The organism is Paracoccus sp. S4493 (genome assembly GCF_000967735.1).
GTDB classification, from domain to species: Bacteria; Pseudomonadota; Alphaproteobacteria; order Rhodobacterales; family Rhodobacteraceae; genus Paracoccus; species Paracoccus marcusii.
The window spans coordinates 1-55,074 of the sequence record NZ_JXYF01000001.1 but is presented as its reverse complement, the minus strand read 5'-3'; the positions used below and the strand labels follow the sequence as shown (position 1 = coordinate 55,074).

59 protein-coding genes and 2 tRNA genes (1 of these 61 only partly in view) are annotated in these 55,074 nt (G+C 65.9%); 21 read left to right on the top strand and 40 right to left on the bottom strand.

From position 1 onward, the window contains the following. The 19 genes from TW83_RS00305 to TW83_RS00215 form a co-directional block, all read right to left on the bottom strand. Positions 1-101, bottom strand: partial view of a hypothetical protein gene (locus tag TW83_RS00305; RefSeq protein WP_045980766.1) — the start only. The gene continues 640 nt to the left of window position 1, outside the view; only the first 101 of its 741 coding nucleotides appear in the window; it begins with the start codon at positions 99-101; its stop codon lies off the left edge, out of view. An 11-nt stretch (positions 102-112) separates the two neighbouring features. Further along, the gene (locus tag TW83_RS00300) at positions 113-2,416 is read right to left on the bottom strand and encodes a hypothetical protein (protein ID WP_045980765.1); all 2,304 of its coding nucleotides are present in this window, start codon (positions 2,414-2,416) and stop codon (positions 113-115) included. A gap of 11 nt (positions 2,417-2,427) precedes the next feature. Then, the gene (locus TW83_RS00295) at positions 2,428-4,512 is read right to left on the bottom strand and encodes a hypothetical protein (RefSeq protein WP_045980764.1); all 2,085 of its coding nucleotides are present in this window, start codon (positions 4,510-4,512) and stop codon (positions 2,428-2,430) included. After that, positions 4,512-4,862 carry a hypothetical protein gene (locus TW83_RS19190; RefSeq protein ID WP_157001269.1) on the bottom strand — a complete coding sequence of 117 codons (351 nt, stop codon included), beginning with the start codon at positions 4,860-4,862 and terminating at the stop codon, positions 4,512-4,514. Before TW83_RS19190 ends, TW83_RS00295 begins: the two co-directional genes overlap by 1 nt. Positions 4,863-4,870: 8 nt before the next feature. Continuing rightward, on the bottom strand, positions 4,871-5,443 hold the full coding sequence (locus TW83_RS00285; RefSeq protein WP_045980763.1) for a hypothetical protein: 573 nt from the start codon (positions 5,441-5,443) through the stop codon (positions 4,871-4,873). Further along, the gene (locus TW83_RS00280) at positions 5,440-6,114 is read right to left on the bottom strand and encodes a hypothetical protein (protein ID WP_045980762.1); all 675 of its coding nucleotides are present in this window, start codon (positions 6,112-6,114) and stop codon (positions 5,440-5,442) included. Before TW83_RS00280 ends, TW83_RS00285 begins: the two co-directional genes overlap by 4 nt. After that, positions 6,114-8,567, bottom strand: coding sequence for a phage tail tape measure protein (locus TW83_RS19185; protein WP_052714507.1), 2,454 nt, complete (start codon positions 8,565-8,567; stop codon positions 6,114-6,116). Before TW83_RS19185 ends, TW83_RS00280 begins: the two co-directional genes overlap by 1 nt. A gap of 297 nt (positions 8,568-8,864) precedes the next feature. After that, a complete protein-coding gene (locus TW83_RS00270; protein ID WP_045980761.1) occupies positions 8,865-9,200 on the bottom strand; it encodes a GTA-gp10 family protein in 336 nt (111 codons plus the stop codon). After that, complete coding sequence (locus TW83_RS00265; RefSeq protein ID WP_045980760.1) at positions 9,197-9,673, bottom strand: phage tail tube protein; 477 nt, start codon at positions 9,671-9,673, stop codon at positions 9,197-9,199. The genes TW83_RS00270 and TW83_RS00265 overlap by 4 nt, the downstream gene beginning before the upstream one ends. A 10-nt stretch (positions 9,674-9,683) precedes the next feature. Continuing rightward, entirely contained in the window at positions 9,684-10,061 is a 378-nt protein-coding gene (locus tag TW83_RS19180) for a DUF3168 domain-containing protein (RefSeq protein ID WP_052714505.1), read from the bottom strand. Then, entirely contained in the window at positions 10,058-10,519 is a 462-nt protein-coding gene (locus tag TW83_RS00255; RefSeq protein WP_045980759.1) for an HK97-gp10 family putative phage morphogenesis protein, read from the bottom strand. Before TW83_RS00255 ends, TW83_RS19180 begins: the two co-directional genes overlap by 4 nt. Positions 10,520-10,528: 9 nt before the next feature. Next, positions 10,529-10,876 (bottom strand): head-tail adaptor protein, encoded by a 348-nt coding sequence (locus TW83_RS00250; RefSeq protein ID WP_052714503.1) that lies wholly within the window; start codon positions 10,874-10,876, stop codon positions 10,529-10,531. Further along, positions 10,867-11,283 (bottom strand): head-tail connector protein, encoded by a 417-nt coding sequence (locus TW83_RS19175; RefSeq protein ID WP_052714501.1) that lies wholly within the window; start codon positions 11,281-11,283, stop codon positions 10,867-10,869. Before TW83_RS19175 ends, TW83_RS00250 begins: the two co-directional genes overlap by 10 nt. Then, positions 11,280-11,924 (bottom strand): hypothetical protein, encoded by a 645-nt coding sequence (locus TW83_RS00240; protein ID WP_045980757.1) that lies wholly within the window; start codon positions 11,922-11,924, stop codon positions 11,280-11,282. The genes TW83_RS19175 and TW83_RS00240 overlap by 4 nt, the downstream gene beginning before the upstream one ends. A 71-nt stretch (positions 11,925-11,995) precedes the next feature. Then, a complete protein-coding gene (locus tag TW83_RS00235) occupies positions 11,996-13,219 on the bottom strand; it encodes a phage major capsid protein (protein ID WP_162198016.1) in 1,224 nt (407 codons plus the stop codon). Beyond that, the gene (locus TW83_RS00230; RefSeq protein WP_045980756.1) at positions 13,209-14,096 is read right to left on the bottom strand and encodes a head maturation protease, ClpP-related; all 888 of its coding nucleotides are present in this window, start codon (positions 14,094-14,096) and stop codon (positions 13,209-13,211) included. Before TW83_RS00230 ends, TW83_RS00235 begins: the two co-directional genes overlap by 11 nt. Position 14,097: 1 nt before the next feature. Next, positions 14,098-15,333 carry a phage portal protein gene (locus TW83_RS00225; protein ID WP_052714496.1) on the bottom strand — a complete coding sequence of 412 codons (1,236 nt, stop codon included), beginning with the start codon at positions 15,331-15,333 and terminating at the stop codon, positions 14,098-14,100. Continuing rightward, positions 15,333-17,066, bottom strand: a complete 1,734-nt coding sequence (locus TW83_RS00220; RefSeq protein WP_045980755.1) for a terminase large subunit — start codon at positions 17,064-17,066, stop codon at positions 15,333-15,335. The genes TW83_RS00225 and TW83_RS00220 overlap by 1 nt, the downstream gene beginning before the upstream one ends. After that, positions 17,066-17,569, bottom strand: a complete 504-nt coding sequence (locus tag TW83_RS00215; RefSeq protein WP_045980754.1) for a hypothetical protein — start codon at positions 17,567-17,569, stop codon at positions 17,066-17,068. The genes TW83_RS00220 and TW83_RS00215 overlap by 1 nt, the downstream gene beginning before the upstream one ends. A 212-nt stretch (positions 17,570-17,781) precedes the next feature. Here TW83_RS00215 and TW83_RS00210 point away from each other — a divergent pair, with 212 nt between their 5' ends. Continuing rightward, positions 17,782-18,042 carry a hypothetical protein gene (locus tag TW83_RS00210; RefSeq protein WP_045980753.1) on the top strand — a complete coding sequence of 87 codons (261 nt, stop codon included), beginning with the start codon at positions 17,782-17,784 and terminating at the stop codon, positions 18,040-18,042. A 2-nt stretch (positions 18,043-18,044) separates the two neighbouring features. Here the strand turns inward: TW83_RS00210 and TW83_RS00205 are convergent, their stop codons facing one another. The 8 genes from TW83_RS00205 to TW83_RS20345 all read right to left on the bottom strand — a co-directional run bounded on the left by TW83_RS00205 (position 18,045) and on the right by TW83_RS20345 (position 25,216). Continuing rightward, on the bottom strand, positions 18,045-18,386 hold the full coding sequence (locus TW83_RS00205; RefSeq protein ID WP_045980752.1) for an HNH endonuclease: 342 nt from the start codon (positions 18,384-18,386) through the stop codon (positions 18,045-18,047). 448 nt (positions 18,387-18,834) lie between these two features. Then, positions 18,835-19,602 carry a hypothetical protein gene (locus TW83_RS00195; RefSeq protein ID WP_052714493.1) on the bottom strand — a complete coding sequence of 256 codons (768 nt, stop codon included), beginning with the start codon at positions 19,600-19,602 and terminating at the stop codon, positions 18,835-18,837. 434 nt (positions 19,603-20,036) lie between these two features. Continuing rightward, on the bottom strand, positions 20,037-21,896 hold the full coding sequence (locus TW83_RS00190; protein WP_045980750.1) for a DNA primase family protein: 1,860 nt from the start codon (positions 21,894-21,896) through the stop codon (positions 20,037-20,039). After that, on the bottom strand, positions 21,893-23,044 hold the full coding sequence (locus TW83_RS00185) for a primase-helicase zinc-binding domain-containing protein (protein WP_239441251.1): 1,152 nt from the start codon (positions 23,042-23,044) through the stop codon (positions 21,893-21,895). Before TW83_RS00185 ends, TW83_RS00190 begins: the two co-directional genes overlap by 4 nt. Beyond that, positions 23,037-24,011, bottom strand: coding sequence for a hypothetical protein (locus TW83_RS00180; protein WP_045980748.1), 975 nt, complete (start codon positions 24,009-24,011; stop codon positions 23,037-23,039). The genes TW83_RS00185 and TW83_RS00180 overlap by 8 nt, the downstream gene beginning before the upstream one ends. Further along, on the bottom strand, positions 24,008-24,298 hold the full coding sequence (locus TW83_RS00175) for a hypothetical protein (protein ID WP_045980747.1): 291 nt from the start codon (positions 24,296-24,298) through the stop codon (positions 24,008-24,010). Before TW83_RS00175 ends, TW83_RS00180 begins: the two co-directional genes overlap by 4 nt. Positions 24,299-24,301: 3 nt before the next feature. Then, positions 24,302-24,562, bottom strand: a complete 261-nt coding sequence (locus TW83_RS00170; protein WP_045980746.1) for a hypothetical protein — start codon at positions 24,560-24,562, stop codon at positions 24,302-24,304. Between the two features lie 378 nt (positions 24,563-24,940). Next, complete coding sequence (locus tag TW83_RS20345; RefSeq protein WP_157001267.1) at positions 24,941-25,216, bottom strand: hypothetical protein; 276 nt, start codon at positions 25,214-25,216, stop codon at positions 24,941-24,943. A 397-nt stretch (positions 25,217-25,613) separates the two neighbouring features. On the opposite strand from TW83_RS20345, the gene TW83_RS19550 reads away from it, so the two are divergent. The 11 genes from TW83_RS19550 to TW83_RS00115 all read left to right on the top strand — a co-directional run bounded on the left by TW83_RS19550 (position 25,614) and on the right by TW83_RS00115 (position 30,495). Continuing rightward, positions 25,614-25,910: a helix-turn-helix transcriptional regulator gene (locus TW83_RS19550; protein ID WP_084697136.1), complete on the top strand. Its 297-nt coding sequence runs from the start codon at positions 25,614-25,616 to the stop codon at positions 25,908-25,910. A gap of 261 nt (positions 25,911-26,171) precedes the next feature. Next, positions 26,172-26,378, top strand: coding sequence for a hypothetical protein (locus TW83_RS00155; RefSeq protein ID WP_157001265.1), 207 nt, complete (start codon positions 26,172-26,174; stop codon positions 26,376-26,378). After that, positions 26,375-26,722 carry a hypothetical protein gene (locus tag TW83_RS00150; RefSeq protein ID WP_045980743.1) on the top strand — a complete coding sequence of 116 codons (348 nt, stop codon included), beginning with the start codon at positions 26,375-26,377 and terminating at the stop codon, positions 26,720-26,722. Before TW83_RS00155 ends, TW83_RS00150 begins: the two co-directional genes overlap by 4 nt. Continuing rightward, positions 26,719-26,907, top strand: a complete 189-nt coding sequence (locus TW83_RS00145; protein ID WP_045980742.1) for a hypothetical protein — start codon at positions 26,719-26,721, stop codon at positions 26,905-26,907. The genes TW83_RS00150 and TW83_RS00145 overlap by 4 nt, the downstream gene beginning before the upstream one ends. A gap of 208 nt (positions 26,908-27,115) precedes the next feature. Beyond that, positions 27,116-27,283 carry a hypothetical protein gene (locus TW83_RS20340; protein WP_157001263.1) on the top strand — a complete coding sequence of 56 codons (168 nt, stop codon included), beginning with the start codon at positions 27,116-27,118 and terminating at the stop codon, positions 27,281-27,283. Next, a complete protein-coding gene (locus tag TW83_RS00140) occupies positions 27,280-27,582 on the top strand; it encodes a hypothetical protein (RefSeq protein WP_045980741.1) in 303 nt (100 codons plus the stop codon). Before TW83_RS20340 ends, TW83_RS00140 begins: the two co-directional genes overlap by 4 nt. Further along, positions 27,579-27,923 carry a hypothetical protein gene (locus TW83_RS00135; protein ID WP_045980740.1) on the top strand — a complete coding sequence of 115 codons (345 nt, stop codon included), beginning with the start codon at positions 27,579-27,581 and terminating at the stop codon, positions 27,921-27,923. Before TW83_RS00140 ends, TW83_RS00135 begins: the two co-directional genes overlap by 4 nt. Continuing rightward, complete coding sequence (locus tag TW83_RS00130) at positions 27,920-28,495, top strand: MT-A70 family methyltransferase (RefSeq protein ID WP_045980739.1); 576 nt, start codon at positions 27,920-27,922, stop codon at positions 28,493-28,495. Before TW83_RS00135 ends, TW83_RS00130 begins: the two co-directional genes overlap by 4 nt. 169 nt (positions 28,496-28,664) lie before the next feature. Beyond that, complete coding sequence (locus TW83_RS00125; protein WP_045980738.1) at positions 28,665-29,732, top strand: site-specific integrase; 1,068 nt, start codon at positions 28,665-28,667, stop codon at positions 29,730-29,732. 96 nt (positions 29,733-29,828) lie between these two features. Further along, positions 29,829-30,371, top strand: coding sequence for a histidine phosphatase family protein (locus TW83_RS00120; RefSeq protein WP_045980737.1), 543 nt, complete (start codon positions 29,829-29,831; stop codon positions 30,369-30,371). A gap of 49 nt (positions 30,372-30,420) precedes the next feature. Next, positions 30,421-30,495, top strand: a tRNA-Val gene (locus TW83_RS00115). A 103-nt stretch (positions 30,496-30,598) separates the two neighbouring features. Here the strand turns inward: TW83_RS00115 and TW83_RS00110 are convergent. Beyond that, positions 30,599-30,688, bottom strand: a tRNA-Ser gene (locus tag TW83_RS00110). A gap of 108 nt (positions 30,689-30,796) precedes the next feature. On the opposite strand from TW83_RS00110, the gene TW83_RS00105 reads away from it, so the two are divergent. The 4 genes from TW83_RS00105 (at position 30,797) to TW83_RS00090 (ending at position 36,299) form a co-directional block, all read left to right on the top strand. Beyond that, positions 30,797-31,654, top strand: a complete 858-nt coding sequence (locus tag TW83_RS00105) for a hypothetical protein (protein ID WP_052714491.1) — start codon at positions 30,797-30,799, stop codon at positions 31,652-31,654. Continuing rightward, positions 31,651-32,712, top strand: a complete 1,062-nt coding sequence (locus TW83_RS00100; protein WP_045980736.1) for an NUDIX domain-containing protein — start codon at positions 31,651-31,653, stop codon at positions 32,710-32,712. The genes TW83_RS00105 and TW83_RS00100 overlap by 4 nt, the downstream gene beginning before the upstream one ends. A gap of 84 nt (positions 32,713-32,796) precedes the next feature. Beyond that, positions 32,797-33,828: a cysteine synthase A gene (locus TW83_RS00095; RefSeq protein ID WP_045980735.1), complete on the top strand. Its 1,032-nt coding sequence runs from the start codon at positions 32,797-32,799 to the stop codon at positions 33,826-33,828. A gap of 8 nt (positions 33,829-33,836) precedes the next feature. Further along, a complete protein-coding gene (locus TW83_RS00090; RefSeq protein ID WP_071209454.1) occupies positions 33,837-36,299 on the top strand; it encodes a DUF3772 domain-containing protein in 2,463 nt (820 codons plus the stop codon). A gap of 42 nt (positions 36,300-36,341) precedes the next feature. Here the strand turns inward: TW83_RS00090 and TW83_RS00085 are convergent, their stop codons facing one another. The 4 genes from TW83_RS00085 to TW83_RS00070 all read right to left on the bottom strand — a co-directional run bounded on the left by TW83_RS00085 (position 36,342) and on the right by TW83_RS00070 (position 41,413). Beyond that, entirely contained in the window at positions 36,342-37,430 is a 1,089-nt protein-coding gene (locus TW83_RS00085) for an AI-2E family transporter (protein WP_084697130.1), read from the bottom strand. A gap of 59 nt (positions 37,431-37,489) precedes the next feature. Next, the gene (gyrA, locus tag TW83_RS00080; RefSeq protein WP_045980783.1) at positions 37,490-40,201 is read right to left on the bottom strand and encodes a DNA gyrase subunit A; all 2,712 of its coding nucleotides are present in this window, start codon (positions 40,199-40,201) and stop codon (positions 37,490-37,492) included. A 169-nt stretch (positions 40,202-40,370) separates the two neighbouring features. Then, positions 40,371-40,838 (bottom strand): disulfide bond formation protein B, encoded by a 468-nt coding sequence (locus TW83_RS00075; RefSeq protein ID WP_045980734.1) that lies wholly within the window; start codon positions 40,836-40,838, stop codon positions 40,371-40,373. Continuing rightward, on the bottom strand, positions 40,835-41,413 hold the full coding sequence (locus TW83_RS00070) for a YqaA family protein (protein WP_045980733.1): 579 nt from the start codon (positions 41,411-41,413) through the stop codon (positions 40,835-40,837). The genes TW83_RS00075 and TW83_RS00070 overlap by 4 nt, the downstream gene beginning before the upstream one ends. 147 nt (positions 41,414-41,560) lie before the next feature. On the opposite strand from TW83_RS00070, the gene TW83_RS00065 reads away from it, so the two are divergent. Then, positions 41,561-42,397, top strand: a complete 837-nt coding sequence (locus TW83_RS00065) for a neutral zinc metallopeptidase (protein ID WP_045980732.1) — start codon at positions 41,561-41,563, stop codon at positions 42,395-42,397. A 137-nt stretch (positions 42,398-42,534) separates the two neighbouring features. On the opposite strand, the gene TW83_RS00060 is transcribed toward TW83_RS00065, so the two are convergent. After that, entirely contained in the window at positions 42,535-42,714 is a 180-nt protein-coding gene (locus tag TW83_RS00060) for a hypothetical protein (RefSeq protein WP_045980731.1), read from the bottom strand. Positions 42,715-42,785: 71 nt separating this feature from the next. Between TW83_RS00060 and TW83_RS00055 the strand changes: the two genes are divergently transcribed. After that, positions 42,786-43,244: a type II toxin-antitoxin system RatA family toxin gene (locus tag TW83_RS00055; RefSeq protein WP_045980730.1), complete on the top strand. Its 459-nt coding sequence runs from the start codon at positions 42,786-42,788 to the stop codon at positions 43,242-43,244. 38 nt (positions 43,245-43,282) lie between these two features. Here the strand turns inward: TW83_RS00055 and metK are convergent, their stop codons facing one another. The 7 genes from metK to TW83_RS00020 form a co-directional block, all read right to left on the bottom strand. Next, the gene (metK, locus tag TW83_RS00050; RefSeq protein WP_045980729.1) at positions 43,283-44,461 is read right to left on the bottom strand and encodes a methionine adenosyltransferase; all 1,179 of its coding nucleotides are present in this window, start codon (positions 44,459-44,461) and stop codon (positions 43,283-43,285) included. Positions 44,462-44,465: 4 nt separating this feature from the next. Beyond that, complete coding sequence (gene ahcY, locus TW83_RS00045; protein ID WP_045980728.1) at positions 44,466-45,851, bottom strand: adenosylhomocysteinase; 1,386 nt, start codon at positions 45,849-45,851, stop codon at positions 44,466-44,468. A 75-nt stretch (positions 45,852-45,926) separates the two neighbouring features. Continuing rightward, positions 45,927-46,571 carry a TetR-like C-terminal domain-containing protein gene (locus tag TW83_RS00040; protein WP_045980727.1) on the bottom strand — a complete coding sequence of 215 codons (645 nt, stop codon included), beginning with the start codon at positions 46,569-46,571 and terminating at the stop codon, positions 45,927-45,929. A gap of 258 nt (positions 46,572-46,829) precedes the next feature. Then, a complete protein-coding gene (typA, locus tag TW83_RS00035) occupies positions 46,830-48,650 on the bottom strand; it encodes a translational GTPase TypA (RefSeq protein WP_045980726.1) in 1,821 nt (606 codons plus the stop codon). A gap of 143 nt (positions 48,651-48,793) precedes the next feature. Beyond that, the gene (locus tag TW83_RS00030; protein WP_045980725.1) at positions 48,794-49,918 is read right to left on the bottom strand and encodes a hypothetical protein; all 1,125 of its coding nucleotides are present in this window, start codon (positions 49,916-49,918) and stop codon (positions 48,794-48,796) included. A gap of 218 nt (positions 49,919-50,136) precedes the next feature. Next, complete coding sequence (locus TW83_RS00025; protein WP_045980724.1) at positions 50,137-50,895, bottom strand: TIM barrel protein; 759 nt, start codon at positions 50,893-50,895, stop codon at positions 50,137-50,139. After that, positions 50,896-51,441, bottom strand: coding sequence for a DUF1285 domain-containing protein (locus TW83_RS00020; protein ID WP_045980723.1), 546 nt, complete (start codon positions 51,439-51,441; stop codon positions 50,896-50,898). A 63-nt stretch (positions 51,442-51,504) separates the two neighbouring features. Between TW83_RS00020 and TW83_RS00015 the strand changes: the two genes are divergently transcribed. From TW83_RS00015 to TW83_RS00005, 3 genes are read left to right on the top strand one after another with little or no spacing between them, the layout of a single operon-like run. Continuing rightward, positions 51,505-52,512, top strand: coding sequence for a MoxR family ATPase (locus TW83_RS00015; protein ID WP_045980722.1), 1,008 nt, complete (start codon positions 51,505-51,507; stop codon positions 52,510-52,512). Next, positions 52,509-53,372, top strand: coding sequence for a DUF58 domain-containing protein (locus TW83_RS00010; RefSeq protein ID WP_045980721.1), 864 nt, complete (start codon positions 52,509-52,511; stop codon positions 53,370-53,372). Before TW83_RS00015 ends, TW83_RS00010 begins: the two co-directional genes overlap by 4 nt. Continuing rightward, positions 53,372-55,042, top strand: coding sequence for a BatA domain-containing protein (locus TW83_RS00005; RefSeq protein ID WP_052714489.1), 1,671 nt, complete (start codon positions 53,372-53,374; stop codon positions 55,040-55,042). The genes TW83_RS00010 and TW83_RS00005 overlap by 1 nt, the downstream gene beginning before the upstream one ends. Positions 55,043-55,074 lie beyond the last annotated feature (32 nt).

Genomic DNA, 55,074 nt, shown 5'->3' with positions numbered 1-55,074 from the left:
ACATCGATCGGATCGGTCATTGCCACAACCTGATCATCCAGCGACAGGATGCGCCCGAAATGCTTGCCGGCCTGCGCCGCGAAATCGAATTGCAGTTTCATGGTCAACCCTTTCAGAACATCATCTTGAAGCTTGGGGTCCAGCGATAGAGCTGCTGGCCTGGCAGCAGCTTTGACGGCCAGACATCAGACGTGCGCAGCAGCCCCCGAAATGCCGACCAGCGGTTGTTCGCAAAGATCGATGCGTCTTGGGCCTGCATGGCATAGCGGACGCCCGTGGGGGGCGCACTGCAGGTCAGCGCAACCTGCCTGCCTCTCACCTGGATCTCGGTGATCGTGGCGCCCTCGACCTGGAACCCCAGGTAATCATCGATCCCCTGCCCGCCATACCGGGACGGATCGTGCCGATCGAGATATTCGCCTGGCCGTAGGGTTTCGTATTCGAGGATAAGGGTTGATCCCATCAGCCTTGGACGGGGGCGATTGATCGTCCAGCGTTTCCCGGCTTCCGTTTCAACCGCGGCGCGGGCCGTGACCTCGCCCGCCTGAACCGTTCCGAACGCATCCTGATGCACGTTGTTATCAAAGATCGGATATGCGTAATCCGGTGTGGTCAGGACGCCGCCGCCCGCCTCGCAGAACTGCAGCTGTTCATCTGTGACATGCCAGGGATCGCCAGCCACGTTGGACGTGTTCGCATTGCCGCCGGTTTGCTGGATCAGCAAGGTGCCGGGACCGCGCGCACCGACAGCTTTCAGCAGGTTGTGGAAATCGTCGTTATACTGCCAAAGCAGATTGAGATACCGGTTCGGCGCATATGATTTAGCCGATGGCCCATGCACCCACTGGTGCCACGGGACAAACAGCGACTTAGTTTCCGCTGCAGCTCGCGCCACCATGCTCTCATACCAGAACCGCATGTTGTTCCAGGCAACGCCGGCCTTATCCAGAATTGCCTCGATCATAATGCCGCTGATGCCGTGGCATTGGGTGACGACAGGAACCATCCGCAAATCGTGGTCATGGCGATATTCATTCATGGCCACAGCCATGGGCCAAACCGCCGTCGATGTCGTTGCACCAGGCACGGCCGCCCCGATCCCCGTAGGCGGAACCGCCTCGTTGTAACCTTGGGATCTAGGCATATCGACTGTCGTGATGGGCACGACTCTATCCGTATCCCCGCGCTGCATCCCTTCCAGCATCAGCGCCGCACCTTGCCGGGCGCGTGAAATCAGATCTGCGCGCGATACGCCGGAATTCTCATACTCACCGCCCACAAGCAGCGACTGCCCGTGGCCACTCACAGCGTGCAGTGCGGTTGTTGACAACAGACCACCCGTGCCGCCGCCGCCGATGTAGGGCGCGCCGCGCTCCCAGAACGTGCGCGCCATATGAGCATCGATGCCGCCATCCTCGCCCGGCCGCCAGACCATGATCGCATTGCCGGCGGCATCGGTTGCCAGGGCGCGTTCGGTTTCTCCGGTGACGGTTTCGATCGCCCCGGTGGCGGCGGTTTCAACAGCCTGCAGGCGCGCCAGGATGGGGGCCAGGGTGGTGGCCAGCGTGGCCGCGACATCGGCCTGCGTGATCCCGCCGGCCATCATCCGCCACACGTTCACCGCAGGATCGCGTTCCAGGAACACGCGGCGGCCCGCGACGATCGCACCGGCCGTGATCTGCTGATCATTTTCGGTTCGGATCTGAATCGCATTGAAGGTTGCGGCGCCGGTATTGGCGGCCAGCGGAATGAATGAAATCCGCTGGCCGGCCAGTGCGGCCGTGCCGTTCCCGTAGGGCAGCAGGCCGGTGATCGCGTTCGCGGTGCCGGCGATGTTGGACGCCTGCGGAAAGGCGGCCGTGGCGATCGATCCCGCAACATTGGCGATCAGTGTTCGGATCGCGCTGGTGTTTTCCGCCAGCATCCACCAGGTGCCGTTCGCATCGCGCTGGTGGATGGCGGGATCCACCGTCGCCGGCGCATTGATGCGGCGCCAGGTCTGCACCCCGCTGTTCGTTCCCACGCTGATCTGGTCGGTCCCGGCCGGCGGCCGCAGCGGCGCGAAATCGGTTGTGGTGGTGGGCCAGATCCGCGCCGATGTATCGATGCGCAGAACAGCCCCCCACCGATCGCCGGCCGCCTCGGGGAACAGCGGATCATCGGCGAACACGGTGCGGGCGCGGATAACCAGCACGGCGCCCTCGATCGTGACCACCGCCGAAACAAGCGGATCCAGCCGGCCGGCGCCGATCTGCGTCACCGCATCGGCGCGGCTGGTATAGACGCGCGCGCTACGGGTGTTGTTTCCGTCGATCGCCCTGATCAGGTCATTGATCAGATCCCGCATGGGCCCTTTGTCCACGCGGGTGTTGTCCGAAATCACCGCGTTGACGGCTCGGGTCAGGGTCAAGGCCATGGGGAATTCCTCTAGTATGTGCCGATATTCACCGGGGTGGAATGAACCCCGGATCCGTTGCTGGATCGCAGGAAATAGGTCTGCGGGCTGGCCGTCAGCATAACCGAACCTTGCACGGTTGATGCCTGGTCATACAACCACCGGACGAAGGTGGCATTTGCAAAATTATTGTTGGGCCCGCGCCAAATTCCGGTTTGCCGATAGTTGGCCCCCAGATCGGGCGCGAAACTGAACACAAGCCGGTTGCCCTCGATCCCGGCCTGGATCAGCTCGGGCGGGGCCGGGGGCGTCTGATCGGCGATCACCTGGATCCCCGTGATCTGCGTCCAAGGGCTTGCCCTGGTGATGTCGGCCTGCCTTTCCCACAGCAGCGATGTCAGGCCGGGAAAGAACCGGCGGGCCCGCACATCATACAGCCGGCCATCGGCCAGATCGGGGGTGCGCCAATAGCCTGTTTCCTGATTGAACTCGGCCCGCGACCAGGGGCCGTTCGGGGATCTGCGGAACTGCACCCCGAACGCATAGCCGGCGATGGGTTCGACCACCCCCGACAGGAACAGCGTGTTGCCGTCAGAATTCACCGTCACCTGCTCGATGACGGGCGCCGGGATCGGTTGGCGGCCGTTTGCGGATCGGGCCGGCGCGGACGGCTTCACCCCTTCCTCGGGCCGGGTGAAGGGGAACGCGGCGGGATCTTCGCTTTCCAGCTCGACCTTGATCACCCCATCGGACGCGGACAGATCCAGCGACAGGCCGGTGATGCGCATCGGGACCATGTTCAGGCCGCGATCGGGGCGGTGCAGGAAAACCCGTTCCTCGCCGATCAGGCGCAGCCCCCAGAACCGCAGGGACAGCGATGCGGTGATCATCGGGTTTTCGCGGGCGGCCGCGATCTTCGCCAGGTGGCGGGCCTGCCCGTGGTGCTGCACCCAGGGCATCGGCAGCTCTTGCGGCTTGGGTTCACCAAACCGGGCGATCGCGCGGGCGTTCTGCCAGGGATCGGCCGTGGTTTCGGTATAGTCCAGCGACGGCTCGACATACTCGGGCACCAGCGTGGTGACGCGATCGAGGCGCGACTTGCCCGGCCCGTAATCCATACTGACGATCTTGGCCTTGTCGATCACCAGCGTGGGCGCCTCATAGACCCCCATGCGGATGCCGATCTTGCCTTCCTGTGTCAGATACAGGGATGCGGCACCGGCCTGCAGGATCCGATCGGCCACGTCCTTGGCGGGCTCATTCAAGGCATAGCTGCCCCCACCGGCAAAGCGCATCCGCGTGCCGCCGGCCGTGGGCAGATCGAACCGGCTTGCCTCGATCCCCGCAAACCAGCTCGGCAGATCGAATTCCTCAAGAGGGATCAGGCCCGCGCCGGCATCGGACAGATAGTGCAGCGCATGGCGCGCCACGTTGTCGGTGAAGCTCGCATTTCCAGTGGCGGGCTCATAGCAGGGGGCGCCGCGCAGGGTCATGGTGATCTCGGGCGGCCGGGCGCCGGGATAAACGTCGCTGACTTCCTCCGGCGCCACTGAATCGAATTCAGCCAGGACGGTGGCAACCCCGTCCAGGCGGTGCTGGCCGGCGATCCAGCGGGTCGGGAAAGCATCATGCAGATCCGGCCAATGCCCGCCGGCGAACTCGGACCCCATGCCCGTGCGCACGCGCAGCCGCACCTTGTTCCCGTTCCAGGGCGCCGTGGTCACATAGCCCTCGGCGTTCACGTTCACCTTCTTGCCGTCCAGATACCACTGATCGATGCCGGAAATGCCGCCGGTGGATACGGCCAGCAGGACATACGCGCGGCGGGTGCCGGGGATGGAAACGCCGATAACCTCTTGCGTGAAAACCTTGTAATCCGAGAACATCAGCGTTCCGCCCACGCGCACCCGACCGAAATGCTGAACGCGATCGGACGTGCCCGATCGGATGTTGCTCTGCAGATCTCGCGGCCGGGGCCCCTGCTGCTTGGGCCCGAACTTCTTCACAACCGCGCTCACGGCCAGGTTCACGCCAAGGCTGATCACGCTGGTGACGATAGCCGCGCCAACGCCGCCGGCGGCAATGATGCCGCCGACCCATACAAATGCAGCCGGCATTACTTACTCCATGCGATGATCGGGCGCGCCGGGGCTTCCCCCAATCCGCGCAGGGTTCTGAAGGCCCAGGCTTTCCCGGTGCAGATGGCGGCCGTTTCCCGGCCGAGAATTCGGATCACCCCGACATCGCCGGCGATCGGGGCGGGGGTGATCCGCAGGGGCGCCATGCGGGGGCGCAGCAGCTCGGCCAGGCCGCCGGCAATCAGGGCATCCGCGCCGGCCTCCGTGTCATAGGTGCCGCGCAGATCTGCGATCGGATCGTGGCCCCAATGCAGCCGGCACCAGTCAGACATCCAGGCGGTGCAATCGGTGCGGCCCCAGATCCATGGCAGGGCCGCGCCGGCGGTCACGAACGGGTTCAGCCCTGCAGCCATCCGACGAACTCCGCACCGCTGCTTTCGTAAAGGGCGACATACTCGCAGCCGCGATCGCCGGGCGATCGCATCTGCTGATCCCGGTCGGTGTATTTCCCCAACAGGGCCGCATTGCGATCCTTGAAAGGCCCTTCCACGCGGACCTCAAGATAATCCGATGACACGCTGTCACGCCGGCGGATGTCGGCGATCAGGCCGCTATGGATATGCACGGCCGGCCCCACGGCCTCGCCGTCCAGAAAAAGAACCAGGCGCTGCGTCAGGCGGCGATCGCGCCATTCGCTTTCATCCGACAGGATGGCCAGGCCCAGATCCGGCGTCACGCGGCCGAGGCGGTAGCGGGCCGGGTGCGCGTCCATCACGCCCGACGCCTTGATCCCCTCGGCCTGGATCACGTTAAGCGCGGGGATCCACACATGGGTGCCATCAGGCCAGGGCGTTGATCCCTCGATCGCGCGCACCGTCACCGATCGGAAATCGAACTGGAACGTGCGCCGCGCCTCGATCCTGTCGCGGTTCGCTTCCAGGAAAGCGATCTGCTGCGGGGTCCAGCTCATCGATCGAAATCCTCCACAAAGGTGATCGTCACAGGTTCGCCCCAGGACAGCAGATCGCGCGCCCGTTCCCCCTCCCCATCGGTGGCGAACTTGGCATAGACCAGCGGCGGCGTGGTCTGCAGCACGGTCCCCGCCGGGATCGCCTGGCGCAAGGGCGGCTCGATCTTCACCCACCCCCCGGCATTGCGGCGCACGACGCTGTAAAGGAACCCGTTCACGGTAAACAGGTCGCCGACATCGAAGGACGGCCGGCGGGGGTTCACTAGATCCACCGTGATCTGGTTTGCGCCGGCGGCCGCCACGCCGGTGGTGATCATCGGCTGCACCGCGGTGCCGGCCGACCATCCGGTGTCATCCGAAAAGAACGTGTCATCCTGCCAGCGTTCTTGCAGGGGGCTCACGCCCTGGTCGTAGGCATAGGCATCATAAAGCGGGATCACGGCCGTGTTCAGCCGGCCGCGCATTTCCCTAACAAGGGCCTCGAACCGGCGCAGGCGGGCGCGATCGTGATCAAACTGGAATTCTATCTTGAATCGCCAGATCCCGGTGCCGGTGTCGATGATCTGTTCCGAACCGGACAAGCCGACGCCTGCGCCCCGGCTTGTCCAATCGACGTGATAGGTTGTCTTGGTCGTGCGGAATTGCTCGGCCGGCCATTCGATCAGCGCCATTACATGCGATCCCGTTCATACTGATTTAGGTTTGCGACCTCGCCCGGCAGCTCGGCCTGGCTGAACCGGGCCACGCGGGTGTCGGCCGCCATGGTCGCGCGCCGATCGACGAACGCCTGCAGCTGGCCGTCATTGTCCACGCGCACCCGCACATCGACGCCGGCCGGCTTGCTTTCCATCACCTGCCTGGACAGATCGTGCGGGATCACCGTCGCGCCGGTGGGCAGCGTGATCAGCTCGCCCCCCTTTTCGTTGATCTGCACAAGGCCGGGCTGCAGGATCTGGCCGCCGGCCGACAGCGCCGGGATCGCGTTCAAGCCCGCGCCCCGCATGGCACCCGTCAGGGCATCGCCACCGCCCATCAGCTGCAGGCCCACCGTGCCCAGGAACGGTGCGGCCAGGCCGGTCAGGATGCTGGTCAGCTTGCTGCGCGCCAGGTTGGCGGCCATGTCCAGCAGCATCTTTTTGAAATCGTCGCCGGTGCGGATCGTGCCGGCGCTGATCGCATCCAAATAGGGCAGGATGCCGGCCGCAAAGGATTGGCCCACGCGATCGCTGGCCGCCGTCACATAAGGCTGTCCATTGCCAAGGCCGACGCCCAGGCCCTCGGACATATATTCGCCGTATTCGATCATCCTGCGCGATGGGGATTGGATGCCCATCCCGCTGCGGAACCCCTCGCCATAGGCATCCGCATCGGTGACGCCCTGGACGCGGATCCCGGCCGTGCCGCCGGCCAGGCCGGTCTGCATGTCAGCTGTCGGGGGCACGATCACATCTGCACCGGCCGGGGCGGTGGTGCCGCCGCTTGGCGCACCCGCGCCGGTCACGCGGTTCAATCCGCTTTCAACCCACCGGCCGGCGCGATCGGCCAGATCCAGCGCCGCCTTGATCTTCTCGATCGGTGCCCTGATCCGTTCATCTAGCCGCTCAAACGCTGCACCGACGCCATCGAACAGGGTTGTGAAAAACCCATCCAGCCCGTTCCATGCCGTCTTGATCCCATCGGCCGCCTGCGACAGATCCCCGGTCACGATGCCCAGGATGACATCGGCCAGCCCCCGGAACACATCGCCCAGGGAATTGGCCATATCTGTGAACCATGGGCCCACGGTGTCCCAATTCATCACGATGGCCGTGGCTGCCCCCGCGATCGCCAGCGCCGCCAGCGTGAAGGGCGCGCCCAGGGCACCAGCGGCCAGCGCCACAGACTTGACGATCGCCACGAACGGGCCGAGGCCCTGCAGCAGCAGCCCGAACCCGACCAGCAGCGGGCCAAGCGCGGCGGCCACGCCGCCGGCGATGATGCCGATTTTCAGCAGCTCGGGGTTGGTTTCCTTCAAGCGGATGACCAGCGCCGTCGCCTGCTGCGCAAACTGCGTCGCCCATTCCAACAGGCCGCTGTTTCCGATCGCGATCATCAGCGCCTCGATCCCCGATTTGAGTTTCAGCATTTCCCCGTTGAAACCCTTTAACCGGGCGGCCGCCTGTTCCTCGGCCGAGGCTTCCCCGATCGAGGCTTTCAGGCGATCGATCCCGTCCGCGCCCTGTTCCGCCAGGCCGATGGCCGTGCGCAGCGCGTCGGTGCCAAAGATCGTACTAAGGGCATCGTTGCGCGCTTCATCCGAAAGCCCGGCCAGACCGTCCTGCAGCTCTTGCGCGATCTCGGCCATGGACTTCATCGATCCGTCAGCGGTAAAGAATTCCAGGTTAAGATCCGCCATCGCCTTGGCGGCCGGCGCCGATGCCGGGACCAGGCGCTGCAGGAACGTCTTGAAGCTCGTGCCGGCATCCGATCCGCTGGCGAACAGCGATGACGTGCCGGCAATGGCCGCGTTGAAATCCTCGAAGGAAAGGCCCAGGCCGCCGGCCACGCCGCCGGCCTGCGCGATCGCCAGGCGGTAATCGTCAAAGCTGAACTTGGATGCCAAAATCACGCCGGTCATCCCATCGACCAGGCCCGTCAATTCCCCGGCCTGCTTTCCGAACTGCAGCATGACATCGGTGGCCAGATCGCCCGATGACGCCAGATCGGACCCCGACGATGCCGCCAGCAGCATGGACGCCTCCAACGCGCCGCCCAGGATCTGCGATGCGTTCAAGCCGTTCTTGGCCAGGATCTCGATCGCGTCGGCCGCCTGCGATGCCTTGAACTGCGTGGTCTCGCCCATTTTCAGGGCCATGGCTTCCAGCTGCTGCAGCTCTTGCGCCGATGCCCCGCTGGCGGCGCCGACGCGGTTCATGGCCGCCTCGAAATCCCCGGCCGCGCGCAGGGACAGGCCCCCGAACGCCACGACAGGCGCGGTGATGGCAAGCGAAAACCGCTTGCCAACCCGGTCCATGCTGCGCCCGAAATCCTGCGCCATGTTCTGCGATTGGCGCAGGCCATTGGCGAACATGGCGCTGTCCAGGCCCAGGTTGACGCGCAGCGCCCCGATCACCGCATTGACCATTTTACTGCACCTCTGCTTTTGACATGAACCAGGCCCGCACGATCTCTGTCTGGATCTCGGGCGGGATCGGCTTGGATTTGGCCGGCTTCATCGGCTTGAACTTCGGGAATTGCTTGGGCGCGCAAACCGCGAAATGGATCCATGTCGCCTGTTCATAGGCGACCGATCGGCGCGCCTCGATCTCGGCATGGATCCTTGCATCGTGCCCCGTGACGATCAGCCGGATCTCATGGGGCGTCAGGCGCCAGAACTGGTCATAGTCCAGCCCCCGCGCCAGCCAGCCGGTCAGCAGCGCCCCTAGCGGGTCCGCTTCCGGCCTTTTCCGTTTCCCGCCGGCGCGCCCGGTTCCGGTTGCCCGAACGCGGCGCGGATGGCGCGGCCCAACAGATCGCCCGACGTTTTGGTGCCCAGGTCATCCACGATGTCGCAGGCTTCATCGCGCGACACGCCGGTGCCGATCGCCAGCATCTGCGCCACGTCGCCGATCCGCTGTTCCGTTTCCAGCCGCTTCACGATGGCATTGATGCCCATGTCAAAGTGATCTTCGGCCTCGGCCAGCTGCGCGGTGCCGAGGCGCAGGGCATAGCTCTTGCCCTGCGCCTCGAAAGGGATCGTTCCGCGACGTTCGGTCATGCGCCGGTCCCCGCGCTAACGGGCGCGTTCACCGGCGTGCTCTGGATGAATTCGACCGGCCCGGTCACGCGCAGGTTCACGCTCATGGCGATGGCGGCGCCGGGATCCTCGCTTTCCTCGATCGAGGGATTGGGCCAGGCGCGGAACGCGAAACGATCTGGTTCCGTCTGGCCCGGTGCCAGCGGGAACGTGACGCGGTAGAAGGTCGGCTCGTTGTGGTTGCGGTCCAGGATCTGCGCCGCGTATCCCGCGCTGGTGTAGTTGCAGGGAATTGCGATCTCGCCACCATCTTTCAGGCCCTTGATCCATTCGCGGAACCCGCCGGGGCTTTGGTTGTGGGTGGCCTCGACGTAATCCTGGGTGATCCCCGGAATTGCCACGCCCTTGGCCTCGGGGATGGCGGTGAAGCTATCGGTCGCGCCCGTGCGCGACCGTTCGGTGATCATTCCGTGGGCGATGATTGCTTGCGTCATGGGGGCCTCCTTAGCCTCGATAAACGACAGTGAAATCCAGCGATGCGCGGTGGATGGGTTGGTTTTCGTCGCCGTCCGTCAGGTCTTGGCCGGTGACGAACAGAATCCCCTGGAACGGTTCGGATTTGTAACCATCCAGGATCCGTTCGACCGACTGCGCCATGGCCTCGGCGTCCAGGTCGGTCTGTGCGTAGCAGTCAATTTGCACGCGATAGGTGGTCAGGGATCCCCGACCGGCCATCAGCCGATCGGGCACCCGGCTGATCACCTGCAACACGATGTAGTCGCCGGCGATGCCCTGCCCGTGGATGCCCCAGGACACGCCGCCGGGGGTCAGGCTTGCCAGCAGCGGATCGCCGATCAGCAGATTGCGCAGGGCGGTTTTCATTTGATCAGCGTCCCGCGTTTGGTGGCGCGCTTGATCGACTTTTCCACCGCTGTCCAAAGGCTGCTGGACACGTTGGCAAGTATCGATCCCTTGGCCTTGTCCCAGGCCGGCCGCGCAAAAGGCTGCGCGCCGTGCCGACTGTTCCCGAATTCCTGCTGATGCGCAGATGGCACCGCGCCGGCGCCCACGAACATCTCCACCGATGCCCGATCGCTCTTGAACATCTTGCGGTGCAGGCGCGCTTGCCGCTTGGACAGGCGACTGCCAACGCCGATGCTGTTTTTCAGGGTGCGCTGGCCATCGGGATCCTCGGGGGCATTGGCTTCCATATCGGCCGCCATCGGCTCGGCTTCCTTGCGCAGCACCCGGCGCAGGATCCCTTTGCCGGTGGATCGGTTCAGCCGTTCCAGCTGCTTTTCCAGATCGCGCAGCCCCGCTACATGAAACGGCTTGGCCATTGCGGTCTCCTATCTTTGGGCAGGGTTGGGCAGGAACCGCGCGGTGATCTCGTAACCCTCGCGGCAGCCGATCTCCTTGATGCCGGCGATGCCGTATGTGACGCCCTCGCAGGTCAGCCGATCGGTGGCCGTTATGCCGGCGGTGAAGGGCGATGCCGGGATCTCGAAACGATCGGTCATGTCGCGCATCGTGGTGTCGGCGCGGAACTTTTCGCCATCGCTGATCGGCTTCTTGGATGCCGGCACCGGCAGACCGATCGGCTCGAAATCCCCCCGGCGCTGGCCTCGGCCGTCATCGATCAGGGGCGCGCGCAGGAACTGCACCAGACGATCGCGCTTGCCGCTGTTCATAGCCATGTCAGCGGATCCCCGGTGCGCAGATCTCCGGCGGGCACCGGCGGGCGGGAATAGACGCGCAGGCCGGCCAGCAGGGCGCGCACCCCCGGCGGCGGCACCGCGTCATCGCTGGACACACCGTCGCCGCCATGGGTCACTGACGTGGCGGCGCCCCGGTTGGTGTAAAACCGATCGGTCATCATCAGCACCGCCACGCGCACGGCGGCGGGGGCCACGATCTGTTCGGGGTCATAGCCGGGCGCCCCGATCGCGGGCAGCTCGGCCTCTGTCGCGTAAACGGGCCGCCCGATCCAGTTGATGATCTGCTGTTCCGCCGCCTCGGCATAAGCCGCGATCAGCGCATCCTCATGCGTGCTGTTCGGATCGGTGCGCAGATGACCTTTCAGCTCGGGCAGCCCGACGATCATTTGCCGCCCTTCCTCTTGGCGGCGCCGGTGTCGCCGGCGGGGGCGGCTTCTTCGGCCTGGTCGGCCGCGTCGGTGTCGGTGGCGTCGCCATCCTCGGCCGCCGGCGGCACCGCGTGCAGCGCCGCCTCGCGGGCATCCAGATCCTTGGCGGCATCCGCCATCGACTGTTCGCGATCGGCCAGCTCGGCCGCGTGGCCGTCCAGCTCGGCCTGGCGCGCGTCCAGCTCTGCCTGGCGCGCATCCATGGCGGTGCGCTGCGTCTCGATCTCGGCGGTCGCACGTTCGGCATCCTCCCTGATCAGCGTCTGGATCTCGGCCGGCGACAGCTCGATCTGATAGGCCGCCAGGCGGCGGGCATCCTCGGGGGTGATCGCCCCGCGCGCGATCATATCCTGCACGCGATCGAGGCCGGCCGGGGGCTCGGCGATCGCGGCAAAGCCGGGGGCGGCACCCTTCACCTGTTTGGCCAGTGCGTCGGCCTGGCGCTTCTGCGCGGCCTCGATGTCGGCCGGGGTGGCGTCCACGAACCGCTTGGTGGCTTTCAGCTGCTTGGCCTGCGCATCGTCCACGTCGATGATCCCATTGGCCGCCACGCGACCATAGGATCCCGATGCAGCGCGCAGCGATTTGAGCTTGGGCATCTGCTTGTCCTTCATGTTTCGGGGATTGGCGGGGCGGCAGGGGCGGCCGAGGCCGCGCCTGCCTCTCGCGATCAGCCGGCGGCGGCGCCGGTGTAGTAGGTCAGCGCCAGGGGGCGCTTGACGGCCAGGGCCGCCCGCTTTTCGCCGCGAACCGTCAGCATGTTCTTATCGAAATTGTCGCGGTTCTCCGACGACAGCAGGATCTCGATGTCCTGGCGCTGGTAGTAGGTCGCGGCCAGCTTGAACGCGCCCGTCAGGAAATCACCCTCGGGCATGTTCTCGGTATCGACCACCTTGCGGCCCCACAGGCGGGGGGTCGCGGTTTCGGCGAACGGGTTGCCGAAGATGTAACGGCCGGTGCTGTCCTTCAGCATTTCAGCCGCCGCCCAATCCCAGATGTTCAGGACATGGGCATCCACGACATAGCCGGCCGCCTGGACCTGCAGCATGGCAAGGCGCAGGCGATCCAGGATCGTTGCGCCGGCGATCTCGCGGGCCTGCTGCGCGTAGGGGGTCGCGTTGGCGATCAGGCCCAGGGGGTTTTCGCCCACGCCGTCACCGGCCAGGATCCCGGCATCCTCGGCTTTGTCCACCTCGTAACGCAGGGTGGTGTCGATGTCCGTCCGCAGCGCCGGCACATCGTCCAGCATGTGCTTGTGGATCTCCATCCGCCCGGCGATCGTCCCGACCTCGGCCGTCGCGGCTTCCCACGCCTTGTCGATCAGGGGTTTCACCGTCACGCCGTCATCGGGGACATAGCCGGCCGCACCCGTCCGCGAAATCTCGCGGAAATACTTGATCAGCGCGGCATCGGTTTCGCCGACCGTGATCAGATCTTTCACCATCAGCTTGCGGTCGGGCTCGGATACGATCTCCCCATCCCGGCGCTCGGGGCGCAGCGCACCGCCGGATCCCGGCAGCGACGTGATCGCGTTGAAGAACCCCAGGGACAGATTGCCATGGACGCCCGACTTGTGGGCGGCGGCGATCGTCTCGCCGGCCATTTCCTCGACCAGCTGGCCCAGGGATTTGGCGCCACCGGCACCACCACGCCGGCCGCTGCTGGCGAACTGCTGTTCCAGATCACGCGCGCCGGCGCGGATCTCCTCGATCGCGGTCTGCAGCTCACCTTGTTGGGCCAGTGCCTGATCGACCGCGGCCTTGGTTTCGTCGGTCAGGCCGCCAAGGCGCCTGTTCTCGGCCAGGACGTTCTGCACGCTCTTGTTCAGCGATGCGGTGGTTTTCTCGAAAGTCTCCTGCAGCTCGCCGATCGACTTTTCCATATCAAAGGCCATGTTCATTCTCCATTTGGGCCAAAGTTTTCTTGGCCGACCCCATCAGGGCGGCCATCGCATCGACAGCGCGCGGCATGTCGTCATCAGCAGCGCCCGGCGTGCTGGTCATCCCCTTGATCATCTGGCGGCGTTCCGACCGGGGCATCCCGCCCCGCGCCATCGCCGCATCGATCTTGGCAATGTTCTTGACGCGCGGCGCTTCGGCCCGCGCGGTTTCGTTGATCTCGATCGCGTCGGCCGCCAGCAGATCGTCGGCAAAGCCCTGATCGATCGCGGCCCGCCCGGAAATCCAGGTTTCGCGGTCCATCATCTTGCCAATCTCGGCCGCGTCGATCCCGCTGCGCACCGCGTAAAGATCCGCCATCACTTCATCGAAGGCGGCCAGCTGGCCGGCCACGCTGGTCAGATCGTTCCGATCGCCCACCGCAAACACCCAGGTGTTGTGGATCATCAGGAAGCCGGCGCGGGCGATCTCCACCCGATCGCCGGCCATGGCGATGATCGAGGCGGCCGAGGCGGCCAGGCCGACAACCCGCACCGTCACGTCGCCCTTGTGGCCGCGCAACAGGTTGTAGATGGCCAGCCCCTCGAACACGTCGCCGCCGGGGCTGTTGATGTTGACCACCACCGCCCGATCGGGCGCCTGGCGCAGCAGCGCGCCCACGCGGCGCGCCGTCACGCCGTAGCCGTCCCAGCTCTCGCCGATCACGTCCATGACATCGACCACCAGGGGCAGATCGTCGGCGCCGGCATCGGCCAGGGCGCGGGCGTGCAGCTCGGGCTGCCACTTGTCCAGCGCCTTGGGCGGGGCGCAATCCGCGCGCACCTGGTCGGGCCGCACACCGAAATGCGCGACAGGCATATGGTTCTTGGCCATGTCAGATCCTTTCGTTCAGGCTGTCGATCGGCGCCATGGCGGTCTGGATCATCAGATCGTCAGCACCCCCGCCCCGGCGTTCCATGTTCAGTTTGTCGCGGGCCTCGTCGCGCGACATGATGCCGTTGGCGGTCATCTGGCGCAGGAAATCGGCCTTGGCCTTGCTGTCCATCTGCAGCATCGCCTCGCGGTTGAACTCGGCATAGATCGTGCGCTGGTCGCGCCGGCGGATCAGGGATTTGCGGATCCGCTGTTCCAGCTTTTTCAGGACCGGATTGATCCCCAGCTGCATCCAGGACAGGAAAATCTGTTCCACGCCGGTGCCCCACATCGTCTGGCCCTCGGCCGAGTGCCCGATGACGATCGGTGGCACCCCGAACCACCGGCACACTTCCTCGATCGAGAACCGGCGCGTTTCCAGCATCTGCGCATCGTCGGGGTTCAGCGACAGCTGCGAAAACTCCATCCCGGCCTCAAGGACCATGATCTTGCCGGCCCGGCTCGATCCCGAATAATCCGCGACCAGCTGCTGCAGCTGCGGGCGCTGCTTTTCGCTGATTGAGCTGTTGGTTTTCAGGACGCCGGATGCCTGCATACCCGATCCGAACATCCCGCTGCTGGCCTCGTCGGCCGCCATCGCGGCGCCCAAGGATTGCGTGCCCCACCGGATCGGCGACATGCCCTCGTCGCCGCCGAAACCCCACCCCCGCAAGTGCAGCATGTCGGTCTGTTTCACCGGGCGCGGCCGGCGTGCCCCCGGATCCGTGACCAGATAGATCAGCTCGTTTGTGTTGACCTGGCGCACCGGCCGGCAATGCGTCGATGGGATCGGTAGCAAGGCGGCCGGGCGATCGCCGATCCAGGCAATTTCCGCGTATCCATTCCCGGTGGCCAGCATCCAGGAAAACATGCCTTCCCAGAACTCCACCGGCGTCTGATCCGCGTTGGGCGACAGGCTGATCAGATCATCCAGATCCCCGCCGATCTTCTGGCGGCCGGCCGGGGTCTTTTGGAAAACATCGATCGGCAGCGATGCCATCGCCTGCGCGGCCCGCGCGATGCACGCCCAGACTGCGGAAATGGTCAGGGCGCTGGAAAGGTTCACCGCCTTCCCACTTGCGTTGGCAGCGACGTGATAGCCCAGATCGCCGCCCTGCATGGTCAGGCGATCGGCTTTCGTCAGCGCGGCCGCCATGGGGCGGCCGAACTGATCAATGATGGCCGTTGGCTTTTGCATCAGATCACCATGATGGGATCGGCCAGGAACTCATCGATCGAGGCCGGGGGTTCAGGATTGCCAAACATCAGCATGGCGGCGTTAAAGGTGGCCATCAGGGTGTCGATCTTTGCGGATCCGGCGGTTTGCTTCGTCACGATCCAGTTGCTCCCTTTCAATTCGGCCTTTGCGTTGCCCACGTTCCAAGCCATCAGCTCGGTCCCGCCATGGGTCATGCGGGCCTGTTTCAGCCGGCGCGGCAGCGATTGAACGGCGGCCTGCAGCTTCCAGCCCTGGCCGATGCTGATCCATCGATCGTCGCCGAATCCCTCGGCCTCCAATTCATCCAGCAGCTCATTGATGCCGGCCGCATCCAGGCCGATCGCCGGGCTCGCGTTAGGCAGCAGCTGCGCATCCTCCAGCTCGCGGATCACCGCGACGGCGCCGGCCACATCGTCGCCGACCTGTTCGCACAGGGTCAGCTGGCCCAGATCCTTGAATTCCTCCAGCCGGGCCGCGATGTCCTGGCGCTGATCGAACACGTCCTGGAACGCCCAGGCATGGGCCCAATGCAGCCATTGCCGGGTTCCCCTTTCCCGGCCGATCACCGCCAGCCCGAACAGGTCATCCAAGCCGCCGCCGTCGATCCCCACCACCGCGACCTCGCAGCGCCGGATCAGCTCGGCCAGGGTCAGTTTGCGATCGCCGCACCGCAGCCAGTAATCGGCACCGGGCCAGCGGTTGCTGTGCAGCCCTAGCCCGATCTCGATATTCAGGTGCTGCGATGCCCACCGGATCAGCTCGGCCTTGCCCTTGCCCTCGGCCGTTTGGAAATCGGCGATCAGGCGCGGCAGCTTGATCGATCGGCCCAGGTTCGGCAGCACCATCGGCCACAGCTTCGGATCCTTCCAAGGCTGCTTTTCGTCGCGCTGGACGGCCTCGGGGAACTCATACAGCACTGGCAGCATCCGCACGCCGGCGGTGATCGCGCCATCCCGCACCCCGCGCGCATACTGCAATTCAGACTTGAACACGCCGGTGGGCGCGATCTCCGACTGCGTGGTGATGATGATCAGCAGGCTTTCATCATTGGTGATCATGCCGCCCCGGATCTGGCCGATCACGCGCGCGGCGTGGTTCATCTCCGCCATCAGGTGCAGCTCGTCGATGATCGCAAAGGCGGGGATGCCGCCCGTGACCACCTTGGGATCGAAACTCTTGATCTGCAGGGTGGCGTTCATCCGCACCCCTGTTTCCTCGTCCTGGTGCAGATCCGTGATCGTCTTGTTATGGTCGCTGACCTTGAACCGGCGGCGCAGGTAAGGATCAGCCTCGATCATCCCGGCCGCCTGCGCAAAGCACTTGGCCGCCACCGCCTGCGTGGGCCCGATAATGATCCCGTCGATGTTCGGGGTCTGGTTCATCAGCAGGGCGATGATGCCCAGGGCGGCCGCGTTGGTGGTCTTGCTGTTCTTCTTCGGGATCAGGTTGAAGATCTCGCCCACGAACCGCTTGCCGGTTTCGGGATCGATCGAACCGAACGCGGCCCGCACCAGGTCACGCATCCATTCCCCGCCCACCTCGGCCATGGTGGGCTGGCCCCTGATGTCGGGCACCCGCAGCAGGTTGAACAGATCCACCGCCGCCTCGGCCATGATCGGATCAAGCGGCAGGGTCGCGATCGGTGTTTCACCGCGTGCCAGCTTGTCCGCCCAATCGGGGCAGGCAAAGGACAGCCCATCATCCAGCGGCATCAGTGGGCGCCGCGGTTCTTCATGCGATCGAAGATGTCACCGAAATTGTCGGGCACATTCTGCGCGTCCAGCCGGGCCTGCTCTTTCTTGCCCAGGGGCGCGGCCGGCGCGTCATCGTCGCCATCATCATCCTGATCTGCAGGGCGCGCACCGCGCCGGGGCGCAGCCGGCGCGGCGTCCTGGATCCGTTCGCGCAGCTGGCGGATCGAGGGGGTGTGACCCTCGCGCACCCTGCGCATCAGCACGTCCAGCATCACGCCATCGACAAAAGTTGCGCCCATTTCCAGCTCACGGGAAAAATGCTTGCGCAGGGTCTTTTCATCGATCCCCATATCCTCGGCGATCCGCTTCTGCGCCCACCCGGCGGCAATGCGAACCATAACAAAGTCCTGATTTTCCTTTGTTTTCGAGAATGACGGCCGCCCCCGCCGATCCCGCAGCGGCGTCAGCGGCTGGCCGAACAGATCAACATCGCCCCCGGCTGCAGGATTTTCGACTTTCATGGGAAAAAAAATCTCCGACTGAGGGGGACGCGGGTCCGGGCCGGGACGGCCCCCCGACTTTCGACCCACCCCCCCGCCCTCGCTCCAGCTTGGCATGGTGCCCGAGGTCGGGCCCGATCATTCCTCGGCTCACCATTGCTGGAATGCCGACCTAAACCGGAACGGTCAAAACGCTGTCACGTTAGCCCTTAGAGGCGACAGGAGGACTGCAGATGCGTCGGGTAGACTTCACCTTGGACGGCTCCGGCCCATATGCTGGGATGATGTGCTTTGGGCAAATTGGCAAAGGCGAGATCGAGTTCATCAACATCCTGCTGCCACGCGATCCGATGACCGCCTTCCAAACCGTCCGTGTCATGGTGGAGGGAGACGAGACCTTTGACGCTCCCATACGGGAACTTGTGCTCATTGACGATGGTGACGAGCCAAGCGCAGATCATTCCTCCGGCTACATCACATTCGAAACGGTGTGAGCTTAGTCCAGCAGTGACGCACGCTCCTCGCGCTGCTTGTCCCTACTATGGCAGGTGGCGCACATGCACTGAACATTGGCTCGATCAAAGAACAGATCGCGGTCACCACGATGGGCGCGGATGTGGTCGCCGACCAGCTGGGCACTCTCGAAGATCCGCTTGCACCGAACGCATGTGAAGCGGGCAGCGACCAGCACATCCCATCGGATGGCCTGCCATTCTGCTGTCTTATACCACTTGCGCCAGGTATCGATCCGATCGCGCGACCGGACAGGCGCAGCGCCGCCGTTCCCTCGCGGCTTTAGCTGCTGGCCGCGCTGTGCGAGCTGCTTCATGCGCACCATGGCTGATCCTTGTTAAGTGGGGCCTCAGAACATTGCGCATGCGGTACTGGCCTCATAAGCCACCCCCGCATTCATCAAGTGCACATGGAGATATTTGCCATGCACAGAACTACTCTTAGGATTGCCGATATGGCTCTAGCCGATGCGGAGGTTATGCGGATCGAGACACGTTACCTGATCCATGCGAAGACGGTGCCGCTCCCTGATGGTCACCTGCCAAGGGCCACCACTTGCGACTTCGAGTACTGTGGACGTTCGATCCCAGGTATCATCGTAAAGACGACAATCGAGCGTTCTGATTGGAGCGGTGATCCGTCATTGCATGACATAAGGCTCGAAGTCATCGCCGACCCGGCACGCTAGAACGACGAACGCCCGCGAGGGGATGATCCCTGCGGGCGCACGTCTAGATAATAGTGATTCGTGTCACACAGAGTGAGGTAAGCGGTCAAGAACTTTTTCGGCCCCGGTAACCGATCATGCGGTCCAGCGCCGCACTCAGAGCCGCTGATAGCGCCTTTTGGTTGCCACTGTAGGTCGACCAGTTGTAAAACGTCAAAACGGTCTTAATCGACTTCCCCTTGAGGCAGACCGCATCGACCAGCACCATGTCGGATATCTGCCGTGCCGTCGGCCCGCCGCGGTCCGAGGGGCGCACCCGCCGCACCGCCATCGCCAAGCCAGTACCGATCCGGCGGCGTATGCGATCCACCTCGGCCGAGACCTCCAACCGCCGGTCCATCCAGTCTCGCCCGTCCGGGCTGCCCGCGCTGGCCTGCAGGCTGGACAGCTTGGTGCCGTCGGCCGACAGTAGCTGCACCAGGTCGTGGTAGCGCCGGCCGATCGAGATCTGGCCATGGGTTAGGGGCGCAGGCTGCTTGCGGCGCGCGGCTGCGGCTAGCATGGCGTCGAAGGCATCTGCCCGGCGGATGGCCTGGCGACCGCCGTAACCCCGATGGACGGCCTCGACGTCATCGGTGCCCACCGGAAGCAGCTCGATGTTCTGAACCAGCACGAAGCCGCCACGGGCCGGGGCAGGGGCGATGTCAGGGCCGCAGGCCTCAGGAATAGCCCCAGCATCCTTCACGGCCCTCAGGCGCAACGCAGCGGCACGTTCGGCCTCCTGGGCCTTCAGTCTGGCGGACAGGCCTGCGGGAAGGTGGTTTTGATCCTCGGCAAGCTTTGCGATCAACATTTTGCGTCCCTTCTCGGTCATTTGTCTATCCGTTGTTCTTTGTCTTTAGGGATTGGGCCTGATGGGCTTAGTGGGAATTGAAGAGGGCTTGAGATTAGAGGGTATTTGATAGGGCCTGATCCAATGAAATCATGGGCTTGAGTGGTGAATTTGGGCCTGACGGGCTTGATGGGCTTGAAAGTTCGCCCCATGCACAGGGCAGACTTTCCCCCCGACCCCGTTTGGAAGACGCGCGCACGTGGGCGAGATTTTCAGGCCCGTCAGGCCCTCAGGCCCAAAAACATCACCTAACCCTTTGATGACATTGAAACCGAAGCCCCCTGACCCCGCTTTCAGTCGCGCCCAACGGCCACCGCCACTAAGCCCGTCGGGCCCAAACACAGCGACGAGGGGCTGACATGCGCGACGGGCCCGAAGGCCCGCCTGGTCGATGATCCTGAGAATGGGGTGCGGGGTCATTTGGACCATGACGTCCATCCGTTGCCCTTGTCGTTGGTTTCGGCCTCGCGCATGCGTTGGCCGAAGTCTTCGCTAAGCCTTATCCCGCGATAGCCGGTGACGCCCGACTTGCCGGGCGCAAAGGTCTTTTGGGTCTCTGGGTGCCGCCAGCTGTCCGCCTTTCCCTTGAGGCGGTTGGACACGGTCCTGCCGCCCCATCGCGTCTCCCCACGCTCCTCCATCCAGAAGTTGAAGGCCTCGATCAGCTCGCGGGCTGTCATGAAGTCGCCCTCGTAGCCGGTGACCGTGGTGGCATCGGCCAGGAAGCTCCCGACCGGGTCACTGTCCTTGCGATAGTCCTCCGTTGCGGCCAAGACCTCGTCCGGCTCCTGGAGGCCGCCATCGAGGAAGTCGAGCAGGCCCTGCACCATCCAGTTGAAGATGCCGGCCCGCTCCTCCCACAGGATCGCGTCCAGGTCTTTCTTCGGGATCCGCTTGTGCTCGGGGATCTGGATCGGGAACTTGACCAGCATCAGACGCCGCCAGATCCCGTCGTCACCGCCGCGAATGTCGGGCAGGTGGTTGCCGCTGATCGTCAGCTTGAAATAGGGCTGCACCACGATCATGCCGGAGAACAGATCCCGGATCATCATCGGCTCACCCCCGGTCAGCGCCTTGATCAGCGCTTCCTGGAGGCGCTCACCCTCTTCGGGCTCGGAGGTCCGGACGCTGCGGGCACCGATCAGGGGGATCATGTCGGGCTGCGAGTCCGAGCCGGACTTCTTGTTCTTGCCGGTCAGGCTCTCGATCTTCGCCGTCGCCGAATAGTCGCCCATGATGCGTGAGACGATGTCCACCAGGACCGATTTGCCGTTTGCGCCGGCCCCGTGGAAGAAGGCCAGCTTCTGGACGGGGATGCCGCTCATGGAGAGGCCGAACCAACGCTGCAGGAACCGCCGAACGTCGATGTTCGGCTGGATCTGCAACAGGAAGTCGTCAAAGCGCGGGCAGGTCGCAGCGGGGTCGTAATCCACCGGCATCAGCTTGCTCAGCATGTGGGCGCGGTCGTGTGGCATCAATTTGACCGCGGGCTTCGGGCCCATGCCCAGATCGCCAGTTGGGTCGATGTAGAAGCGCAGCGTCCCCGTCAGCGTGTTCACCACCAGGTCATCCTGATCCAGATCGTCGACGGTGATCGAGCGCATGACCGAGGCCTCGGCCGCCATGTTCGTCATCGGCCCCGAGTTGCCGGCGTTCTTGGCATGGGTGATGCGGCGACCGATGGCCGTCTTATGACCCTTGAGGGCGGTCTCGATATTGCGGAGGCGCCCGGCGATGTTGCCCAGCTCTCCAAGCAGGGCCTCGTCGGCCGCATATCCCGCGGTGCTCTCGATCTCGGCGCGGCGCTTGATCAGCTGGAACTCCTCCTCCAGCAGTTTGCGATCGCGAGGCGAGGGCAGGATGAAGTCGATCTCCTGCTCGATCAGCGCCGACATCTGCTGGGCCATGATGCGGATTCGCGGCGACAGCCCCTTGGTGATCTCGGCGTCCTTGCGCCAGCGCATCCCGTCCCAGATATGCCAGCCGACCTGCGAGACGTAATGAACGTCCTGGCCGAAATGCACCACGAAGCGACGGGCATTCCCGATGTCGTTAAGGGGCTCGGCGGCGGCGACCGCAACGGGGTCGGGGGTCTCGCCGTCGTCCTGACCATCGCGATCGTCCGGCGGGGGCGGCGGCGGCAGATAGCCCTCGGGATAGCTGTCGGCTGGATCGTCGCCATAGGCATCCTGCGGCAGATCCATGCCGTCAGGCAGATCGACCTCCTCTTCCGCAGCCATGGCAGCCCGGACCTTCTCGATACCGTCGTCGGTCATCTGTCATCCTTTCGCCGTGCGACGTCTTGTGCGCCCATCAGCAGGTCGTTCATGTCGATGCCCTCGCCCGGGTGGACGATGGCGGCGGTCAGGCCGGGACGCAGCGCCATGGCGCGGCGAAGGCCGGAAAGGAGTTTGGCGCGGGTCAGCTTCGGATCGCTGTCGCCGTCCTGGACGAAGACCAGGCGCTTGATCCAAGCGGGCGGCACGAATGCATCGAGGTCAGCCAGATCCGGGATGCCGGCGTACTTGAGGCCGGGTCCCAGCTTGCGCGCGCCGGCCATGTTGCCGAGGTCGACCCCGGCCCAGTACGCAGCTCCGGCGGCATGGGCGGCGGCGACCATCGCCGACAGCGTCGTCTCGATGCCTTCGGCCATGACCAGGCAGGTGGCATCGCGCGGGGTGAAGATGCGGATCGCGCCGCCCTTCTTCGACCCGTAAACCTTCTTCGACGGCACCAGCTCGCCCGGCTTGGCCGGGTTCATGACCACCACCTTGCCCTTGGGCTGGTCGAGGTCGATCCACGTCCGATGCACGCCCGTCAGGGTGCCGTCCGGACCAAGGATCGCGGCCAGCATGGCCGGGCCCTCATGGACGGTGACAAACTCACCCCGGCGGCCTTCACCCGGCACTACGAGTCGGGCGCCGGGCTCGAAACGGAAACAGCGCGGCAGCTGCGCACCGGAACGTGGGCGGATGCCGCGCCGAGCAAGATAATCCACGACAGCGGTGCCATCGGCCGGGCCTGCCTGATCCCAGATCTTGCGGGCCTGGGCGATGGCATCGGCGCGGCGGCGGGCGGCGTCGGCCTCGCGCGCACGGCGATGCTCTTCGGCCTTGCGTTCCTGCGCGGCCAGTTGCTGCGGCGTGAGTTCCTGCCTGGGCCCGACGAGCCAGTCCAGCGCGGCCGGGAAGTCTAGGCCCAGCACCAGTTGCACCAAGGCGATTTGGTCGCCCTTGGCATCACAGCGACGACAGAAGATCACGTCCTTGCGCGTATTGATCGAAAAGCGGTCCTTGCCCCCGCAGCCGGGGCAGGGACCGATCAGCTCGCCGCCGGTGCGCACCAGGCCGCCGATGGCCAGCCGATCAACCAGCTCCAGCATCGGCACTTGATGCGCCATGGCGATTCGCGGATCTTCACGCACGGGTCTGCGCCTCGTGGTCGACCAGCCAGCGCAGCGCGCGCAGCAGATCGGCCTGACCGTCCAGCAGGATATGGCCGTGTCGATCGGTCAGGTCCGCGAACAGCATCGCCTTCCAGCGCCCGGTCACGGCCGCAGGTTCGCAGCCCAGCTGGTCGGCAATCTTGGCCAAGGCGCGGCGGGTTGCCAAGCCCTCGGCGAGGAACAGGTCATCGGCGGCGGTAAAGCTGCCGCGCGGCAGGGTCAGCACGTGCGACAGGATACGGATTTGCCGCCCGGGCTGATTCTCGGCGATGGCGGCCTGCAGGGTGGCGCGGATGCGCGCCTGCTTCGGATCCGCGCCCTGGGGCGTTGGCTCCGGTGCCGTGGCAGGTTTCGGTGCGGGTGACGAGGGCAAAGGCGCGGCAGGCGCGATCCTCGGGGCAGCGTGTGGCGCGACTGTCGGGGTCGGCATGACCACCGGGGGTGTCGGGAATGCCTTGGCTTTGGCCGGGGGCGTGCACTTCGCGTCGGTCGAGGCCTTGGGCCTGCGCGCCGGGGCAGTCTTGGCGGGGTCGGCCTTCTTGAACCGGCCCTTGGGACGGCCGGGCACCGTGATCGGCCCGGTACCGCGAACGCCATATCGCTTGATGGCAATCTGGGTTGCGGCCACAGGGCGCCCGAGGATGCGAGCGACCTCGGAGGGTCCCTTGCCGCCCGTCAGCAGCTCACGCGCCTGCTGCAGCTCTTCCAGCGTCCAAGGCAGGCCTTTCTTGTTGATCGCGCCCGGCGCCGGCGCGACGGCGGCGCCGGGCGCGGTGATCGCGGTCGCCGGTGCGACGGCGATCGTAGGCGCCGGGGCGGTCGAGGCCGGTGCGGTGCGCGACATATACACCGCCAGGTCCACGAAGCTGGCGGGCCGGATCGGGTCAGGCAAGCGAGCCGCCAGGTCGCGCAGAAGCGCCAGCGGGATCAGGTCAGCGCGGCTCATTTCACACCCCGCGCAGCGTCCCAGTGCGCGCCGAGCGCCCACCGGTCAAAATCGTTCATGGCGGCCGCGATCAGGTGCACCGTGCCGCGATGGATCGCAGGCGTCCGGCCGACTTGGGCTGCCGCCTGAATCAACGGAAGCATCGCCCCATCGCGCGTAGCCTGTTCGGCACATTTGGCGACGATGTCGGCCAGCATCGCATGCTCGCCCGGATCGGGGGTCAGCGGCGGGCGCGACAGCACGGCCAGGCCGTGGATCAGCGCACGATCGAACTGCGTCAGCTTCATGGATCAACCCTCGATATCGGCGCGCAAGACAGACGCGGGCCAGGTTGCGCGCCGGACAGCATCGAACAGCACGTCGCCCGCTTGCTGCAGGGCGGACGGGTCGCGCTTGGCGCAGGGAAAGCGGTCGGCGAAATCTGTCAGCGCGACGCGCAGCGGATCCTCGACCCCAAAGCTTTTGTTCACCGCCATCACGGCCAAGCGCAGGGAGTTCACGTCCGGCGTGGCCAGCTTGGCGCGCATGGCGACGCCAAGGGTGATCTGCATCGCGGCAATCCTGTGATTGGTGGTGGGCATTGCAGCCTCCGGCTCTGGGATGAACCGGGGCGCCCGCAGGGAGGACGAGTGGCGGGCGCCCCGGAAGCCGCGCGTGAGGGACCGCGCGGATGAGGATGAAAAGGACGCGGCGGTCAGGCCGCCGCGCCAGGTGCCGGATCCGGACAGGCGGATGCGGAGTAATGGTGCCCTGCCGCCTTCTGGCAGCTCTCGGCCGGGCCAGCCGCAGGTTCCACAATCCCGGTCGTTCCCACATTCACCCGAAGGCGGCCGGAATAGTGGCTTGGGCGGGGGGTCTCACCCCTGGACGGGCCGTGCTTCCTGCCCATCTCTCCCGCCTTCGGGTGTCCTGGGGACCCGATCTGCATGTCAGCCCGCCATGATCTCGGCATAGCGGGGCAGGGTCCGCGTCGCGTGGTCGACATGGTGCCCATAGGGGGCATTCAGGGCGTCGAACCAGTTGCATGCGGTCTGAAAGGTAACGCCGAAATGGACGGCGCAGGCCTCGCGGCTGGAGAAGCTGGCAATCATCAGAAGCGACCAGTTGCGGCCAAAGACCGCACGGTCGGCACCATGATGAACGTGGGCGCGACGGGCCGCCTGGTGCCTACGCCCGCGCCCCTCAAGGAGGTTGGGCTGGGACATTTGACGGCGCGACGCATCAGGCTGCGTCCGACGAAGCATCGGGTTGGGACAGGTCATGAGAGTTCTCTTGGTTGGAAGAGGGGGAGGTTCGACACGGATCGGAATGGTCCGCGCCGGAAGAGTCCCAAGATTGGACTGGAACACGGCCGCCGGTGACACGTGCAATGGCGAACGCTAGGTCCAGACTTGGGCGAGCTACCCCTCGCACAAGCTTGCTGATAGTAGCTTGCGTCACCCCTACGGATGCCGCGAAGTCATCTTGCCGAATTTCGGCCTCAGCGAGATATGTGAGAAGTGTGCTCATGCCCCACTTATCACTGACAGGAATATTATCGTCAAGAATAATTATTCCTGAGACGCGTTTGCAGCTATCACTCAAGCGTATGACAATGTCGACATGAACCTGAAAAGCATGCGTCTCAGCCGCGGACTGAGCCAAAAAGAGCTGGCTGACATGGCCGGCGTCCAGCAAGCCATGATCTCGAAGGTCGAGGCGGGTTACGACGGCGTGACCTTGCGGGTACTCCGGTCATTAGCCTCTGCGCTGGATGTTGAGGTGTATGACCTCCTAGCCGATGACCGCGCTACCGCCGAGCGTGAGCTTGTTAAGGCGTTCCGCGGTCTTTCTGCGGATCGGCAGAAAGGTTGGTTGGAGCTTGCGGCCGCGCTTGTTCAGCCTGGCCCTCAGCCATAGCCAAGAAAGATCGAAACTCTTCGTCGCTCATCTGGCGAAGTAATGCCGCGAATCGATCCTCTGCTGTCACTCATACCCCCTAGAACATAATGAGAACATCATGCAGCACCGCAACCGTGCGGTGCAAGTGCATGAGGTGCAATTGCCTCCAACGATCCTAACCAAGCGGTTCGGAAATTCCCATCAGGAATTTTAAGGATTGACAGGAATATTCCTGACATTCATTTTCAGTCCCATCGAAACCCGATGGAGACCCCGGCCATGCGCCCCGTCCACAGCAATACCGTTTCTCTGCCCGTGACGCCCGCTGCTGTCGCTGACGCGATGGCGGTGCTGTCGACCCCTGACCTCGCCTCCCGCCTGCCGGAGAGCATTCGGCGCATGGCGTGGAACGTTGCCATGAGCAGCATGGGCTTCCGCGTCACGCAGCGGCGCCATGCGGCCAACCTTCATCGGGGGCCGCAATGACCGCCGATCAGAAGCCGCTCAGCCTGGCCGATGCTGAGATGATCAGGCGGACACGGCACTTGGGGTGGGACAGCGGAACCTATGCCGAGGCGCAGGATCTGCGCCTTGCAGCCATGCGCGAGGGACTTTCGCCACAAGCTTTTGACCAGGACGCCCCGGAATACCGCGCAGCCATCCGACGCGCCCACCTGGTGGGTCTCGCGGGCGGACTGGTGCTTGCCTTTGTCTGCCTCGTGATCGGCATCGCTCTCTACGACGCCATCAACACCAACTGGCCGGTGGCCTGCGACGGCACCGCCGCGCTGCCCAGCTGCGCGGCCCGCATCATTGGAGCACTGACATGACCCGCCTCACGCAAGAACTGCGCGACGAGATCACCAGCGCCATGCTGGGCATCGTCGAACGCTTCGACGTCGACCCGATTGACATGCCGCCGCTGGCACATGCCGCCGCGGCCGAGTGCTGCCGTATCGTCGAGGCACTGGACCGGGGCAGGGCGGTCATCGCGAGCCACCTGCCGCCGAACTAGAAGGATGTCAGCCAGGCGATCACTGTCGTCGCCAGCGACGAGGCCCACCAGTGGGACAAGGTCCGGAGAATGGCGCTGCCGGAAGGGGCTCGGCTGTGACCGTGATCAAGAACCTCCCTGTACAGCAGGAAATCCTCGGAAAGCTGCTGACCGACCACCTGAAGGCAGCAATGGCCGCACAGACGCAGCCGGTCACAAGGGTGCTCAAATGACCCAGCCCGTCATCCACCGCGGCATCACGATCCGGCAGTTCGACGTGCCGTGCACGCCCTACGTCTGGACCCATGACGAAACCGACGGTCACGGCACCGCAGAAACTTTGGACCAGGCGCGTTCGCAGATCGACGCGCACCTGGCGAAGCAGGAGGCAGCATGACCAGCCCTCGCACCATGGCCCTGGCAGCCATCATTCACTACGACTGCACGACCCACACCTGGGCGCGCACGTCGGCCGAGGTTGCTGCAGACCTCGTGGCCCGCTACCCCGCGCCGCGCGAGTGGGGCGTCACTGCCCGCCACGTCGCCCGCGTCGCCCGAGAGAAAGGCTGGAGCAACCGCCTGCGCGGCAGTGGCACCCCGGTCATGCAGGGCACCCCCAAGACGTTCAGCATGGACGACGAGCTGGCCGCGATGGACGGCGGGCGCGGCGTTGACGGGGAGGAGCTGGTGGCATGAGTGACAAGATCTCAATTCGTGACACCATCGCCGATCTACGCCAGCGAGTTGTGAGCCTGCCGAAGATCGACACCCGCAACGGCGGCGACATCATGGACCAGCACCGGGCCCACCGCGCCGCGGCCGAGCAGCTGGGCCGCTACCTGAGCGAGACCTATGGCGCGCGCATCAGCCTGCGCCCGGAAAACAACCGCATCACCATGCACCGCATCACCTCGACTAGCACGGCCGGGCTGCACGGGGCATTTACTAACTGGATCGCTGCGGCCGAGCGGCGCGGGGCATCGGTCGGACTGACCGATCGCCAGCTGCGTGACCAGATCACCGGTGGGAGCGCATGACCACCGTCCTGCACCAGTTCAACGACCTGCGGCCCTTCGGCGGCTTCGACATGATTATGGCCGATCCGCCCTGGCGGTATGAGATGCGGTCGGAGAAAGGCGAGACGCGGTCCCCTCAGGCCAAGTACGCCTGCATGACGATCGACGAGATCGCCGCACTGCCCGTCGCGGCATTGGCCGCGCCAAACTGCCTACTGTGGCTGTGGGGCTTAAACACGATGCTTCCTCAGGCCTTGGCAGTGACCGAGGCCTGGGGCTTCGAATACAAGACGTCGGGTCACTGGGTGAAGACGACGGTGAACGGTAAGCTGAATATGGGCATGGGCTACATCCTGCGCGGCGCCGGCGAGCCGTTCTTAATCGGCACGCGCGGTGCGCCGAAGACGACTAGCTCCACCAGGTCCGTCATCATGGGCCAGATCCGCGAGCATAGCCGCAAGCCGGAGGAGGCCTTCGTCGAAGCAGAGAAGCTGATGCCCGACGCGCGCCGCATCGAGGTGTTCAGCCGGCAGCGACGGGCAGGGTGGGCGAACTGGGGACACGAGTCCGAGAAATTCGAGGAGGCAAGCTGATGCCACCGCTTTTATGGACGCCGGACGAAGCTGCCGCCTATCTAAAGGTCTCCCAAAAGACATTACAGCGGCTTCGGAATAGAGGTCTCCCATACGTCATGATCTCCAGCGGCACGATCAGGTACCGCCCGGACGATCTCACCACATTCATCGAGGACCGCGTCCAGCAATGCCCTACCGCCCGAAAGGCTCGCGCTTCTGGCACTTCGACTTCCAAATCCGGGGTCGTCGATTTCACGGCAGTTGCGGCACGGATGACTACGAGGAAGCGAAAGCAGTAGAGGCCGCCGAACGCGTTAAGGCGCGTGCTGCGCCCGAGATCACAAAACGCTTCACCCTGTCCCAAGCGCTCGGAACATACTGGACGGACATTTGCCAGCACCAGTCTAGTGCCAGCACGGCGCGCAGCCAGAGCGCGATGATCCTTAGTGTGATGGACGGGAAGGCGGCAATGGCCGACATCACCAATGCCGACATCATGAAGTTCGTCGCACGCCGGCGCGCGGTAGCCGCGAACGCAACGGTCAATCGCCAGCTACAGCTCCTTGGGCGCGCATTTCGCCACATGGCACGGGTGCACGGCGCCGAAATGCCGAACATCGATCTTCGGCGCGCAGAGAGCGCCGAGCCTGACGAGAGGGTCCGGGAACTGACGCAAGCCGAGCAGGCACGCCTCTTCGAGCATCTAAGATCGGACCTCAAGCCGTTCGTGACATTCGCCCTGCTGACCGGTGCACGCTTGGCGACGGTGTGTGATCTGAAATGGGCAGACATCGACCACCACGAACGCCGCATTCTCTTCCGGGTGAAAGGCGGCAAGCAAATGCGGTTCCCGCTCAGCCGGGAGGTCGCGGCGCTGCTGTCGGCGCTGCCGCGAGCCACGTTGCCGGATCACCGTGACTATGTTTTCACCTACGAGGACCAGTTGCGGAAGGATCGGCCGCGCAAGCGTATCGTCGGCAGCGGCGGGATGATGCAGGACTTTCGAGAAGCTCTTGCAGCGGCAGAGATACGGGATTTCCGGTTCCATGACCTACGCCACACGTTTGCGACGCGGCTGCTGCGGCAGACCGGGAACCTGAAACTGGTCAGCCGCCTCCTCGGCCACGCCGACGTGACAACGACGACGCGATATGCCCATGTACTGGACCAAGATCTGGCCGAGGCGCTAGACGGCTACAGTGTCCTCGGCGGGACCGAATCCCGAAGAAATTCCCGAAGCGGCAGAAAAAGGTAATAAGAAACAATGTCGCAAGAGAATGACATCGGGCTTCCCAAGCTTACGACGAGGGTTCGATTCCCTTCACCCGCTCCACTTCCCGATCTGTATCTGATGCGCCATGGCGAGACGCTGTGGAACGTCGAAGGCCGCCTGCAGGGCCGCGGCAATTCCCCCTTGTCCGACCGTGGGATACGTCAGGCCGGATGGCTGGCGCATCTGACGCGCGGGATCGACGGCTTTCGCGTCTCCAGCCCGCTTGGACGGGCCGACCAGACGGCGCGGATCGTGTTCGGCGACAGGTTCCGGCATGATGCGCGCCTCTCCGAAATCTGCGTGGGTGAATTTGTGGGGCACCTGGAGCGTGATCTGCGCCGCAGCCATCCCGACCTGTTCCGAGGTGGCGACTTGGCGTGGTACGACCGCTGCCCGGGCGGCGAAGGGTTCGCCGCACTGGAGGTACGGTGCCGGGCATTCCTGATGAACCTGACCGGCCCCACGCTGGTCGTGACCCATGGCATCACCCTGCGCATGCTGCGATGCCTTGCCTTGGGCCAAGCCCCCGCACATCTGGCCCAGGGGGTGATTCACCAAGGTGGAATCCACATGATCCGCAACGGTGCGGAAACCGTCATGCGCCACGTGGATGATGTCTGATCCGCCCTTGCCAAGCGGTACCCAAATCGGTTTTATGCGCGGCGAGCTTGGCCCGTTAGCTCAGTGGTAGAGCGTCCCGTTTACACCGGGCCGGTCGGGAGTTCGAATCTCTCACGGGCCACCATGCATCATTTCCGACATCACGACAGCATGGCCCCAAAATGGGACATTGGCACTATTCTGTTGAAAAATGCCACATTGGCCATCGAAACGGAACTGATGGAAAATGGCGGAGAGGGTGGGATTCGAACCCACGGAACCCTTGCAGGCTCAACGGTTTTCGAGACCGCCCCGTTCGACCACTCCGGCACCTCTCCGCGCTTCTTGGTGTGGTGTCGCGGAATTAGAGGGGTGGGGGTTGAAGCGCAAGAGGGTTTGGACGAAAAAATCTCGACCGTCGAAATTTTTCGCGAAAGGTGCGGGACATGCTGACCATTCTGGGATTGCTTGCCGTTCTGGCACCTCCTGTACCTGCAGTGCCGCCGCCTGCGGACATCCATCTGGTGCAGATGCAGCAGGACCCGGCCGACCGCATGTGGCGCACCCTGGACCTAGCCGCGCTGATGCCGATCCTGCAGGAGGAGGCCGTGACCGAGGCCGCCCGGATGGAGGGTGAGGGGCTGATCGCCGGGGGCGGCCTGCCATGGGCCCGTGTCGTCGCGCGAATCCACGACACCCCGCGGATGGAGGCGCTGTTCCGGGCAGGCGTCCGCGACGCCGCCGCGCGCATGGACCCGCAGCTGGTGGATCGGGCACTGGCCTTTCACGGGTCTGGCCTGGGCCAGCGGGTCATCCGCCTGGAAGGGTCCGCGCGGCGCGCCCTGCTGGAGGACGGGGTGGAGGATCAGGCACGGGCGGACTTTGCGCGCGCCCTGCGCAACGGTAATCCGCGTGCGGAACAGATCGTCCAGTTGATCGACGGGGCAGACCTGATCGCACCCAATGTCGCGGGTGGCCTGAACGCGGCCATCGCCTTTTCCCGCGGCTATGCCGAAGGGGGCGGGTTCGACATGGCCCCGGATCAACAGCAGCTGATGGCCGATGCCTGGGCGCAGCGCGACCAGATCGAGGCGGAGGCGACGGTCTGGCTGCAGGGTTTCCTGATGCTGGCCTATGGCCCGCTGAGCGACGCCGAACTTGCGGATTATGCCCAGCACGCCGCATCGGCCGAGGGGCAGGCGCTGTCGCAGCTGCTGTTTGCGGGGTTCGACCGGGTTTTCGGACAGACCTCGTATGACATGGGCATGGCCGCGGCGCTTCGCGGTCAGGGACAGCAGCTTTGATCGTCGTCGTCGGCGCATTGGCGCAGCCGCAGCTGCGCGCGGTGCTGGGCCTTGACGGAACGCCCGTCGAGGTACCGGGTGTCCTGACCGGCGGCCACCGGGCGGGGGTCGTGCTTGACGGCTGGCCCGCGCTGCTGCCTGCGCCGGGGTCGGTCCCGGGGTTGGCCATACAGCCGACGCCGCAGCTGGATCGCTATGCCGCGGTGATGGGCCTGACGGTGCAGGAGGTGGGCGGGATGCAGGTCATGGGCATCGGACCCGGACCCGCCGCGGATCACGCGCCGATCGTCGACCGTGACGCGATCGCCGCCGAAATCGCAGTCCAGATCCTGCAGGCACCCGAAGGGACCGGGGCAGACCTGCTGGCATGGCGGCTGCCGATGATGGGGATCTGGGCGGGCAGCCGGCTGCGCGCCCGCGCATCGGCGCCGTCGGGGCAGGGAAACGTCCCGCAGCGTCCGGCCGATGCGTTGCGCGTTCAGCAGCGCAGTCAGCCGTTCCTGGGGTTCTTCGGGGTCGAGCGGCAGGTGCTGACCCATGCCCTGCATCAGGGCGGCGAGACCGCCCCCATGACCCGCGAGGCGTTCCTGTCGGGCGATGCTGCCGTCATGCTGCCTTGGGACCCTGTCCGCGACCGTGTTCTGGTGATCGAGCAGTTCCGCATGGCCCCCGCCCTTCGCGGCGATCCGCAGCCATGGCTGCTGGAGCCGGTCGCGGGTCGCGTGGACGCCGGTGAGACCCCCGAGGCCGCGATCCTGCGCGAGGCGCAGGAGGAAGCGGGGCTGCAAGTCACGCGGCTGATCCCGGCCTTCAACACCTATCCCAGCCCCGGCGCGCTGTGCGAGTTTCTGTATCACTATGTCGGCATCGCGGACTTGCCGGACGGCTGCGCCGGTGTCTACGGGCTGGATTCAGAGGCGGAGGATATTTGCGGCCACCTGATGGACCGCGAAACGCTGTCCGCGCTGGTGGATGCGGGACAGATCGCCAATGGGCCGCTGGCCACCCTGTCCCTGTGGCTGGACGCGCGGCGGGACCGGCTGCGGGCGCAGGTCTGAGGGGCAGGGCGGGGTTGCCCCTCCAACCCGGGGGCGTATAGGTAAATGGAAAGTCCTGCACCTGTGAACAAAGGGTCGATCGCCATGCGAATCCATTCTGATCTGGCCGACGCGATCGGCAACACCCCGTTGATCCGCCTGAAACGCGCCAGCGAGGAGACCGGCTGCGAGATCCTCGGCAAGGCCGAATTCATGAACCCCGGCCAGTCGGTCAAGGACCGCGCGGCGCTGTACATCATCAAGGATGCGGTCGCGCGCGGCGCGCTGCGCCCCGGCGGCACCATCGTCGAGGGGACGGCCGGCAATACCGGCATCGGCCTGGCGCTGGTCGGCGCATCGATGGGGTTCAAGTCGGTGATCGTCATCCCCGAGACCCAAAGCCAGGAAAAGAAGGACATGCTGCGGCTGGCCGGCGCGACCCTGGTCGAGGTTCCGGCCGCCCCCTACAAGAACCCCAACAACTATGTCCGATATTCCGGCCGTCTGGCCGAGGCGCTGGCGCGCACCGAGCCGAACGGGGCCATCTGGGCCAACCAGTTCGACAACGTGGCCAACCGCCAGGCCCATGTCGAGACGACCGGACCCGAGATCTGGGACCAGACCGACGGCAAGGTCGACGGGTTCATCTGCGCGGTGGGCTCCGGCGGCACGCTGGCGGGCGTCGCGGACGCGCTGCAGCCCAAGGGCGTCAAGATCGGCCTTGCCGATCCCGAAGGCGCGGCCCTGCATTCGTTCTACACCACCGGAGAGTTCGACAGCCCCGGCAGTTCGATCACCGAAGGCATCGGCCAAGGCCGCATCACGGCCAACCTGGAGGGGTTCACCCCCGATTACAGCTGGCGCATCCCCGACGAGGAAGCGCTGCCCATCGTCTTCGACCTGCTGAAGGACGAGGGGCTGTGCCTGGGCGGATCGTCCGGCATCAACATCGCGGGCGCCATCCGCATGGCGCGCGAGATGGGGCCGGGCCATACGATCGTCACCATCCTGTGCGATTACGGAACCCGCTATCAGACAAAGCTGTTCAACCCCGACTTTCTGCGCGCCAAGGGCCTTCCCGTACCGGAATGGCTGACCCGTCCGGCGCCGGATCTGCCGCAGGTATACGAAGACTGAAAGGTTTCATGCGACATCTGATTGCAACGTTCCTGGTGGCGCTGCTGGCCCTGACAGCCGCGCCCGCCATCGCCCAATCCGTAAACTATGACACCTGGAACCAGGTCGCCGAACGCGCCGAGTCGCTGACCGCGAACCCCCAGGCCACCAACGAGGAGCTGGCCCGCACGCGGGCGCGGATCGTCGACTGGCGGGATCGGCTGCAGGAGGGTCAGAACGCCAACGGCGACCGCATCGCCACCCTGCGCAACCAGATCGAGGCCCTTGGCCCCGCGCCCGCAGAAGGTGCGACCGAGGACGAGGAGGTCGCCAACCGACGGACCGAGCTGAACCAGCAGCTGTCCACCGCCCAGGCCCCCCGCATCGCCGCGACCGAGGCCACCAGCCGTGCAAACTCCATCATCGGCCAGATCGACGAGATCGTGCGGCAACGTCAGGCGCTGGAACTGGCCAAGCAGACGCCGTCTCCGGTGCTGCCCGCATCGTGGGCCGCGGCGGCGACGGACGGCCTTGCGCTGCTGGAGGGTGTCGGAGGAGAGGTGTCGGGCCAGGACGCGACGCCCGAAATCTGGGCCGACCTGCGTCCCCGGCTTCCCTATGTCGCGGGATACCTGATCGCGGCGCTGCTGATCCTGACCTATGGCCGGGCATGGATCGTGGCGCTGCCCACCCGCCTGTCCAGCCGGGCGTCCGAATATTCCAAGGCCGTGCTGGCGTTCGTCGTGTCCCTGGGCCAGATCGCCGTGCCGATGGCAGGTGTCTATCTGGGCATCAGCGCCATCCAGGCCACCGGTCTGCCCGGACCCTGGACGACGCCGTTCCTGAACGCTCTGCCGGTGGCGGCGGTGATCCTGTTCGGCGGGATCTGGATGGCCCGTGCGCTGTTCCCGCGCACCGCCATCGCCTATACCTCGCTGCAGATGACCGAGGAGGCCCGCGTCTCGGCAGGTCGCATGGTTCAGACGCTGGCTCTGCTGATGGCCATCCACCACATCCTGTCGCGCGCCATGCTGCCGCTGTCGGGCCTTTATGAACAGGGCGAGGCGCAGGTCGGCCGCGTCCCCGTCCAGTTCGGAGAGGCGTCGGCCGGCGTCTGGCACCTGGTGCTGATCGTGCTGGCCGCGCTGGCAATGTTCCGGCTTGGCAACATCCTGCGGCGGCTGACGCGCGATGCCGTGACGCAGGACCTGTCCTATCGCCACTGGATCGCGGCCTGGGCGGGTCGCCTGACGCGCATCATCGCGCCGATCGCGGTGCTGCTGACGGCGGCCGGTTTCGTCAACCTCGGCAATCTTCTGGTCTGGCCGTGGCTGTTCTCGCTGGCGCTGGTGGGGCTGCTGATCCTGCTGCAGGACTTCACCGCCGACCTGTTCAACATGATGCAGCGCGGGGCCGAAGGCGCACGCGAGGGGCTGGCCCCGCTGCTGACCGGGTTCGGCCTGGTCCTGGCGTCGATCCCGATCTTCCTGATCATCTGGGGGTCGTCCGGCGCCGAGCTTGCCGAATACTGGGTCCGGTTCCGCCAGGGCATCAGCCTGGGCGGGGTGAACCTGTCGCCGGGTGCGATCCTGACCTTCCTGATCATCTTCGCCATCGGCTATGCGCTGACGCGCGGGGTGCAGGGGATGCTGCGCACCTCGATCCTGCCCAAGACGCGGCTGGATGCGGGCGGGCAGAATGCCGTGGTGTCGGGCCTGGGCTATGTCGGGATCTTCCTGGCGGCGCTGTTGGCCATCACCTCGGCCGGGATCGACATGTCGTCCTTTGCGATCGTCGCGGGTGCGCTATCGGTCGGTATCGGTTTCGGCCTGCAGAACATCGTGTCGAACTTCGTCAGCGGGATCATCCTGCTGATCGAGCGTCCGGTCAGCGTCGGCGACTGGATCAGCGCCGGCGGCCAGCAGGGCATCGTCAAGAAGATCTCGGTCCGCGCCACCTTGGTCGAGACCTTCGACAAGACCGAGGTGATTGTCCCGAACAGCGACCTGATCAGCCAGCCGGTGACCAACTGGACGCGTCACAACAAGGTCGGCCGGATCATCATCCCCGTCGGCGTTGCCTATGGCAGCGATACGAAGAAGGTCGAGAATGTCCTGCGCGAGATCGTCGAGGATCACCCGTTGGTCTCCATCGACCCGGCACCGGCGGTCCTGTTCCGTGGCTTGGGGGCCGATGCCCTCAACTTCGAGATCCGTGCGATCCTGGCGGATGTCGGCACGGGGCTGGGCGTGACGTCGGAGCTGCTGCATTCCATCGTCCAGCGCTTTGGCGCAGAGAGAATCGAGATCCCCTTCGCACAACGCGACATCTGGTTGCGCAACCCCGAGGCGCTGCCCGGTCAATCGCACGGGCCGGCAGCGCGAAACGCGCAGCCGGGTGCCCTGACGGCACCCACGACCGTCAGCCCCGAACTGACCCGCGATGATGCCGATGAGGCGCCGGGCCTGCCGGACGACGGTGACAGCCGCTGATCGAGCCTCCGGGGCATGGGGCCAGGCGCCGCATGTCCCGGATCAGGCCGCCATCCGGTCGGATTGGACGTCGTTGTCACCGTCATCGGGCAACCCTTCGCGCGACAGCATCACGGCGACGCCCCGCAGCCAGGGGATATGGGCGCAGATGATCATCAGCGCGACCATGATCGGAACCGCCAGGAACATCCCCGGCACCCCCCAGATCGCCCCCCAGAAGGCAAGCGACAGGATGATGCCGAAACTGGACAGCCGCAGCGTCTGGCCCAGCAGCATTGGATCGATGATGTTTCCGATCAGGAACTGCGTGACCGCGCACAGCACGCCCACGATCACCGTGGCCGTCGGATCGCCGGTCAGCACGAAGGCCAGAAGGACCGCGATCAGCGTCGCGATGATCGACCCGACCGACGGGATGAAGTTCAGGACGAAGGTCAGCAGGGCCACCGCAGTGGCCAGCTCCAGCCCCATCGTCCAGAAGATCAGCCAGACGATCGAGGCCGTGACCGCGCTGACCCCGGTCTTGACCACCAGATAGCGGTTCACGCGGTGCATGATCGACGCGATGATGCGGCGGATCTGGCGCGCATGGTCCGCGTCGTTGGCCAGACGCTCGATCTTCAGCGGGAACCACACCTGTTCGGCGAACATGAATCCGACGAACAGGATCACCAGCACGCTGCCCGACAGCAGCCCGGAGGCCTGTCCCGCCAACGACCGGATCCAGCCGGTGATGTTGAAGTTGGTCAGCGCCGTGATGATGCGTTCCTGTGCCTCGGGGCCAAGACGCTCGGTCAGGGCGGGCAGGGCGGCCTGCGCCCGTTCGGCATAGCTGATCGCCAGGAACACCACCTCGTTCACCTGCGCGACGATGGTGGTCGACACCCACAGCAGCCCAAGCGCGATCCCGATCAGCGCCAGCGTGGTTGCCAACCAGTTCGGCACCCGAAGCCGGGTCGAGATGGCATGAATCGCATCCGACGTCAGCGAGAACAGGATGATCGCGATCGCCAGAGAGATCAGGATGAACTTGGCCTGTACCAGCATGAACATCAGCAGCGAGAATGCGATCAGCCCCAGAAACCCGGTCTGCAGGCGCTCTCTCAGCACGGTCTCGTTCGAATGGTCCAAATGACGCCCCTGCGGATCGGAAAAACCCGACCCCGGCGGCCGGGGTCGGGTCGATGATGTCAGTCCTGCGCGGGCGCGGTCTGGCCGGGATCGCCCTCGTCCAGGTCGACCGCGTCGCCCTGTTCGGCAATCCGCGCGACCGAGACGACGACCTCTCCGGCGGCTGTGTTGAAGACCCGCACCCCGCCCGCGCTGCGCGAGCGGAAGCTGATGCCCTGCACCGGAACCCGGATCGACTGTCCGGTCGATGTCGCCAGCATGATCTGGTCAAAGCTTTCGACCGGGAAGCTGGCGACCAGCGGGCCGCCCCGCATGGCGCGGTCCATGGCCATCACGCCCTGGCCCCCACGGCCACGGACCGGATAGTCGTGGCTGCTGCTGATCTTGCCCGATCCCTTGGCGGTGATGGTCAGGATCAGATCCTCGGCCGCCGACATCTCAATGTAGCGTTCCTGGGTGACGGTGCCCTCGGGGGTGTCGTCATCCTCGTCCGCTTCGGCGCCGTCGTCCAACGCACCGGCAACCGCACGGCGCATCTTCAGATAGGCCACGCGTTCGGACGGGTCCGCCTCGAAATGGCGGATGACCGACATGCTGACGACCTTGTCGCCCTCGGCCAGACGGATGCCCCTGACGCCGGTGGAATCGCGGCCCTTGAAGACCCGCACCGCCGTGGTCGGAAAGCGGATCGCGCGGCCCTGCGCGGTCACCAGCATCACGTCGTCCTGCTCGGTCGCCATCCGCACGTTCACCAGCGTGACGCCCTCCGGCAGCTTCATCGCGATCTTGCCGTTCGCGCGCACGCTGCCGAAATCGGACAGCGCGTTGCGACGCACGTCGCCGTCATCCGTGGCAAAGACCACCTGATAGTTGTCCCATTCCGTCTCCGGCGCATCCATCGGCAGCAGCGCCGCGATGCTGACGCCCGCGCCGATGGGCAGGATGTTGACCATCGCCTTGCCCTTGGAGGTGCGGCCCGCCAGCGGCAGGCGCCAGGTCTTCATCCGATAGACCATGCCGTCGGTCGTGAAGAACAGCAGCTCGGTATGGGTGTTGGCCACGAACAGCGTGGTGACCACGTCGTCTTCCTTGGTGGCCATGCTGGACAGACCCTTGCCGCCGCGCCGCTGCGCGCGGAATTCGGCCAGCGCGGTCCGCTTGATGTAGCCGCCAGAGGTGATGGTGACGACCATGTCCTCGCGCTCGATCAGGTCCTCGTCCATCATGTCGCCGGACCAGTCGACGATCTCGGTGCGGCGCGGCACGGCGAACAGATTGCGGACCTCGCGCAGCTCGTCCGCGATGATCGCCATGATCCGTTCGCGCGACGCCAAGATGGCCAGATAATCGCGGATGCTGTCGGCCAGCAACTGCAGTTCGTCCGTGATCTCCTTGACGCCCAGCTGGGTCAGACGCTGCAGGCGCAGCTCCAGGATGGCACGGGCCTGCGTCTCCGACAGGTTGTAGGTCCCGTCCTCGTTCACCGGATGCAGCGGATCGTCGATCAGGCGCAGGTATTCGACGATGTCATGGGCGGGCCAGCGCCGCTCCATCAGCTTCTCGCGGGCCTCGGCGGCATCGGCGCTGCCGCGGATGGTGGCCACGACCTCGTCAACATTGCTGACCGCGACGGCCAGGCCGCACAGCACATGGCTGCGTTCGCGTGCGCGGCGCAGCTCGTAGGCGGTGCGGCGGGCGACGACCTCCTCGCGGAAGCTGATGAAGTAGGTCAGGAAGTCGCGCAGCGCCAACTGTTCGGGCTTGCCGCCGTTCAGCGCCAGCATGTTGCAGCCAAAAGTCGTCTGCAGCTGGGTAAAGCGGAACAGCTGGTTCAGCACCACGTCGGGGGTCGCATCACGCTTCAGTTCGACCACGACGCGCACGCCGTGGCGGTCGGATTCGTCCTGGACGGTGGCGATGCCCTCGACCTTCTTCTCCTTGGCCAGTTCGGCGATCCGCTCGATCAGGGTCGATTTGTTCACCTGATACGGGATCTCGTCGATGACGATGGCAAAGCGGTCCTTGCGCGGTTCCTCGATATGGGTCTTGGCACGGATCATGACGCTGCCGCGACCTTCCAGATAGGCCTTGCGCGCCCCGGACCGGCCCAGGATCGTGGCGCCCGTGGGAAAGTCGGGGCCCGGGATGATCTCCAGCAGGCGCTCGGTGGGCAGGTCGGGATCGGCGATCAGCTCCAGCGTGGCGTCGATGACCTCGCCCAGGTTGTGCGGCGGGATGTTGGTCGCCATGCCGACGGCGATGCCGCCCGCGCCGTTGACCAGCATGTTCGGGAACCGCGCCGGAAGGACGGTCGGCTCGCGGTCCTTGCCGTCATAGTTGTCCTGGAAATCGACGGTGTCCTTGTCGATGTCCATCAGCAGGAAGTTGGCGGGCTTGTCCATCCGTACTTCGGTATAGCGCATGGCCGCGGCCGGATCGCCGTCCATCGACCCGAAGTTGCCCTGGCCGTCCAGCAGTGGCAGCGACATCGAGAACGTCTGCGCCATCCGCACCAGCGCGTCATAGATCGCGCTGTCGCCATGAGGGTGATACTTGCCCATCACGTCGCCCACGGACCGCGCGGACTTGCGATAGGGCTTATCGGCGGTGTTGCCGCTTTCGTCCATCGCATAGAGGATGCGGCGGTGAACCGGCTTCAGGCCGTCGCGCAGGTCGGGGATCGCCCGGCTGACGATCACCGACATGGCATAGTCCAGATACGAGGTCCGCATCTCGGCGCTGATGTCGATCATGGGGCCGTCGTGATGCATCACGACGCGGCCCGCGGCACCGTCTTCGGGGGTTTCGGGCAGATCGTCTTCTGGGGTGTCGGCCACGGGTATTCCTCAACATCTAGTTGGGGTTCGGTATAGCCGAGCCTGCCGCAGGGGGCAATCGCGCCCCGCCTCCAAGGTCAGGAAATCACGCCTTGCGGGGGTCTCAGGCGCCCTTGCGCGCGGCCACTGCCCACAGGCCCGCCAGACCCGCCGACAGGATCGCGTTCCAGCCCGCCATCGACACGCCCATGAACTGCCACGCGATCTCGTCGCAGCGGACCACGGGGGCGGATTGCAGGCGGGCCATCAGGTCCTGCGTGGTCATCCGCGACAGATCGCCCACGCCGCCCGAACAATGCGCCGGTCCGGCCCACCACGTCATCTCGACCCCGACGTGATAGATCGCAAGCCCCATCGCCGCACCCGCCGCGATCATCCCCAGAACCGCCAGCGCCCGCACCCGGCCGGTCAGCCAGATCAGCGCCGCGATGCCAGCCGCCGCCACATGCGGCCAGCGCTGCAGGATGCACAGCTCGCACGGGGCATAGCCCGCCGCCTGGAAGCCAAGCGCCGCGATCAGCAGCAGCGCGGACCCCGCGCCCGCCAGAAGGGAAAGCCTGATGCCCGTCACAGATACCTCACCGTCGCAAAGCCGCCTATCAGGCAGGCCATGAAGATGGAGAACATCAGCCCAAGCCGACGTTCGATGAAATCGCGAATCGGCGGCCCGAACCGCCACAGCAGCCCGGCCACGACATAGAACCGCCCTGCGCGGCCGATAATGCTGGTCAGCACGAACAGGGGCAACGAAAAGCCCACGGCGCCGGAAAAGATGGTGATGACCTTGAAGGGAAAGGGCGTCAGCGCCGCGACCAGCACGGCCCAACCGCCGAACTCGGCAAAGCGCGCGGCCAGGTCGTCGAACGCGGCCTCCTTGCCGTACATGGTCAGAACCCACATGCCGACGCTGTCCATCAGGACCGCGCCGATCGCGTATCCCAGCAGCGCGCCCAGAACCGACCCCGCCGTGGCGATGAAGGCAATGGCCCAGGCCCGCGCCCGCTGCGCCAGCACCATCGGGATCATCAGCACGTCGGGCGGGATCGGAAAGACCGAACTTTCGATGAAGCTGACCGTGAACAGCGACGCGTTCGCGTGGCGATGCGACGCCAGCCCCATGGTCCAGTCGTATAGCCTGCGCAGCATGTCCGCCCCTTTGTCCGTGCCCCGTGCATCCCCCCGCAGGGCCGTCGCGTCAAGCGCCTTGCACGCCGGTCGCGGCGCTGTGATGGTTGGCGGGAACCCCCGGCGGGGCGGGGCGTTCGGGGCGACAGCCAGCAGGGGGACCAAGGCATGCAATGGCGCGGACGACGGGGCAGCGGAAATGTCGAGGATCGGCGGGGCATGGGCCGTGCCGGGGTCGGCGGATTGGGCGTGGCGGGCACGCTGGTGGTGCTGGCGGTCGGCTATTTCTTCGGGATCGACGTGACGCCGCTGGTCCAGGGCCTGGATCAGGGCGGCGGGCAGCCCACCGAACTGAGCCAGCGCGACCAGGAATGGGGCGAATTCGTCAGCGTGGTTCTGGCCGACACCGAAGAGGTCTGGCAACCCGTGCTGCAGCAGCAGGCGGGCGTCGCCTATCAAGACCCGACCCTGGTCCTGTTCAGCGGCGTGGTGCAATCGGCCTGCGGTGGTGCGTCGTCGGCCATGGGTCCGTTCTACTGCCCCGGCGATCAGCGCGTCTATCTGGACACCGACTTCTTCGACATGATGGCGGATCGCATGGGCGCGGGGGGAGATTTCGCCGCAGCCTATGTCATCGCGCACGAGGTGGGGCATCACGTCCAGAACCTGACCGGCACCCTTGGCGCCGCGCAGCAGCCGGGCCTATCGGAAACGCAGGCCAACCAATTGTCCGTTGCGACCGAACTGCAGGCCGACTGCTATGCCGGCATCTGGGCGCGCCAGGCGCAGGAACGTTTCGGCACCCTGGACGTTGGCGATCTGGACGAGGCGATGCGCGCAGCAGAGGCCGTCGGCGATGACGTGATCCAGGCCAGTGCGGGCCGGACCCCCATGCCCGACAGCTTCACCCACGGCAGCGCGGCGCAGCGTCAGGAATGGCTGATGCGCGGGTTCGACTCGGGCGACATGAGACAGTGTGACACGTTCGGTGCCGGGGCCCTGTGACCCCGACGCTCGACAGACCGGAGGAAATGATGACCCTGATCCTAACTTTCGCGGGCCTTCTGACCGCTTTCGCCATCACCTTGGCCCTGGGTGCGCCCAAGCCCCGTCCGGTCGCCATTCGCGATCGCGACTGACCGTCAGCGGGGCAGGCGGTGCGGTCGCTGGTCCTGCGTGGCCCAGCCCGGCCACCAGCCCAGCTTTTCCAGCGCCAGCAGCGCAAGCCCGATCGCGATCACGGCGATCACCAGCTTGACCATCTTGGCACTGGGAGGGTTGCGCGCCCATTTTGCCGCACGCAGCAGCCATATCATGTTCATCGCGCGTCCTGCCTGTTAAATCGGTGCCGAATCGAAACAGACGCCGCGACGAAACTCAAGAGCGATAGCCCGTGCCGAACCACCGCGACAGCCGCAACCTTCCCTACAGTGCCCGCCAGATGTACGATCTGGTGGCCGATATCGAAAGCTATCCGCATTTCCTGCCCTGGAACAGTGCGGCCCGCATCCGGACGCGCACCACCCGCCCCGATGGCGCGGAGGAGATCGCCGCCGATCTGGTCATCAGCTTCAAGGTCTTTCGGGAACGCTTTGGAAGCCGGGTCGTCCTGTGGCCCGAACAGGACGGCGTCTGGAAGATCGACACGGAATATCTGGACGGCCCGTTCAAGTACATGCGCAGCGGCTGGTCCTTCAAGGATCGCCCGGAAGGGGGCTGTCATGTCGAGTTCTTCGTCGATTTCGAATTCAAGAACGCGATCCTGCAACGCCTGATCGGCGTCGTCTTCCACGAGGCGATGTCCCGCATCGTCCGCGCTTTCGAGGATCGAGCCCGCAAGCTGTATGGATGACAAGGAAAAAGGCCGCCCGGCGGGGCGGCCTTCGTCGTTCAGCTCAGCGCCGCTTTCAGCGCTTCCGCCTTGTCGGTGCGTTCCCAGCTGAACGCGGTCGCCCCGTTCAACGCATAGGGTTCGCGACCGAAATGACCATAGCTGGCCGTCGGGCGATAGATCGGATGCAGCAGGTCCAGTTCGCGGATGATCGCGAACGGGCGCAGGTCGAATACCTCGCGCACGGCCGCCACGATCCGGCCGACCGGCACGGTTTCGGTCCCGAAGCAGTTCAGGCTGATCGAGGTGGGCTCGGCCACGCCGATCGCATAGCTGACCTGGATCTCGCAGCGCTTGGCCAGACCGGCCGCCACGATGTTCTTGGCAACCCAACGGCCGGCATAGGCCGCCGAGCGGTCGACCTTGGACGGATCCTTGCCTGAAAACGCGCCGCCGCCATGACGGGCCATGCCGCCATAGCTGTCGACGATGATCTTGCGCCCGGTCAGGCCGCAATCGCCGACGGGACCGCCGATGACAAACTTGCCGGTGGGGTTGATGAAGAACTTGGTCGCGTCCGACAGCCATTCCGCGGGCAGGACCGGGCGGATGATCTCCTCGATCACCGCCTCGCGCAGGTCGGCCAGGCTGATCTCGGGGTTGTGCTGGGTGGACAGCACAACCGCGTCGATCCCCTCGGGGCGGCCGTCGGCGTCATAGCGCAGCGTCAGCTGCGATTTGGCATCCGGGCGCAGCCAAGGCAGGGTGCCGTCGCGCCGCACCGCCGCCTGGCGTTCGACCAGGCGATGGGCATAGGTGATCGCGGCGGGCATCAGCACGTCGGTTTCGTCGCTGGCATAGCCGAACATCAGGCCCTGGTCGCCTGCGCCCTGCTCCTCAAGGCTGGCGCGGTCGACGCCTTGGTTGATCTCGGGCGACTGCTTGCCGATGATGTTGATGACCGAACAGGTGGCCCCGTCAAACCCCACATCCGACGAATTATAGCCGATGTCGGTGATCACCCCGCGCACGATCGATTCCAGATCCACCCAGGCGCTGGTGGTGATCTCTCCCGAGATGATGGCGACGCCGGTTTTTACCATGGTCTCGCACGCCACGCGGGCGCGCGCGTCCTCGGCCAGGATGGCGTCCAGGATCGCGTCCGAAATCTGGTCGGCGATCTTGTCGGGATGGCCCTCGGACACGGATTCCGAGGTGAAGGTCGAATATTCTGTCATGACATCAATACCGGTAATGGTCGGATTTGAAGGGGCCTTCCGGCGTCACGCCGATATAGGCGGCCTGTTCGGACGACAGCACGGAAAGCTTCGCACCGATCTTGTCCAAGTGCAGCCGCGCGACCTTTTCGTCCAGCGCCTTGGGCAGGATGTAGACGCCGGGCTTGTAGTCGTCGCCCTTGGTCCACAGCTCGATCTGCGCCAGCACCTGGTTGGTGAAGCTGGCCGACATCACGAAAGACGGGTGGCCCGTGGCATTGCCCAAGTTCAACAGGCGCCCCTGCGACAGCAGGATGATGCGGTTGCCCGAAGGCATCTCGATCATGTCCACCTGGTCCTTGATATTGGTCCATTTGTGGTTGCGCAGCGCCGCGACCTGAATCTCGTTGTCGAAATGGCCGATGTTGCCGACGATCGCCATGTCCTTCATGGCGCGCATGTGCTCCAGCCGGATCACGTCGCGGTTGCCGGTGGTGGTGATGAAGATGTCGGCGCTGTCGGCCACATCCTCCAGGGTCACGACCTCGAACCCGTCCATCGCGGCCTGCAGCGCGCAGATCGGATCGACCTCGGTCACCTTCACGCGGGCGCCGGCGCCCTGCAGCGACGCCGCCGAGCCCTTGCCGACGTCGCCATAGCCGCAGACGACGGCGACCTTGCCCGCCATCATCACGTCGGTAGCACGGCGGATGCCGTCGACCAGCGATTCCTTGCAGCCGTACTTGTTGTCGAATTTCGACTTGGTCACGCTGTCGTTCACGTTGATCGCGGGGAAGGGCAGCTGGCCGTTCTTCTGCAGATCGTACAGGCGGTGGACGCCGGTTGTCGTCTCCTCGGACACGCCGACGATCTGGTCGCGCATCTTGGTGAACCAGCCGGGCGACTGCGCCAGACGCTTGGCGATCTGCGCCTTGATGACGGTTTCCTCGTCCGACTGCGGCACGGGGATCACGTCCTCGCCGGCCTCGGCGCGGGCACCCAGCAGGATGTACAGCGTCGCATCGCCGCCATCATCCAGGATCAGGTTCGGGCCCTCGGGGAACTGGAACGAGCGATCAAGGTAATCCCAATGCTCGGCCAGGCTCTGCCCCTTGATGGCAAAGACCGGAACGCCCGCGGCGGCGATGGCGGCAGCGGCGTGATCCTGGGTCGAGTAGATGTTGCAGGACGCCCAACGGACATCCGCGCCCAGTTGGGTCAGCGTCTCGATCAGGACGGCGGTCTGGATGGTCATGTGCAGGCTGCCGACGATCCGGGCACCCGCCAGCGGCTTGGCCTCGCCGTATTCGGAACGCAGCGCCATCAGGCCGGGCATTTCCGTCTCGGCGATGTCCAGTTCCTTGCGGCCGTATTCGGCCAGCGCAATGTCCTTGATGATGTAATCGGTCACGGCTGCTCTCTTCGGTCATTCACAGGTTGCAACCGGGATACCGCAAGCACCATGGGTCCGAAAGGGGCTAATCCGTCACATGCCGGCCATATGGGGCTGGCTGCTGCGCGCCATGCGATGCACGAAATCATGCGTCAGATGCTTGGCGGTGGTCAGGGAATCGCGCTCCTCGGTCCAATCCTTTAGGCGACCGTCCAGAACCAGCCGCGCAAGCCCCACCACATAGCAACGCGCGGACAGGGCCAGCATCGCAATATCCTCGCGCGGGTGCAGGCGACCGGTATCGCGGGCCCGCGCCAGCATGCGCAGCGTCAGATCGGCGATGCTGTCGGTATAGCGCCGCAGGATGGGTTCGTGCCGCGCGTTGGTCAGATCGCAGTCCTGCAGCAGCCTAAACTGCGCGGGATAGCGGCAGGCCCAATCCAGATAGGTGTCGCCCAGGCTCAGGAACTGCGCGACGGGGTCGTCGGGATCGACGCGGACCACCGCGCGGGTGCAGCTGTCGATCAGCACGACCAGCGCCTGTTCGACGCTGGCCACCAGCAGGGCGCGTTCGTCGGTGAACAAGGCACGGACCCGTTCGACGGGTTCGTCGACGGCTTCGGCGATATCGGCAATCGTGGGGGGCTGGCGGCGTTGGTCCAGGACAAGCGTCATCGCGGCACTGATGGCGCGGTCGTGCAGACCCCTGGGGTCACGGCGTTCCGACAGGTGTTTCATCACGATGCAATCCGATCCGTTGCGGGGTGGGCCAAACGAAAACAGATGACTTGAATGTGATTTAGGGCCAGAATGCCCCAGAAAAGCAGCCGTGGAATCTGTGTAGCAACCAAATTTGTGCATCTTAAACGGGTGCGCAATTCGGATAAGACAATCATAGCACGAAGTGTCGCCTTGGCGACATATCTAAATGGACAGGTCCGCGTGCCGGGGGGGCACGCGGACCTGTGATTTCAGCAACCTTGCGGTGGATGCGTATCAGGCGCCGGACCGTGCGACGCGCTTGCGTTCGTGCGGATCCAGGTGCCGCTTGCGCAGGCGGATGTTCTTTGGCGTGACCTCGACCAGTTCGTCGTCGTTGATATAGGCGATCGCCTCTTCCAGCGACTGGCGGACCGGGGGCGTCAGGCGGACGGCCTCGTCGGTGCCGGAGGCACGGACGTTGGTCAGCTGCTTGCCCTTAAGCGGGTTCACCTCAAGGTCGTTGTCCCGGCTGTGTTCGCCGATGATCATGCCCTGATACAGCTCTTCCTGCGCGCCGATGAAGAACTTGCCGCGATCTTCCAGCTTCCACAGCGCATAGGACACGGACACGCCGTTCTCCATGCTGATCAGCACGCCCTGGCGACGGCCCTGGATGGCACCCTTGTGCGGCGCCCAACCGTGGAAGATGCGGTTCAGCACGCCGTTGCCGCGCGTATCGGTCATGAACTCGCCCTGATAGCCGATCAGGCCACGCGAGGGGACATGGGCCACAATGCGCGTCTTGCCGACGCCGGCAGGACGCATCTCGACCAGGTCGCCCTTGCGGTCGCCGGTCAGCTTCTCGATCACCACGCCGGTGTATTCATCATCAACGTCGATGATGACTTCCTCGATCGGCTCCAGGCGCTGGCCGTCCTCTTCCTTGTAGATCACGCGCGGGCGGCTGATCGACAGCTCGAACCCTTCGCGGCGCATGTTCTCGATCAGGACGCCCATCTGCAGTTCGCCGCGACCCGAGACGACGAAAGCCTCGCCGCCGGGGGTGTCCTCGACCTTGATGGCGACGTTGATCTCGGCTTCCTTCATCAGGCGCTCGCGGATCACGCGGCTCTGGACCTTCTTGCCGTCCTTGCCGGCCAGCGGGCTGTCGTTGATGCCGAAGGTGACGCTGATGGTCGGGGGATCGATCGGCTGCGAGGGCAGGGCCTCCATCACGTCCGGGTGGCACAGCGTGTCGGCCACGGTGGCCTTGGCCATGCCCGCGATCGTCACGATGTCACCGGCCTCGGCCACGTCGATCGGAGTCTGGGTCAGGCCGCGGAACGCCATGATCTTGCTGATGCGGAACTGCTCCAGCCGCTCGCCGTCGCGCGACAGCGCCTTGAGCGTATCGCCGGCCCTGGCGGTTCCCGCCTCGACGCGACCGGTCAGCAGACGGCCCAGGAAGGCGTCGGCGCCAAGCGTGGTCGCCAGCATCTGGAACGGCTCGTCCGCGCGGGTGATCTGCTTGGGCGGCTGCACGTGCTTCAGGATCAGGTCGAACAGCGCGTCCATGTTCTTGCGCTCGCCGTCCAGCGTCGCGTCGGCCCAACCGCCGATGCCCGAGGCATAGACATGCGGAAAGTCCAGCTGCTCGTCGCTGGCGCCCAGGTTGGCGAACAGGTCGAACACATCGTTCAGCGTCTCGTCGGGCTCGGCTGCGGGCTTGTCGACCTTGTTCAGCACGACGATCGGGCGCAGGCCCAGGGCCAGTGCCTTTGAGGTCACGAACTTGGTCTGGGGCATCGGGCCTTCGGCCGCGTCAACCAGCAGGCAGACGCCGTCCACCATCGACAGGATGCGTTCGACCTCGCCGCCGAAATCGGCGTGGCCGGGCGTGTCGACGATGTTGATGCGCGTGCCCTTCCATTCGACCGAGGTTGCCTTGGCCAGAATGGTGATGCCGCGTTCACGTTCGATGTCGTTGCTGTCCATCGCGCGTTCCGCGACGGCCTGGTTGTCGCGGAAGGACCCCGACTGACGCAGCAGCTGGTCCACCAAGGTGGTTTTGCCGTGGTCGACGTGAGCGATGATGGCGATGTTGCGGATATCCATGACGGCCTTAATCTGTAGGTTTCGCGGCTGCCCTAGCCGATAAGGGCCGCGAATGCCAGCCCGCAAATGCGTGTGGCCCCCGACACGGGGGGGTCGGGGGCCATGCTTGTCACAGTTCCGTCGCGTCGGACGGAGACGTCCCGTCAGGTGCGGCGACGCGACAGGCCGCCCCAGACGCGACCGGCATCGCGGTCCGAACCGCCCTTGATGGCGCCCATCCAGGCAGCCAGACCGGCAACCAGCGACGACACGGCCAGGAACAGCGCGCTCCACACCGCACCGCGGCGGGCGGATTCGGCAGCGGCGATGGCGGCATCCTGTGCCTCCTGCAGCTGCTGTTCGGCCTGCGCCTGCAGTTCCTGGGCGCGCTGTTCGGCAGCGGCCACGGCTTCCTCGGCCTGAGTCCGCGCTTCTTCGATGCGGGCTTCGGCTTCGGCACGCAGGTCCTGGGCCTGGGTCACGGCTTCCTCGACGCGGGCGTCGATCTGGGCCGGGGTCAGGTCAGTACGGGCGGCAAGCGCGTCGCGCAGATAGTCAAGATCGTCATCGGCCACCTCGCCCGTGCGCAGCACGGTGCCCAGGATGCCGGTGACCTCGTTGCGGATCGCCTCGTTCGAGAACTGATCCGGTGCCGCAGCCTCGCTGCGCAGCAGACGGTCGGTCACATAGTCCAGCGGATTGCCGCCCATGTCCTGACCACCAGCGGCCTCACCGGCGCCCGAGATCGCACCGCCAGCCAGCTGACCGACGCCACTGACCGCACCGCCAGCGATCTGGCCAACGCCACCGACGACGCCGCCGGCCAACTGGCCGGCGCCCTGAACGGCACCACCCACGGCGGAACCCGCAGCCTCGACCGCGGTCGAAGCTGCGTTGCCGGCCGCGCGAACGCCGCTGGAGACCGCGCCTGCAGCCAGGATGCCCGTCAGGATCATGCCGATCGCCCAAACGGTCAGGCCATGGATGCCGTCACGTGCATCCGTTTGGTCCTCACCGGAATGGGTGCGACGGCGCATCCGCCCCGACACGTATCCACCCAGACCATAGACGGCCACCATGGACGCGAAGGCGAACAGGCCGACCAAGATCAGGGCGAACGTGCCCAGACCTTCGCCCGGCTCTGCCGAGACGGAACCAAGGCCGATGGCAGCCGTGAAGCCCGTGAAGACAACCGAGGCGCCCGCGGCGATGGCCGCACCGGCAAGGATGGATGCCCAGTCGACATGGGGGCGCGAGCCGGTGCCGGCTGCTTCAAGGTTTTCGTTCATGCTGTTAACCCTCAACGCAGGCCGAGGAACGACAGGACGAACAGGACGACGACAACCAGGCCGACAATGTAGATGATCGAGTTCATGGCATTTTCCCTTTGCTTTGGGCGTCTGCCGCGCCCTGGGGCGCGACACGGCGACGCATCTGTCAGCAAACGGACCACGCTGCGCGCAAGTTCCCTGTTGCACAGGAAAATCCGACCGGATGTTGCGCGGGTTCAACCGGCGGCGTGCAGCCAGCCCAATCCGGACTGGGTGGTTCGGACGGGGGCGTATTCCGCCGATACCCAGCCACGGTACCCCCAGTCGTCCAACTCCGCGAACAGGGCGGGATAATCCAGGGTGCCGACGTCAGGCTCGTTCCGGCCGGGATGGCCCGCGATCTGGATGTGGCGCACCAGCGGGGCGACCTTGCGCCAGCAGGCCTGCATGTCGCCCGTGATGACCTGCGCATGATAGGTGTCCAGCTGCAGCCCAAGGTTCGGCGCGGCGATGCGGTCGATGACGTCGATGGCCATGCCGTAATCGGTCAGAAAATAGCCCGGCATGTCGGTGTCGTTCACGGGTTCGATCGTCAGGCTGGCATGGGGGGCGCGGTCCGCGGCCCAGGACAGGTTCGCGACAAGGGTCTCCAGCGCCTGAGCACCCTCGGCGCGACCGGCCATGATGTGGATGTGACGCGCGCGCAGCGCCTGCGCCACGCGCAGGCTGCGTTCGAAATCGCGACGAAAGCGATCCTCCAGCCCCGGAACGGCGGCAAACCCGCGTGGCCCGCCGGCCCAGTTCGGCGGCGGCGCGTTGATAAGCACGATCGGCAGCGCCGTCTTGACCGACGCGCGATAGAGGTCCTGCGCCGCGATGTCATAGGGGAACAGGATCTCGACCCCGGTGAACCCGGCCTCGGCCGCGGCGGCAAAGCGGTCGATCATCTGCAGTTCGGTGAACAGCGTCGTCAGATTGGCTGCGAACTGCGGCATTCAGGGCTCCAGCGCGAAGGACTGTCCGCCGGACCGCACCGCCGCGCGCCCGTCGGGCCCGGGATCGGCCGCGGCCGCCAGACGGTAGAAGGTCTTGCGGTCGATCAGCGCCTCCAGCCCGCCGCGCACATGGACATAGGGCCGCGGAACCTCGGCCGTGCCGCGGATGATGATTGCGTGATCCGGGCCCGCCGTCACCCGTTCGCCCATGTTGGTGACGAAGGTGATCGCGTCCTGAGCGATGTCGGCATCGGTGACCAGAAAGGGCGCATCCTCGACCCGGATGCCGATCTTCTCGACCGGAGAGACCAGGTAAAATCGGTCGCCCTCACGCTTCAGGATGCTGGCGAACAGTCGCACCATCGCGGGGCGTCCGATGGGCGTGCCTTCGTGCAGCCAAGTGCCGTCCGCGCAGATGGTCAGGTCCATCTCTCCGCAATAGGGCGGGTTCCACAGATGCACGGGCGCAGGCCCGTCCTTGGCCGCGATCGCCGCGGCCTGGGCCAGCCCGTCGGGGTTCACGCTTTTGTCACCGTTTTCCGCCATTCGATCTGGTCGCCTGTGTCTGGACTGCCTATGCTTTCCTTAAACCAGCGCGGGGGCAATGTCATGACGTCGGACGAATTTCTGGTGCAAGAGGTCCAGGCCCTGGCCGCCCGCCTGTCGGATGCCCGCGCCAGCGTCGAACGCCGTTTCGTGGGCCAGCACGAGGTGGTCGAACAGGTACTTGCATCGATCCTGTCCGGGGGTCACGCGCTGCTGATCGGGCAGCCGGGCCTGGGCAAGACCATGCTGGTCGACACGCTGTCGACGGTCCTGGGCCTGGACAGTGCCCGCATCCAGTTCACGCCCGACCTGATGCCCGCCGACATCCTGGGGTCCGAGGTCCTGGACGCGCGGCCCGACGGAAGCCGGGCGTTCCGCTTCATCGAGGGGCCGGTCTTCACCCAGCTGCTGATGGCCGACGAAATCAACCGCGCCAGCCCCCGTACCCAATCCGCCCTGCTGCAGGCCATGCAGGAGCGCGAGGTCACCATCAGCGGCCAGCACCGCCCCCTGGGCCGTCCGTTCCACGTCCTGGCCACCCAGAACCCGATCGAGCAGGAGGGCACCTATCCGCTGCCCGAGGCGCAGCTGGACCGGTTCCTGCTGCAGATCGACGTCGATTACCCGGACCGCGACACCGAACGCCAGATCCTGATCGCCACCACGGGGCTGGAGGATGACACCCCGCACGCGGCCTTCACCCCTGACCAGCTGATCGCGGCACAGCGCCTGATCCGCCAGATGCCCGTGGGAGAGACCGTGGTCGAGGCGATCCTGGACCTTGTCCGCGCCGCCCGCCCCGGCGCACCCGAGGCCGCGTCCTTCGTCACCGATGCGCTGACCTGGGGGCCGGGTCCGCGCGCCGCGCAGGCGCTGATGCTGGTCAGCCGCGCGCGTGCCGTGCTGAACGGCCGCTATGCGCCGACGCTGGACGACGTGGCCGCGATGGCGGCGCCCGTGCTGCGGCACCGCATGGCGCTGTCCTTCGCTGCCCGGGCACGCGGAGAGACGGTCGACGCGGTGATCGGCCGCCTGCTGGACGACCGCATCGGCACCCGTCGCGCCGCATGAGCGTGACGCCCACCGATCTGCGCGCGCGGGCCGAAGGGGTCGCCGGGCATCTGCCCGGCCTGATCCTGTCGGCCGAACGGCTGGCCGCGATGGTAGCCCCGGGCGCCCATGGCCTGCGCCGCGCCGGTCCCGGAGAGGATTTCTGGCAGTACCGCCCCGCGGGCGCGGGCGACGGGGCGCGCAGCATCGACTGGCGGCGGTCCGGCCGGTCGGACAGCCAGTTCGTGCGCGACCGCGAGGCGCAGACGGCGCAATCCGCCGCCCTGTGGCTGTCGCGCGCGCCCGGCATGGATTTCACCGGCGGGGCCGACCGCCCGACCAAGGCCGAACGCGGTCAGATCCTGACGCTGGCGCTTGGCATGCTGATGCTGCGCGGGGGGGAAAAGGTCGGTCTGCTGGGCCAACCCGCACGGGCCGGCCGCATCCAGGCCGACCGCCTGGCAGAACAGCTGGCCACGGGTACCGCCGCCGAGGATGCCGCCCCGGCCCACGCCCTGCGACCGAACCTGCGGGTGGTGATCCTGTCGGATTTCCTGACCGATCCGGGCTGGGTTGCGGACCTGCTGGGGCAGGCGGCGGGCCTGGGCCTGTCGGGCCTGCTGTTCCAGATCCTGGACCCGCACGAGGCGCATTTCCCCTATGACGGCGCGGTCGAGTTCCGCTCTGGCAGCCTGCGGCATGACAGCCGCGATGCCGGCGGGCTGCGCGCGGCCTATCTGGCCCGGCTGGCCGAACGACAGGCCTGGCTGGAGGGGCAGGCGCGGCGGGCAGGCTGGCAGTTCGGCACGCATCTGACGGACGCCGACCCCGCACAGGCGCTGAACTGGCTGTGGCAGGCACTGGGGCAGGGGGCGCGCTGATGCTGCTGCTGGGGCCCTTGGGTTTCGCCGCGCCATGGCTGCTGGGCGCGCTGATCGCGCTGCCGGTCTTGTGGGTGATCCTGCGCGCCATGCCGCCCGCGCCGCGGCGGGTGATCTTTCCGGGCGTCGCCCTGTTGGCAGGGCTTGTCGATCGCGCGCCCATCGCCAGCCGCACGCCATGGTGGCTGCTGCTGATCCGTTTGGCGGCGGTGGCGGCGGCGATCCTGGCCTTTGCGGGGCCCGTCTGGCGCCCCGTGGTGCAGCCCGCGGCCGACGGGCCATTGCTGATCGTGATGGATGCAGGCTTTGCCGCCGCGCCCGATTGGGCGGCCCGCCAGACACGCGTCGAAACCGCCCTGACGGATGCCGCCGCCGCGGGTCGGCCCGCGGCATTGCTGATGGCCGACGGACGGGGTCAGGGCGCACTGGCGTTCCAGCCCGCCGATGCCCTGCTGTCCGGCCTGCGCGCGGCGCAGCCGCAACCCTGGTCGACGCGTCTGCCCGACGATCCGGGCGCCACGCTGGCCGATGCGCCGGAGGGGTCGCTGTCGACGCTGTGGATCGCGGACGGGACCGATCATCCGAACCGCGCGGCTTGGCTGGCGGCCCTGGCGGATCGCGGCACGGTGACGGTCGTGCCGCCCGCGCGTCCGCTGCGGACGCTGGCGCTGGCTGCGGGCGACACGCCGTCGCTGACGCTGACCTCGGTCGATGATGCCGCCCCGGCGATCCAGGCCATCGGCCCCGATCCGCAGGGGATCGAGCGTGCGCTGGCCAGCCTCACGCCCGGCGACGCGACGGATGCCGACGGGTTGACCGTCCGCCCCGTGGCCATCGACCTGCCGCCCGAACTGCGCAACCGGATCACTCGCTTTCAGATCGAGGCCGAGACCCATGCCGGCGCGGTCGTTCTGGCGGATGACCGCGTGCGCCGCCGCAAGGTGGCCCTGGTTGGCGATCCGCTGGCCGAAGGCCAGCAGCTGTTGGCCCAAACCCACTACCTGCGCCAGGCGCTGGCCCCCACGACCGACTTGGTCGAAGGCGCCTTGGGCGATGTCCTGGACACCGCGCCCGACGTGATCGTGCTGGCAGATCAGGTGCAGCTGGCCGAGACGCTGGACCTGACTCAATGGGTGGCCGAAGGTGGGCTGCTGATCCGCTTTGCGGGGCCGCGCATGGCCGGTTACGACCGCCTGGCCGAAGAACCGCTGCTGCCCGTGGCGCTGCGCCAAGGCGGGCGCGACATCGGCGGTGCGCTGTCCTGGGGCGACCCGCGCGGGCTCGCGCCGTTCCCCGATGACGGTCCCTTTGCGGGCCTGCCCGTGCCGGATGATGTGTCCGTCCGCGCGCAGCTGATGGCCCAGCCCGCGCCCGATCTGGCGGGGCGCACGATCGCGTCGCTGTCCGACAACACGCCGCTGATCACCCGCGACCGGCTTGGCCAGGGGCAGGTCGTGCTGGTCCATGTGACGGCCAATGCCGAATGGTCGAACCTGCCGCTGTCGGGCCTGTTCCCGCAGATGATGGAGCGCCTTGTCGCTACCGCCCGCCTGTCACCCTCCGAGGCTGCGACCGAGGACCTGACTCAACCCTTTTGGACGCCCGAGGCCGTGCTGGACGGGTTCGGGCGTCCCCGCCTCTCGCGCGCCGGTCAGTGCCGCCAGCCTTGAAAACGTCACCTCGGAATAGCCGCGGTCGAATT

Excerpts from the sequence above, each read along its gene's own strand:
- TW83_RS00300 (WP_045980765.1), bottom strand. The coding sequence starts at position 2,416 with ATGGCCTTGACCCTGACCCGAGCCGTCAACGCGGTGATTTCGGACAAC.
- TW83_RS00295 (WP_045980764.1), bottom strand. The coding sequence starts at position 4,512 with ATGCCGGCTGCATTTGTATGGGTCGGCGGCATCATTGCCGCCGGCGGC.
- TW83_RS00285 (WP_045980763.1), bottom strand. The coding sequence starts at position 5,443 with ATGAGCTGGACCCCGCAGCAGATCGCTTTCCTGGAAGCGAACCGCGAC.
- TW83_RS00280 (WP_045980762.1), bottom strand. The coding sequence starts at position 6,114 with ATGGCGCTGATCGAATGGCCGGCCGAGCAATTCCGCACGACCAAGACA.
- TW83_RS19185 (WP_052714507.1), bottom strand. The coding sequence starts at position 8,567 with ATGGTCAATGCGGTGATCGGGGCGCTGCGCGTCAACCTGGGCCTGGAC.
- TW83_RS00270 (WP_045980761.1), bottom strand. The coding sequence starts at position 9,200 with ATGACCGAACGTCGCGGAACGATCCCTTTCGAGGCGCAGGGCAAGAGC.
- TW83_RS00265 (WP_045980760.1), bottom strand. The coding sequence starts at position 9,673 with ATGACGCAAGCAATCATCGCCCACGGAATGATCACCGAACGGTCGCGC.
- TW83_RS19180 (WP_052714505.1), bottom strand. The coding sequence starts at position 10,061 with ATGAAAACCGCCCTGCGCAATCTGCTGATCGGCGATCCGCTGCTGGCA.
- TW83_RS00255 (WP_045980759.1), bottom strand. The coding sequence starts at position 10,519 with ATGGCCAAGCCGTTTCATGTAGCGGGGCTGCGCGATCTGGAAAAGCAG.
- TW83_RS00250 (WP_052714503.1), bottom strand. The coding sequence starts at position 10,876 with ATGGCTATGAACAGCGGCAAGCGCGATCGTCTGGTGCAGTTCCTGCGC.
- TW83_RS19175 (WP_052714501.1), bottom strand. The coding sequence starts at position 11,283 with ATGATCGTCGGGCTGCCCGAGCTGAAAGGTCATCTGCGCACCGATCCG.
- TW83_RS00240 (WP_045980757.1), bottom strand. The coding sequence starts at position 11,924 with ATGCCCAAGCTCAAATCGCTGCGCGCTGCATCGGGATCCTATGGTCGC.
- TW83_RS00235 (WP_162198016.1), bottom strand. The coding sequence starts at position 13,219 with ATGGCCTTTGATATGGAAAAGTCGATCGGCGAGCTGCAGGAGACTTTC.
- TW83_RS00230 (WP_045980756.1), bottom strand. The coding sequence starts at position 14,096 with ATGGCCAAGAACCATATGCCTGTCGCGCATTTCGGTGTGCGGCCCGAC.
- TW83_RS00225 (WP_052714496.1), bottom strand. The coding sequence starts at position 15,333 with ATGCAAAAGCCAACGGCCATCATTGATCAGTTCGGCCGCCCCATGGCG.
- TW83_RS00220 (WP_045980755.1), bottom strand. The coding sequence starts at position 17,066 with ATGCCGCTGGATGATGGGCTGTCCTTTGCCTGCCCCGATTGGGCGGAC.
- TW83_RS00215 (WP_045980754.1), bottom strand. The coding sequence starts at position 17,569 with ATGAAAGTCGAAAATCCTGCAGCCGGGGGCGATGTTGATCTGTTCGGC.
- TW83_RS00210 (WP_045980753.1), top strand. The coding sequence starts at position 17,782 with ATGCGTCGGGTAGACTTCACCTTGGACGGCTCCGGCCCATATGCTGGG.
- TW83_RS00205 (WP_045980752.1), bottom strand. The coding sequence starts at position 18,386 with ATGGTGCGCATGAAGCAGCTCGCACAGCGCGGCCAGCAGCTAAAGCCG.
- TW83_RS00195 (WP_052714493.1), bottom strand. The coding sequence starts at position 19,602 with ATGACCGAGAAGGGACGCAAAATGTTGATCGCAAAGCTTGCCGAGGAT.
- TW83_RS00190 (WP_045980750.1), bottom strand. The coding sequence starts at position 21,896 with ATGACCGACGACGGTATCGAGAAGGTCCGGGCTGCCATGGCTGCGGAA.
- TW83_RS00180 (WP_045980748.1), bottom strand. The coding sequence starts at position 24,011 with ATGAGCCGCGCTGACCTGATCCCGCTGGCGCTTCTGCGCGACCTGGCG.
- TW83_RS00175 (WP_045980747.1), bottom strand. The coding sequence starts at position 24,298 with ATGAAGCTGACGCAGTTCGATCGTGCGCTGATCCACGGCCTGGCCGTG.
- TW83_RS00170 (WP_045980746.1), bottom strand. The coding sequence starts at position 24,562 with ATGCAGATCACCCTTGGCGTCGCCATGCGCGCCAAGCTGGCCACGCCG.
- TW83_RS20345 (WP_157001267.1), bottom strand. The coding sequence starts at position 25,216 with ATGTCCCAGCCCAACCTCCTTGAGGGGCGCGGGCGTAGGCACCAGGCG.
- TW83_RS19550 (WP_084697136.1), top strand. The coding sequence starts at position 25,614 with ATGAACCTGAAAAGCATGCGTCTCAGCCGCGGACTGAGCCAAAAAGAG.
- TW83_RS00155 (WP_157001265.1), top strand. The coding sequence starts at position 26,172 with ATGCGCCCCGTCCACAGCAATACCGTTTCTCTGCCCGTGACGCCCGCT.
- TW83_RS00150 (WP_045980743.1), top strand. The coding sequence starts at position 26,375 with ATGACCGCCGATCAGAAGCCGCTCAGCCTGGCCGATGCTGAGATGATC.
- TW83_RS00145 (WP_045980742.1), top strand. The coding sequence starts at position 26,719 with ATGACCCGCCTCACGCAAGAACTGCGCGACGAGATCACCAGCGCCATG.
- TW83_RS20340 (WP_157001263.1), top strand. The coding sequence starts at position 27,116 with ATGACCCAGCCCGTCATCCACCGCGGCATCACGATCCGGCAGTTCGAC.
- TW83_RS00140 (WP_045980741.1), top strand. The coding sequence starts at position 27,280 with ATGACCAGCCCTCGCACCATGGCCCTGGCAGCCATCATTCACTACGAC.
- TW83_RS00135 (WP_045980740.1), top strand. The coding sequence starts at position 27,579 with ATGAGTGACAAGATCTCAATTCGTGACACCATCGCCGATCTACGCCAG.
- TW83_RS00130 (WP_045980739.1), top strand. The coding sequence starts at position 27,920 with ATGACCACCGTCCTGCACCAGTTCAACGACCTGCGGCCCTTCGGCGGC.
- TW83_RS00125 (WP_045980738.1), top strand. The coding sequence starts at position 28,665 with ATGCCCTACCGCCCGAAAGGCTCGCGCTTCTGGCACTTCGACTTCCAA.
- TW83_RS00120 (WP_045980737.1), top strand. The coding sequence starts at position 29,829 with ATGCGCCATGGCGAGACGCTGTGGAACGTCGAAGGCCGCCTGCAGGGC.
- TW83_RS00105 (WP_052714491.1), top strand. The coding sequence starts at position 30,797 with ATGCTGACCATTCTGGGATTGCTTGCCGTTCTGGCACCTCCTGTACCT.
- TW83_RS00095 (WP_045980735.1), top strand. The coding sequence starts at position 32,797 with ATGCGAATCCATTCTGATCTGGCCGACGCGATCGGCAACACCCCGTTG.
- TW83_RS00090 (WP_071209454.1), top strand. The coding sequence starts at position 33,837 with ATGCGACATCTGATTGCAACGTTCCTGGTGGCGCTGCTGGCCCTGACA.
- gyrA (WP_045980783.1), bottom strand. The coding sequence starts at position 40,201 with ATGCATCACGACGGCCCCATGATCGACATCAGCGCCGAGATGCGGACC.
- TW83_RS00070 (WP_045980733.1), bottom strand. The coding sequence starts at position 41,413 with ATGCTGCGCAGGCTATACGACTGGACCATGGGGCTGGCGTCGCATCGC.
- TW83_RS00065 (WP_045980732.1), top strand. The coding sequence starts at position 41,561 with ATGCAATGGCGCGGACGACGGGGCAGCGGAAATGTCGAGGATCGGCGG.
- TW83_RS00060 (WP_045980731.1), bottom strand. The coding sequence starts at position 42,714 with ATGAACATGATATGGCTGCTGCGTGCGGCAAAATGGGCGCGCAACCCT.
- metK (WP_045980729.1), bottom strand. The coding sequence starts at position 44,461 with ATGACAGAATATTCGACCTTCACCTCGGAATCCGTGTCCGAGGGCCAT.
- TW83_RS00040 (WP_045980727.1), bottom strand. The coding sequence starts at position 46,571 with ATGAAACACCTGTCGGAACGCCGTGACCCCAGGGGTCTGCACGACCGC.
- typA (WP_045980726.1), bottom strand. The coding sequence starts at position 48,650 with ATGGATATCCGCAACATCGCCATCATCGCTCACGTCGACCACGGCAAA.
- TW83_RS00030 (WP_045980725.1), bottom strand. The coding sequence starts at position 49,918 with ATGAACGAAAACCTTGAAGCAGCCGGCACCGGCTCGCGCCCCCATGTC.
- TW83_RS00025 (WP_045980724.1), bottom strand. The coding sequence starts at position 50,895 with ATGCCGCAGTTCGCAGCCAATCTGACGACGCTGTTCACCGAACTGCAG.
- TW83_RS00020 (WP_045980723.1), bottom strand. The coding sequence starts at position 51,441 with ATGGCGGAAAACGGTGACAAAAGCGTGAACCCCGACGGGCTGGCCCAG.
- TW83_RS00015 (WP_045980722.1), top strand. The coding sequence starts at position 51,505 with ATGACGTCGGACGAATTTCTGGTGCAAGAGGTCCAGGCCCTGGCCGCC.
- TW83_RS00010 (WP_045980721.1), top strand. The coding sequence starts at position 52,509 with ATGAGCGTGACGCCCACCGATCTGCGCGCGCGGGCCGAAGGGGTCGCC.
- TW83_RS00005 (WP_052714489.1), top strand. The coding sequence starts at position 53,372 with ATGCTGCTGCTGGGGCCCTTGGGTTTCGCCGCGCCATGGCTGCTGGGC.